We start from the raw sequence: 41,169 nt of genomic DNA on the forward strand, positions 1-41,169 counted from the left end.
CGAATTGCTGAATTCAGGGGTGCGCCCCCCTTTTTTCCCGCAGGCCTGCCTGTTACATTGGATTACTGATGGCGTTTCCTCTTGCACATCCGGCCGCTGTATTGCCGCTTCGCCGGGTCCGGTGGCTCAAGTTCCCGGCTCTGATCATCGGCAGTATTGTGCCGGATATCGCGTACGTTTACGGTCCAGCCAGCGATTTCTCCCATCAACTGCTTGGCAGTCTTGTGTTTGGCTTGCCGGCAGGCGGATTGATTCTGGCTCTGTTCTACGGCTTCAGGACGAAAGTGATTCAGAGAATGCCCGCAGCTTTGAAGCGATCGCTTCTTCCGCTCTGCCAACGCCCGCCTGGTCCTGTCTGGATCGTCATCCTATCGTTAGTCATTGGGATCTGGAGTCACGTTCTCTGGGATGGCTTCACCCATAAGGATGGCTGGTTCGTCGAGCAGATCCCGATTCTTTCCAAAGTTCTCTTCCAGTATGACGGCCGAACCGCAAGACTTTGCACTGTTCTCTGGTATGCATCATCGTTGCTTGGAGCAATCTGGCTCTTTCTCTCCTTCGAGAAATGGAAAGGGATTGCAGCGCAAGAGACTATGTCCGCTAGGGAAATAGGACGAACCAGGTGGCGGGACGCGATTTTGCTTGCCAGTGCAGTCGTGCCGATTTCACTGCTCCATCATCTGGTACGCAGCCCAATCGGGTTTGTAATGACCGGCGCTTTTTCTCTATCTCTCGGCGTAGTGCTCGTTCTTAGAATGGCTTCAACGGGCGAAGATACTCTAGGCTGAAGGAAAGCAAGGCTTTTCCGCCCCTCCTGAATTACATTGACTCCACCTGTTCCCAGGGTTTACAAAAGTTACTGGTACAGCGCCGTACCTCGCGACAATGACGTCCCGGAACTCTAGGAGTCCCGCGGGCGTTTTTTTTTGGCCGCCATTGAGGAGGATTCATGAGCACCACTGCCGATGATCGCGATGCCGGCGATGTACTGACTCTCGAAGAGCTTGGAAATCTCACCAGGGAAGCCGGCAAGCCCGCCGAAACGCTGATGAACGTCGTGGCATTGATTGCGAGCCATTTCCATTCCGACGTCTGTTCGGCTTATCTGCTGGAGCCCGACCGCGCGACGCTGGTTCTGGCGGCCACGCTCGGTTTGAATCCGGAATGCATCGGCACCCTGCGTATGGCCCTGCACGAAGGGCTTGCCGGGCTGGTGGCCGAAGAGGTCCGACCGGTGGCCGTCGAGCAGGTCAGCAAGCATCCCCGTTTCAAATATTTCAGCGAAGCCGGCGAGGATGATTATCAATCGTTCCTCGGGGTGCCGCTGGTCGAGCGTGGAGTGCTTCAGGGGGTTCTGGTTGTTCAGACCATCGAGCCGCGTCAGTTCCGCGATGTCGAAGTGCAGATGCTGGTTCAGGCTGCAGCTCAGGTCGCTCCGGTCGTCAGCGAAGCGCGCACGCTCGATCGTTTCGTCGCGCCGACACTGGACCGGTTGTGGTCTCTGGCCCGGAATCTCTGGTGGGCGTGGGATCACGATTCGACCAGCCTTTTCCGCGACCTCGACCCGGCGCGTTTCCGGCAGCTCAATCACAACCCCGTTTCTCTGCTGGCCGAGATTCCCCTCGATGGAGTCGAGCGGCGCGCGCAGCAACTGGTCCTTCACAGCCGGATCAATTACGCGTATCGCCGGCAGCGCGAGTACCTCGAAGCCGATCGGACATGGGGCGCAAAGCATGCCGGCATTCTGCGTCCCCGGCCGGTGGCATATTTCTCGGCAGAGTTTGGTCTGCACGAATCGATACCGATCTACTCCGGCGGCCTCGGCGTTCTCGCCGGCGACCATATCAAGAGCGCTTCGGATCTGAATATCCCGCTTGTCGGCATCGGGCTGTTCTATGGCCAGGGTTATTTCCGCCAGCGGCTCGATCGTAACGGCTGGCAGCAGGAAGAGTACCTGGAGACGGATGTGAATTCGCTGCCGATGGAAATTGCCATCGCGGCCAACGGCCAGCCGGTTATGGTGCAGATCGAAACCTGGAGCGGCGCCATCCGGGCGAGGGTCTGGCGCGTGAAAGTGGGCCGCTGCGATCTGCTTCTCCTGGATTCGAATGTCAGCGGAAATGCGCCTGAGGACCGCGACCTGACTTCGCGCCTCTACGGCGGTGATGGCCGCGTGCGCATCCGGCAGGAGTTGCTTCTTGGCGTCGGTGGATTTCGCGCGTTGAAGGCCTTAGGCATCACGCCGGGCGTGCTTCACCTCAACGAAGGGCACAGCGCTTTCGCGGTGCTGGAGGCCATTCGGAGCCGCAGAGAGGAAGAAGGGATCGGTTTCGAAGAGGCCGCTCGCCGCGTTTCCCGTGAGGTCGTTTTTACAACGCACACGCCGGTCCCCGCCGGCCACGACCGTTTCCACCGCGAGCTCGTCGAAGAACATCTCGGACCGTTGCGTCAGGCCCTCGGCCTTTCACACGACAGGCTGATGGAATTCGGCCGCGAAAATCCCTTCAATCCCGACGAGGGATTCTGCATGACCGTTCTTGGCCTGAAACTCTCGCGCCGCGCAAACGCCGTTTCGGCACTGCATGGAGAGGTATCGCGTGCGATGTGGACGGTATTGTATCCGGGCAAGTCTGAAGATGCCGTGCCGATCGGACACATCACCAACGGCGTGCATGTTCCGACCTGGCTCGCGCCACAAATGTTCCGCCTCTACGACCGCCACTTCGGTCCGGGCTGGCACGAACACAGCAGCGATCCGGGAATCTGGGAGGGAATCGATCGGGTCGACGACGGCGAGTTGTGGGAAACGCATCTCAGCCTGAAATCCCAGCTGCTGGAATTCGTCCGCTTGCGCGCGATCGAACAGAACAAACTCCGCGGCGAACCTTCAATAGCCGTCAGGCGGGTCCTCAGTCCGGATGCTCTGACCATCGGTTTCGCACGCCGGTTTGCGACGTATAAGAGAGCGAATCTGATTCTGGCCGATATCGAGAAGCTTGCCTCGATGGTGAACGACGCCAAACGGCCAGTTCAATTTATTTTTGCCGGTAAAGCGCATCCGCACGATGAGCCCGGCAAGCGGGTGCTTCAGCAGATTGCTGAATTGATGAAGCATCGGGAGTTTGGCGACAAGTTTGTCTTTGTCGAGGATTATGACATCAATGTGGGGCGCTACCTCGTTCAGGGCGTCGATGTCTGGTTGAACAATCCTCGGCGCCCACTCGAGGCATCCGGGACCAGCGGCCAAAAGGTCGTCTTGAACGGCGGCCTCAATCTGTCGATTCTCGATGGCTGGTGGGCTGAAGCCTACGACGGACTGAACGGCTTCGCGATCGGAACCGGCAGAACGCATACGCGAATGGACATCCACGACACCCGTGACGGCGAAGACCTCTATCGCGTTTTGCACGACGAGGTCATCCCGCTGTACTACCACCGCGATCACGATGGGCTCCCCCGCGGCTGGATCAAACGGATGAAACGCACGATCCGCACGCTCGGCTGGCGCTTCAACGCCGACCGCATGGTTATGGATTACACGACCAATTGTTATATTCCGGCTGCGGGCGGCAGGTCGAGCTCATCGGCTGGTGGGCTGAGTTAAGGGCGTGGTGTAGTTCAATTTGAAGTCCGCTGCAGGCGAGCAACTCCCCTCCTGGAACAGGACGGGAGGCTGCCGCCACTGCACTCTTACCCGAAGTCTAACGGCCCTCCGGGCCTATCGCAGCCGCCGGCTGAACGTAAACCTCTACCTCGACCGTCTGGCTGCCGCCGCCCAGGCTGATGCCTTTCACCGGAGTGACATCCGCATAGTCGCGCCCCCATGCGAGCGTGATGTGGCTGTCGGAAACCATCAGATCGTTTGTAGGATCGAAACCGAGCCAGCCGGCTCCCGGAAAGAAAACGGAAACCCACGCGTGCGAGGCCTGCGCGCCCTGGACTTTGGGGCCGGGCCGCACGTAACCGCTGACATAGCGCGCCGCCAGCCGCTGTGAGCGCACGGCTCCGATCATGACGTGGGCAAAGTCCTGACACACACCGCGGCGGTTTTTCATCACTTCAGCGAGAGGTGTGCTGATGGACGTCGATTGCGGGCGATATTTGAAGTCGGCGTGAATCCGATGCGTCAGGTCTTGAATGGTCTCGAGAATCGTCCGGCCGGTAACGAAGCTGGCACGGGCATATTCATCGAGCTGCGGCGTTACCGAAACGTGCGGCGAACTATAGATGAATTCCGACGCTTCGATGGTTGCCTCATCGGATTGCCCGGCGATCGCCGCTCGAGCGTCATTCCATGACATCAGCGGAGGGGGTCCTCCCTTGCCCGGGTTCACTTCCACCACGCTCTCGGAACGAATCTCCAGACGCTCGTGTTTTTCGAAAAGCTCGAATGATGTGACGTCGTTCTCGTAATAATCCTTGCGGCCATGCATGAACGCCGGCTCGGGTTGAACATGGATCCCGGTCTTCCGGACGTTCTGATCCGCAAACGTGCGCGGGGTCAGCCGAACCTCGTTGAGCGAGTGCGAGACCGGAGTCTCATAGATATACCGGGTCGTGTGCGTCACCTGAAACAGCATCGGCTTATCGAATCGCTCTCCTCACCATGACGCCGTGAAACGGCAGGCTGTCAGGTTGCTGAAGTACCGCTCGGTCAATGCATCCGAAAGATCCCAGAGATCCGTCTTCAGGCTGCCGACAAGCTGGTCCAGGGCGCCAAAGCTGCCGCCGGCTTCCCGCCGCGCGATATCCGTCATTGCCGTCGAATGGATCGCATCCAGGGCTTTCGTTACGAGTTCCTGTTCCGGCGAGTTTCCCGCTCCCTCCTCGCGCGCCTGCAGGCGCACGAACTGGTGGTGCAGGGTGGCCAGTTGAAAGGCCACGGATCGTGGATTCGATTCATCCGCAACCAGCAGTTCCAGGACTAGATCGGTCTGGACCACGGTCGGATACCGCCGGCGATACGTGATCGAACTGTCCGCAATCTGCAGCAGAACGTGCAGAGACGGCTCTACATCGGCGGTGGCGGAATCCAGACTCGAATGCAGCAGTTCGGAAGTCTGGAGCGCGCGCTCCATGCGGCGGCCGATTTCCAGAAACCGCCAGCCGGCGCCGCGTGTCGTGTTTTCCATGAGGAGGCCTGAAAAGGCCGAAAGGGTGAGAACGGCGTTGTCGAGCAGGTCCAGGCCCCCGGCATACCGCTGCTCCGCACTTGCGGGCGCAAAACTCGAGAAGTGCGACTCGAGCTGTTGAAGCGTTCTCCAGGTGTCCGATGAAAGCTGTTCTTTCAGGTGCCACGCCACCCGCCGCAGCTCTTTCAGATTCCAACGAAGACTCGAAGTCTGCGATGGGTCGTAGACCATCTCCGTCAGCGACCGTTGAACGGACCAGCGCTGTTCCCCGATAGATGCGGTCGACGCTTCCTCCGGCAGATATGCCATGCCCGCCAGCAGCCGGACTGCGGTTTCAAGCGAGACGGCGCGGCCGAAATCTTCTTCGCTGGAGACCGCCGGCCACAGCGTTCGCAGGAACCGCACGCGGGCTTCGACTCGTTCGGCATAGCGGCCGAGCCAGAAAAGGTTGTCGGCGACGCGGCTCGGCAGATCATCCCGGGTCGAGCGCACTGAAATCTGAAGCGATGACTGGTGGCGCGCCGGCACTGCTTCGTCGGGCCGTCCCAGAACCCAGGTATCTTTGCTGCGTCCTCCCAGGTGCATCGAAACCACAAGCGAGGAGTCCTGAGTCGAGACTCGCGTCAAGCCGCCCGGCAGCGCGGCGTACGAGTTGCCTTTGCGCGCCGCGTAAACGCGCAGCACGGCGTGCCGTGGAACAATACCGTTGTCCGCGTAGACGGGAATGGTGGAGAGCGCCACCCTTTCCTGCGCCACGAAGTCTTGCGGCCGCGATTCGATTCTTTTTACCAGCGCCTCGTATGCCGGGCGACGCATCGTTCCCGGGAAATCCGGATGCTGGCCGACCCGGGAGAAGGCGGGCTTGATCACCAGTTCTTTGAAGTGCTCTTCAACGTACCGGCGCGGAACGTCCTGTCCGCACCACCACGTTGCGACCGAAGGCATTTTCAACTCCTCGGCGAGCAGGTGCCGGCAGAGGCCGGGCAGGAATGCCATCAATGCGGGCGTTTCAACCAGGCCGCTGCCGAGTGCGTTGTCGATCACGACAGAACCGTTTCGCACAGCCTCGACCAGGCCGGGCACACCCAGAAGCGAATCGCCACGCAGTTCCAGCGGATCGGCGAAACTGTCGTCGACCCGCCGGAGAATGACATCGACGGGCTTCAAACCGGCCAGCGTCCTGAGATAAACCCGGCGGTCCAATACGGTCAGGTCCGCGCCCTCCGCCAGTGTGAAGCCCCATTGTCCCGCGAGAAACGAATGCTCAAAATAGGTTTCGCTGTTCGGCCCGGGTGTCAGCAGCACGATCGTCGGGTGCGATCCCCCGTTTGGCGCAAGCGAGAGCAGCGCGTCGCGCTTCATGTCATAGAAGCGCGCGAGCTGGCGCACCTGGGCGCGGTCGAACACATCCGGAAGCGTTCTGGCGCTGACCAGCCTGTTCTGCAGCGTATAGCCCATGCCGGACGGCGCTTGAGTCCGGTCGGCAATCACCCACCAACTCCCCGATGGCGAGCGGGCGATGTCCATCGCATAGCTGTGAAGATGGCCTCCGCCCTTCGGCGTAATTCCAAAACATGCGCGCAGGAAATGAGGATTCGCCAGCACCAGCGCTGCCGGAAGGAGGCGCTGGTGAATCAGGCGCTGCTCGCCGTAGAGATCGGAAAGGATCGCATTCAAAAGCGCGGCGCGCTGGATCACGGCCTGTTCGATCGCTGCCCATTCGGAGGCGCTGATGACCAGCGGAATGGGATCCATCGGCCATGAATACTCGCTGCCGTCGGCAAGATTCCCGACATTGTAGGTGATGCCCTGAGATTGGATGAGTTGCTGGCTGGTGCGCCAGCGCCGGCTCAGCTGGTCAAAACCCATCCGGCCAAGTTCTACGAACAGTTTTCGCCAGTGACGCCGTGGGAATACGGAAGGGAGAAGAGCTTCGTCCCAGTAGTCCGGCAGCGGCCTGTATTGGAGGCGGTTCGTTTCTGTATTGGTCCGTACGGGCACAGCTACCTTGAAGTTCCTCGTCTACGGAGATCTAAGGTTGACGGAAACTCGGGATTCACATCCAGCCGCGGAACATCGACGCGGCCGGGTGTATGTCCCAGCGCAAAGAATCGCGTGAGGCGGCGCGCTTCCGCTTCGTTCGAGTTCACCGGAAACGTGTCATAGCTAAGGCCGCCGGGGTGTGCAACATGATATGTGCAGCCGCCGATCGATTGCTTTGCCGCAAGATCCACGACATCGAACACCAGCGGCGGGTGTACGGGAATTGTGGGGTGAAGGCAGCGCGGGGGCTGCCAGGCGCGGTAACGTACGGCGCAGACGAAATCCCCGTTTGTCCCGGTTGGCTGCAACGGCAGCCTTTGCCCGTTGCAGGTGACGGCGAACTTTTCTGCGGCCAGGCCCTTCACGCGCACCTGCATGCGCTCGACGGACGAATCCACGTAACGGGCCGTTCCACCCGCGCCCGGCTCTTCCCCAAGAACGTACCAGGGTTCGATTGCCTGCCGCAGTTCCACTTCAACACCGTCGTAACACACCCGGCCGTAAACCGGAAAACGAAATTCGAAGTGCGGAGCAAACCAGCCTTCATCGATGTCGTAGCCCGCTTCCTGCAGATCACGGACAATGGACCGAAAGTCCTTTTCGACAAAATACGGCAGCAGAAACAGGTCGTGAAGCCGGGTTCCCCAGCGGATCGGCTTTTCCTGATAAGGCGCGCGCCAGAACCAGGCGACGAGCGCGCGCACCAACAGTTGCTGGGCGAGGCTCATTCGCGCGTGCGGCGGCATCTCGAAAGCGCGCATCTCGACGAGGCCGAGCCGTCCTGTCGGGCTGTCGGGGGAATACAGCTTATCGATGCAGAATTCGGCCCGATGGGTGTTGCCCGTCACATCAACCAGCAGATTTCGAAATATGCGATCCACCAGCCAGGGCGGACAGTCTCCGTTCCGCGACTGACCGAGGACGTCGAAAGCGAGTTCCAGTTCATATACCGCATCGCTGCGGCCCTCATCGGCGCGTGGAGCCTGGCTCGTTGGGCCGATGAAGACTCCGGAAAACAGATAGGAGAGCGCGGGGTGGTTCAACCAATATCCGACGAAGCTTCTTAAGAGGTCGGGACGCCTCAGGAATGGACTGTCCGCCGGTGAAATTCCGCCAAGCGTGACATGATTGCCGCCGCCTGTTCCGGTGTGCCGTCCGTCCAGCATGAATTTTTCCGTTGCCAGACGGGTCAGCCGCGCCTGCTCATACAAGGCAACCGTGTTGTCCACGAGTTCGCGCCAGCTTGTTGCCGGGTGAACATTCACTTCGATGACTCCCGGATCGGGCGTGACCTTGATCACCCGCAGTCTTGGATCGTTCGGAGGGGGATAGCCTTCGATGAGCACCGGCATGCGCAGCCGCGCGGCCGTCCGCTCAACCGCGGCGATCAGCTCCAGATAGTCTTCTATTGAGCCGGTGGGTGGAAGGAATACCCAGAGGCGGCCGTCTCGAGCCTCGACCGTAACCGCCGTGCGAACGACGGCCCCGGCGTGAGCTTCGACAGGAGCGGCCGTCGCTTCGAGTCTCGGCTGCCGAAGGGGCGGCAGCGGCAACGGCTTCGCCGGCGCCATCGGATCGACGACCCATAGTTGCCGGATTTTGTCCTCGGGTTCCCAGGGCAGGCTGTGCAAGGGAAGACGAAATCCCACGGGGGAGTCACCGGGCACCAGAAATAAATGGTGCGCCCGCAGCATCCATAACCCCGTCTGCCATTCCGGTCCGCACTTCCCGATTCCGCGCTGAAGCGGCAGCACAAAACCTACGGGACTCCCGATACCGCGCTCGAAAACACGCCTCATCCGCTCGCGCTCTTCGGGATTGTCGAGCTTGTTGTCTTCGGGAGCGACATTAACGGGGAGTTCCCGCTCTTTGAGCAGATACTCGAGCGGGTCTTCATACGCCGTGATGACGTAATCCGGATGTACCGACAAGGTATGCGCAAACTCTTCGGCAAAGCGCTGCGCTTCGCCCGCACCGAAACAGTAATTGCGATCCGGATCTGCCACCCATTGCGGATCGTTCCACAGCGCCAGACCGTCCGTTCGCCAATAGCAGCTGAACGCCCACCGGGGAAGGGATTCGCCGGGATACCATTTGCCTTGTCCGAAGTGCAGGAAGCCGGCCGGCGCAAAATGTTGCCGCAGACGCTTCAGAAGGACGCCGCCCAGCCGTAATTTCTCAGGACCGAGTGCGGCTGTATTCCATTCCTCGCCGTCCATGTCATCGATTGAAATAAACGTCGGTTCGCCGCCCATGGTGAGGCGCACGTCCCCCGCCTTCAGTTCGGCATCGATCTGATCGCCGGCTGCACACATCCGCGACCATTGCTCTTCGGTGTAGGGTTTGGTAACGCGGGGATCTTCATGAATGCGCGTCACGCGCATTTCATGGAAGAACTCCACCTCGCACGGGCTCACAAGACCGGTCACCGGCGCTGCGGACGGAGGCTCCGGAGTTGCGGCCAGTGGAATGTGGCCTTCGCCGGTCAGCAGTCCCGACGTCGGATCGAGCCCGACCCAGCCCGCTCCGGGGAGATAGACTTCGGCCCACGCATGCAGGTCTGTGAAATCTTCGCCAGGTCCCACCGGACCTTCGAGAGGCTTCACGTCCGGCTTCAACTGGATCAGATAGCCGGAAACAAATCGCGCGGCGAGTCCGAGCCGGCGCAGCGTCTGGACCAGGAGCCATGCGGAGTCACGGCACGAACCGCTGGCGCGTTCGAGCGTCTCCTCGGGGCTCTGGATGCCCGGCTCCATTCGAATGACGTACCGGACCTCGCCTTGCACCCGCCGATTGAGCTCAACGAAGAAATCGATAGTGCGAACTTCACTGCGGTCGATCGACGACAGAAACTTCTCGAGCTGCGGGCCGAGCGGCGCCGCCGGTTCGAGGAAAGACCGGAGTTCCCGCTCTTCCTGCAGTTCATATTCGAACGGGTATTTCTCCGCGTAAGGCTCGAGAAAAAAATCGAACGGGTTGATCACCGTGATGTCCGCCACGAGACTGACTTCCAGGGAGAATACCGGGGTCTCTTTCAGAAAAACCAGCCGCGCCAGGAAATTACCGAACGGGTCCTGCTGCCAGTTGATGAAGTGATCCTTGGGTTCGATGTTCAGAGCGTAACTCATTACCTGCGTGCGGCTGTGCGGAGCCGGACGCAAACGGACGATCTGCGGCGAAAGCGTGACCAGCCGGTCATACTTGTAAACAGTCTTGTGATGCAGTGCGACTCGAATGCCCATAAGTGAATATCCAGATTTACGTCAAGGTTTTGATCTTACGCTCGAAATCCTGTCGCGGGATCAAATCGATGACTTGGATCCGGTCGGGCAACAGTCGAAACAGTAAACGGAAGTCGATGCCGATGCGCTGCCGCACCACGTTGGGCCGGCTCTTGAGGCGTTTCGCACCGCTGAAGGCCGCGGCATCGCCCCCGGCGAGGCGCCCCAGCATGACCATGGCGCCGCGCGCAACATGATGGGGAAACTCATTCAGCCTGTCGTGGAAGCCTTTCGGAAAGTCGATGAGGCGGACAGGATGGCTTCCTTCGGCATCCTGAGGCAGCAGGAGCTCGTCTTCATGGTCCGGCTCTGCCTCGTTGGAACCTGCGGCGGCAAGCTGCGAGCGTTCGCGCAGCGTTTCAACTTTTTCCTGAGCTTCTTCGAGCTGGCGCTGCAGCGCATTTCGTTCGCCGTGTCTCTCTTTGAGGCTGGCTTCCAGGTTTTTGACCTTCTGGCGCATCTCGCGTAGCCGCTCGTCGTCTTCGTTGTTTGCACTCATGGCGGCGGCAGCTTCGGCGGCAGCCGCTCTCTCGCGGCGGGTGACGTCTTTTTCCAGCTGATCCAGGGATTCCTTCAAGGCGCGCACTTCACGGCGCTTGGCTTCGAGGGTTTCTTCAGCCTGGCGCAGAGCCGCCTCGGTTTCCTCGCGGTCTTTATCCCGCCGGGCTTCGAGCAGTTCGTGTACCGGATCTTCTGCCGCAAGACCCATCCGCTCGCGGATAGTCGTGATCTGTTCGTATCCTTGATCGATGTCTTTAGGCGGCGTGAGCAGCAGAGTACTCCGGAAAATCATGATGGCAATGCCGCCGAATTTCGAAAACCCCACCGCATAGGCGAGGTCGTTGTAATCGCCCGGACTCTCACTTTTCAGCGCTTTTGCCGCCGCTTCTTCGATCAGCGTAAGGGATTTGCCGGGATCGTCCTGAGCGAGCAGAAGCCGCTGGCTCAGGCGCAGCTCTTCTTCCTTCTGGTCCGGCCGGAGCCGCATCATCCACTCACCGATATCTTTCCGCTGCCCGCGGGCCGCATGGAACATGACGAAAAACCATGAATCCTCCATGTCGTCCTCGAAGCCGGACTTTTCGATCAGCCTTTCCAGGAGCTCCGCCGCCCGATCGAGATTGAACAGGGTGACGCGCACAAAGTATTCCGTCAGCAGATGCCGCGGAACCTCGGAGGGATCCATCCGGCCCAATTCCGCAGGCGAGTAATGCTGAATCCGTTCCAGCGTCAGATGCCGCGCCCCGCTTTGGCGCATTTCCCTCAGGGTCTGGCCGGCGACGCCCGACGACTGCTGGAGCCGTGCACGGTCCTGATCCTGATGGCAGTTCTTGTATTTTTTGCCGCTCCCGCAATGGCAGGGATCATTTCGCCCGATGCGTTCCACGGACCGGCGCACGGTCTGCGTCGGGTCCAGCGGAAAGTTCGGTTCAACCGGCAGCAGCTTAAGAATCGGAGTCCGATAGGCCCGCACCGCATCACTGGCGCCGGGAATGGCCCGGGCCACCAGTTTCTTCCACTCCTGCTCGACAATGATCGAGTAATTCTTGCGCATGATGTCGTACAGGACCGAATCTTTCAGATATTCGGCGATCGCGATCAGGAAGATGTCCACCGCCGGCATGAGTTTCACCCGCCGGGCGACAACGCGGGCCTCTCTGAGCAAACCGTCGGGATAGGCGCTGCCGCGATTCTCGTCGCACCAGATCGCCAGCGCAAACAACGCGGTGGCCGCGGTTTCGTTATGGATAGCGGTGTTCTTCATTCCTTCGAGCAGGCATTCGGCAACCTCGCCCTGCATCCCGAACATCATCGCCACGAGATAGGCCGCCGCTCCGGCGAGTCGGGCGCCTCCGATCAGGTGCTTGGCATCGACCGGGCGGTCTTTGGCGAATGCAGCGAAGACGATGACCATGAATGCCAGGGAGTTGCTTTCATGGATGGCCTCGTCGATCCAGTTGGCGAGTTCGTCGTCGTCCGGCGGCAACACTTCTGCGGTGCGTTCGACGGATTCCCGGCATAACCCTGCCTGATTGATATATTCCAATACTTCTGAATTCATATCCCGCGACTAGATATAGTGCAGAATATGCATGAATGGAAGATTTTCCAGAGGGAGGGCCCACTTTGGAGCCGGAACGCGCCTACGACCGGACAAAAGAAGACGCCGGAAACATCGTTCATTGCGAGCATGTCAACCTGCGCCAGCCGGACCAGCGTCTGGCGACAATCTTTTACGTTTCAGGCCTGGGGCTCACCAGAGATCCGTATATGTTCACCGGGATCGAAAACATGTGGATCAATGCCGGGCGCCATCAACTGCATCTTCCGGCGGGCGATCCTCAGCGGCTTCGCGGAACCGTTGCGCTCATCCTTCCCGACCTGGATGCCCTCCGCAGCCGGTTGAGTATTGTCGCGCCGCTCTTGCAGCATACACGGTTCGGATTTACCGATCGTGACAATACGGTTGAAGTGACCTGTCCGTGGGGAAATCGCTTTCGCTGTCATGCGCCATCGCCGGAATTCGGTTCGGTGGAGCTGGGAATCGCATACGTCGAGTTTGATGTCGGTCCCGGCACGGCCGGGGGCATCGCCGGCTTTTATGACGAAATCATGGGTGCGCAGGCGTCGGCGGGAATGCGGAATGGAGCGATGACGGCATCGGTCCGGACCGGAAGAGATCAGTTTCTTTTCTTTCGCGAGACGAATGAGCCGCCGCCGCTCTACGATGGGCATCACATTCAGATCTATATTGCGGACTTTTCAGGGCCGTACCGGAAGTTGATTGAACGGAATCGCATCTCGCGCGAAACCGATAGTCATGAATGGAGGTTCCGGGACATCGTCGATGGGCGCACGAACGAGGTTCTTTTCACGATCGAACATGAAGTCCGCAGTCTTAAACATCCACTTTTTGCGCGTCCTTTGATTAATCGCAATCCGGCGCAGAACAATCGCAACTACATCCGCGGCAAGGACGCCTTTCCGGGGACGTTTTAGAACAAAAAAGCCTCCTCTTTTGTGCCTTTTGTGGCTAATCTCCTTCTATGAAACCCAGCGTCTTCACTGTCACTGTTATTTCGCTTTGTCTCTCCGCAGTCACTTATGGACAGACCACGGCGCCGCAGGATCAATGCAGGCCTGCTGCACCTCCGGAATTTCAGGCCGCGGCGCGCGGCGGCGGAGCGGCCAGGGGCCAGGGTTCCCAGGCGCGCGGCGGCGGCGGTCAGGCGCAGCAGCCCGTCCCTCGCGACGCGAATGTGACCGGGATCCCGGGAGTTGTCGCGGCTGGAGCAAAGTGGACGAAGATCTGGCAGCAGGCCGGCAACAGCGCGGACGGAATTCTTCCGGATAAGGACGGCAATGTCCTCGTCGCCCAGGAAGACTACGATGCCGTCCTGAAGATCGATCAGAACGGCAAGTCGTCCGTATTTGTCGCGAATGCGAAGGGCGTGGGATCGATTGCGATGGATCGCCAGGGCCGTCTTTACGGCGCACACCGGACGGAGCGGCCGGGTTCGACGAAGCCGGACCGCGATTCGATTATTAATGCGATCACTGTCCTTGCCCCGGAACGCTCAACCGTAGCGGACAACTGGGCGGACGGCACGCCGTTGACCGTGCGTCCGAATGATCTCCTCCCCGACAGTCACGGCGGCGCGTACTTCACATCGGGTTGCCTCTACTATGCGAGCCCGAAAGGCGGCGTCACGGTGGTTGCCGATAACCTCCGGACCAACGGGATCGTCTTCAGTCCCGACGACAAGGTTCTCTATGTCACCAACGGTGGCACCATCGTCGCTTTCGATGTCCAGGCACCGGGTATGCTCACGAATCGCCGCGATTTCGCAAAGCTCGAAGCCGGCGGCTCCGGCGACGGCAGCGCGGTGGATTCGCAGGGACGTTTGTATGTGACCTCGAATCCCGGCGTTCAGGTCTTCGACAAAACCGGGAAATACCTTGGCATCATTCCCACTCCCCGCAGCCTGATCAGCGTGGCCTTCGCAGGTCCCGGCAAGAAAACGCTTTTCATCGTCGGTTCCGGCGCGGACGATGCCAACGGCCAACCCATTCGCGAAGGCCCGCAGCAGACCGCCGCGACGGTTTACAAACTGCCGATGATCGCGCAGGGCGTCAAGGGCCGCGCGAAATAGCCAATAAGGAGCGCTTCGCGAGCATCCATGCTGACGCATCTTTGAATGGTGAAGCGCAAGTCTCCTCCTGAAACAGGGCATTAAAATATTGACGCATCCTCCGAGCCGCGGAGCGGCGCCAGAGCTTAGCCACGGCCGTTAGGCCGTGGTTTTAGATACCACAGGTCTCAGTCCCGTTAGGGGCGAAAGAATCACTTCCACATGTATACGAACAGGACAATGACGCAAATCGGCTTACAAAAATGGCGGCATGAACGTCATTATTCGACAAATCTGTAGCTCCCTGGCTCCTCTGCCGTACGCGAGGCTATCTGTTTTCAGCGACATGCGCATCGGCAATCATCTTGCTCAGATCTTCCCTTGGAACAATTTTCAATGAACTCAAAAATCGAAAGTCTGCTACGTCACACTCTGCAACTTACTACCGACATAAAACCAACCAATAATAACTATCCCACCATTGCGGCCGGTACGCCTCCCGATCGACCGGCCGGTGCTGATACCGCGGACGCCGGAATAATGGCCGGTGTCCCGGTTTCAGCGGGCTCGGAAAATTTACGCTTGACTTCATTGCCGGGCGTGCGTTAAACCGCTTAACATTGCTTTTCTAGGAAGTACAGAAAAGCCACGGTTCCCCGGCTCCCTGTTAGAGTCCCCAACTCACGTCCGGGCAAAGACTCTCAATTACCCCGTCCTGTAATCAATCGACACATTTTGGCGAATTCAGCAGTACGCCCGTGCGCGCGTGGTGCAGTTTGCATTGAGGTACGAAATTCTAATGCGCAATTTCTTATACCGTTCACTATGCACGGTGGCCATCTTCCCTTTGGCAGCCACCCTGGCTGCGGCCCAATCGGAGACACGTTCAAAACCGGAATCCGCGCCGGCGAAGATGGCGGCCGCAAAACCGGCAGACAAGACGGAGAAGGATGCCACGGTTCCAGCGGCGCCTCCGAAGCCCGCGCCGGTGAAATATACCGAACTCAAGAAAACAGTATGGCCTCCCAAAACGGGAGTCAAAACGCCGGGCGTGCAGATTCCGATGATCTACTTGAAGCCGGAAGCGGAGATTGCTCTGCCCGGTCCCGCGGGTGCGTTCCTGTTCACGACCGACCAGGTGCTGATTTCTATTCCCGGCTCAGACCAGGTTGCGCGCGTGGAAGGGCGCTCAAACAAAGTCCTGGAGCCGTTTTCCGGAATAACGAAACCCTGTGGCGGCTTCGCCAATGCATTCCGCAATCTGTGGGTTATGAGCTGCGGCTCCAAAAACCTGGCTCGCCTCGAAACGGGGACCGGGAAATCAGTCGCGGCGATCGGCACGGGCTCGGGCTCCGCGCCTTATGCGATCGCATCGAGTGCGGATAGCGTCTGGGCGTTGACGGACGATAAGACGACGCTCACGCGCATCGATCCGGATACCAACGCGATTGTTTCCGAGACGCGGCTTCCTGCCGGCTGCCGGTCGCTTTCTTTTGCAGCGAATGCGCTATGGATCGCGTGTCCAGCTGAAAAACGCATCATCCGCCTCGATCCCCAGACCAACCTCGTGACGTCGCGCATCGAAGTAACGCCGGAGCCGGTTTCGATCGCGTTTGGCGGCGCCACCGCCGCTGAAAATTCGATCTGGGTGCTCTCGCGCAAAGAAGGCAAGGTTGCTCGAATCGATCCCAAGACCAATAAGGTCATAGCGACGATCGATCTCGGTTTCACGAACGCCGACGGGAATATTGCATTCGGTGACGGGTTCCTCTGGGTTACCGCGCCGGGCTTCCCGATAACCAAAATCAGTACTCCATTGGAAAAAGAAAAAGTGGTGCAGCAGTTCGCCGGCGACGGCGGAGGCATGATTCAGTTCGGTCTGAACTCCGTCTGGCTGACGAACACCTCCTACAACAACGTGTGGCGTATCGACCCCAAACGCATAGCCGCCACTCTGGCAGAGTAACGGAGCAATCGGACATATGAGCATGAAGACAAAATTGCAGTTGGCTGTTTTTCTCTCCCTGGCCGCAGTTTCCAGCCTTGCCGCGCAAACCACTCCGGCGAGCTCTCCGGACTTCTTCGAGGCGAAGATCCGGCCCGTTCTGATCAAGAACTGTTACACCTGCCATACCGGATCGCAGATGGGCGGATTGCGTCTGGATAGCCAGGAAGCGGTGATGAAGGGAGGCAATCGCGGTCCCGTCGTCGTGCCGGGCAAGGCGGCCGGAAGCCTGCTCGTTACGGCGATCCAGCAGACGGATCCTTCCCTGAAAATGCCCCTGGGCGGCAAACTCACCGATGCGGAAATAAGCGATTTCACGGCATGGATCGACGCTGGAGCCGTCTGGCCGAAAAATGCGGCAACAGCCGCTGCCAACGATGGCAAATATATCGTTTATCCGGAACAGAAGGAATTCTGGTCGCTGGTTTCGCTGAAGACGACCAAAGTCCCTGCTGTGAAAGATGTCAAGTGGCCGAAGACCGATCTCGATCACTTTGTTCTTGCGCGGCTCGAGAAAGATGGACTGAAGCCGGTCGCGCCGGCTTCGAAGCGTGATTTGATCCGGCGCGCATCGCTCGATCTCACAGGGCTCCCGCCGACCTACGAAGAGATTCAGGCCTTCGAGAAGGACACCTCGGCGAACGCGTTCGCCAAAGTCGTCGACCGGCTTCTGGCCTCACCGCAGTACGGCGAGCGATGGGGTCGTGTATGGCTGGACGTCGCGCGTTACGGCGAAGATGACTATCGCAGTCTGAATCCGAATCCGAAGGGCTATCGCCCGTACCCCAATGCGTACGCCTATCGCGACTGGGTCATTCAGGCCTTCAATGACGACATGCCTTTCGACAAGTTCGTGAAGGCGCAGATCGCAGGTGATCTGGTCGATCCGCAAGACCGGCCCAAAATGCTCGCCGGCACCGGATTCCTTGGACTGGGTCCCTGGTACTACGACAACGGCGCGTTTGAAATCACCCGGGCCGATGAGCGTCATGACCGGGTTGACGCTGTCACACGCGGTTTTCTCGGCCTGACCGTGGGGTGCGCCCGCTGCCACAACCACAAGTACGATCCCATTCCTCAGACCGACTACTACTCCCTGGCCGGTGTTTTCTACAACACGATTTATGAAGAATATCCCGGCGCTCCCAAGAAAATCGTCGATGAATACGCGAAGCTCGAAGACGAACTCGACAAAGAGCAGAAAATTCTGCAGGAAGCCACAACGGCTTCTACCGACACACTTTCCCGCTCGCTGGTTTACCAGACATCCAACTATCTGATGGGCGTCTGGGATGTTACCCAGACCGGTACGGCGAAGAAAGAGATCGCCCAGGTCGTCGAGCAGCGAAAGCTCGATTACGAACTCCTCGACCGCTGGATCAAGTACATGGCCAAGCCGACCACGAAGTACAAAAACAAGGATGCCTGGCAGGCCATGATCAAGAAAGGCGGCACGCAGCAGGATGCGAAACGGCTGGCCGACAAATTCCAGGAAGAAGTCGTCGCCGCCATGCTCGAAAAGAACGACATCGACGGCGAGAACAAAGTCATCCAGGCGAAAGACCTCGACGGCACCAAGCCGAAGAAGCGCACCGACAAGCCGAGCAATTTCATGTCATTCAAGGATTTCAATCCCGGATCATGGCTCCGCTTGAAGAGCCTGCCGGATGAGCAGAACAACTTCTGGACCGAAATCTTCCAGCGCGAGCTGAAGGATGAAGAAGATCCCAACGCGATGCCGATGAACGGACGGCAGGGAAATCCCGGCGTCCTTTTGTTCCGCGGCTGGGGACTGGAAAGCCGGATCGGCGAGGAAGCCCAGGCACGAATCAAGAACATCCAGAGCGACGTTGATGCCGTCAAGAAAAAGATGGAAGTTCATTACCCCTTCATTCACGGCGTCAGGGATTCCGAAAAGCCGGAAGACATCCCGGTGGCGTTCCGCGGAGATCCGAACAATCCGACCGGAAAGCCGGTCCCGCGGCACTTCCTGAGTCTGCTTTCCGAAGGCGACCCGAAGCCCTTTACGCAGGGAAGCGGACGCCTGGAGCTGGCGGAAGCGATCTCGAAGCAGCCGCTCGCCCTGCGGGTTTTCGTCAATCGAATCTGGAAAGGACATTTCGGAACAGGCATCGTCGACACGCCGAGCAATTTCGGAACTGCCGGCGAGCGTCCGACCAATCCGGAGCTGCTCGAGTACATGGCAAATTACTTCGTTTCACACGGAACATCCGTGAAAGCCCTTCAGCGGGAAATCATGCTGAGTTCCGTGTATCAGCTCAGCACGGCCGACAACGCGGAAGACTTCGCCAAGGATTCCGGCAACCGGCTCTATTGGCGCGCCGAGAAGAAGCGTCTCGATGCGGAAGAGCTTCGCGATGGCGTTCTTTTCACGGCCGGCAATCTCGACAATGCGATGGGCGGCCCTTCCGCCGATCTGACTCCGGCCAACCTGCGCCGCACGGTGTACGGCAAGGTCAGCCGCTACAAACTCGACGAATATCTGCAACTCTTCGATTTTCCGAGCCCGAGTATCAGCGCCGAAAAACGCTTCGTGACCACGGTCCCATTACAGCGCCTCTTCCTGATGAACAGCGATTTTATGCAGATCGAGGCCGAAGAGCTGGCAAAGCGCGTGGCGAACGAAACCGACAATCGCGCCCGCATCAAGAGAGCCTACGAATACGTCTACGGCCGTGACGCGACAGAAGAAGAAATCGGGCTGGGCTTGAACTACCTCAGGAGTGAGCCGTTGACCGAATACGACGAAGGCAAGACTCGAGCGCCGGCGCCCGGAGCCGGCGGCCGTCGCGGAGGACGCGGCGGCGCTCAGGGACAAGCGAAAGGACCGGCAGGGTCGGCTGGAAAGGCTGCCGCGCAGGCAAAGAGCGCTGACGGTGACGATAAGCCGGCCGAAACGGCTGCACTGGCTGCAGCAGACAAACCGGAAGGGGCAAAGCCCGCAACAGAGGCGGCCAAACCCGCACCGGCGGCCGAAGCAGCCGCCGAGCCAACCGCCGAGCCAACCGCCGAACCGGCCGACGGCGCGGTGGCCGATACAGCCACAGCGGATGCCGGCGGCGACGGCGCCGCTCCAGCTCAACCGATGGGCATGGGAATGATGGGCGGCATGGGCCGGCGAGGCGGCGTTGCCGCAACTCCCGAAGTTAAATATGACGTCAGCGTCTGGGGCCGCTACACCAAGGTCCTGTTCAGCTCCAGCGAGTTCCTGTTTATTAACTAATTCTTAGAGGACTTTTATATGTCACAACACAAAGCAAGTAATCCGATGACTCGCCGCGAGGCCTTGTGCCGGATGGGTGGTGGTTTCGGCATGATGGCCTTCGCCAGCCTCGTGGGTCAGTCCGTCAATTACGCCCAGGGAATTGTTGCGCCGGACGGAACAGGCGGCGTCGCGACCCTCGACTATCCGCAACGCGTGAAGCGCGTGATTTTTCTCTTCATGAATGGTGGATGCTCCACCATCGATTGCTTCGATCCAAAACCCGCTCTCGAAAAATATGACGGCCAACCGATGCCCGGCGGCAGCGTCAAGACCGAGCGGCGTACCGGCGAGCTGATGAAGTCGCCGTTTAAATTCAAGAAGTACGGCGAGTGCGGCATGGACGTCAGCGAACTCTGGCCGCATCTCGGCGAATTCGCCGACGAGATCGCCTGGGTGCGTTCGGTCTATACCGATATTCCGAATCATGAACCGGCCTGTCTGATGGTGAACACCGGAGCCAATCAGGCGGGCCGCCCCTCGATGGGCGCATGGATGACCTATGGCCTGGGCACGGACAACAAGAGTCTACCCGGATTCGTGGTTTTGAGTCCCAATCTGCCGACCACAGTAGGTTCGCCGCTATGGAGCAATGGCTTCCTGCCTGCCGTCAATCAGGGGACCTTCATCTCTTCACGAATCCAGACCCGGCCGAACTCCGATGGTGACGACGACATGGCAGATATGCCGGATCCCGCCGCGGCCGCCGGCGATAAGGGCAAAGACGGCAAAGAGAAACAGAAAAAAATTGTCGTCGAACAGGCCTTTGATCCGAAAAAACTCATCAGCTTCGTGAACAATCCGAAATTTCAGATGACCGAGCAACGCCGCGAAATGGACCTTTTGGAAAAAATGGAAGCCATCGACCGTCAGCGCGTCGGATCGAGCGCCAATGTTGAAGCCGTACTGAAATCCATGGAAGTTGCTTACCGGATGCAGACGGAAGCCCCTGAAGTCTTCGACGTGCGGAAGGAATCACAGGCAACGCTCAATCTTTATGGCGAAGGCACAACCGCGCGCGGCTGCCTGCAGGCGGCCCGGCTCGTCGAAAAAGGCGTTCGTATCGTGCAGGTGTTCTATGCCAGCGGCGACCCATGGGATGCTCACGCCGATATCATGGCGCACAAGGTCAACGCCAAGAACTCCGACCAGGCCTATGCTGCACTGCTCAAAGATCTCAAACAGCGCGGACTGTGGAAAGACACGCTGGTCGTCTGCGGCTCCGAGTTCGGCCGGACTCCAGTCCGCGAAGTCGGCGGCAACGGTACCGGAGTGAAACGCGGCCGCGACCACAATCCATTCGGGTTCACGATGTGGCTGGCCGGCGGCGCCGTCAAAGGCGGCACCATCTACGGCTCAACCGACGAGTTCGGTTTCAAGGCCGTCGAGAAGCCCGCGCACGTTCATGACATCCACGCCACCATCCTTTATTTGATGGGCATCGATCACAAGAAACTGACCTACCGCTATAGCGGCCGCGATTTCCGCCTGACCGATGTGGCGGGCAACGTCATTCATGAGTTGATCGCATGAGCTACACAAGGGAACGGAACACAAGAGGCACAAGAAGGAGGAGGACATTCATTTTCGTCTTGTGCCTCTTGTGCTTCTTGTGTTCCGCTCTGCTCTCGCAACGCGCTCCGCGTCCTCCCAAGCCGGGCGTGAAGGAGCCTGGCGTTCAACGCCAGATGACCACGGTCACTCCTATTGCCGTCTTCACGACGGAAGGGACACCCGACTGGCAGGTCCTGACGGACGACGCGGTCTGGGTCACCAATGGACCGAAGAGCACAGTCCATCGCCTGGACATGAAAACCAACACAGTCGCTGCCACGGTTCAGGTCGGCAAACGGCCCTGTTCCGGGCTCGCCTGGGGCTTCGGCAGCGTATGGGTTCCGAACTGCGGCGACAACACGCTTTCGCGCATCGATACCAAAACCAATCAGGTGATCGCGACTCTGCCTTACGGCCCGGCCAATAGCGAAGGCGGTATTACCGCAAGTACGAATGCCGTCTGGATGCTGACGGACAAAGCGCGAAGCGCAAGCGCGATAGCGCGCAGCACCAATCAAAGCCTGCTCTCACGAATCGATCCGGCGACCAACATGGCCGTGGCTCAGATCGAAGTGCCGTCCGGGTCTTTTTCGTGCGTGGTTGGTGAGGACGGCGCCATCTGGATCAGCAGCACGGAAAACAATCTGGTATCTCGTGTCGATCCGAAGACGAACATGGTCACCGACAAGATCGACGTCGGCCTTCAGCCTCGCTTTCTGACGGCCGGCGGCGGCTCGATCTGGACCTTGAATCAAGGCGACGGCACGGTTTCCCGCGTCGACATCAAGACGAAGAAACTCGTCACGAACATCCAGGTCGGGATCCCCGGGACCGGCGGCGAGATTGCATTCGGCGAAGGTTATGTCTGGGCGACGATCCCGGAGATTCCTATTTCCCAGATCGACCCGGCTACAAATAAGGTTGTTCACCAGTGGCTTGGCACAGGTGGAGATTCCATTCGAGCCGGGTTCGGTTCGGTGTTTCTCTCCAACCTGCGAGCCGGGAATGTCTGGAGGATTCATCCGAACCAGCTCGAGGCGGGCGTTGCGGTCGGCAGTCTGCCGAAAGTCTGGCAAACCGGCGGCCCGGATTGCGCGGCCTTGCCGAAATGGCAAGTACATGAATACAACCCGGACTTTTACATCCTGAGGGAATCCGGCTGCACGAACTACGAAAAGCCTTTCCTGTACCTGATCTTTGGTTCCGAGCGAGCCATGCTCGAAGATACGGGTGCGGGCAAGGAGGTGGAGACCAGCTCCGTTGTAATGGACGTTGTCGCACAATGGGCGAAGCGGAATAAGAAGGACTCGGTTCCGCTCATCGTCATGCACTCTCACGGACATGGCGACCACACGGCGGGCGACGCGCAGTTCAAGGACAAACCGAACGTCCAGTTCGTCGCGGCGGCGGTACCTGATGTTCAGAAAGCGTTTGGAATCGAACACTGGCCGAATGATATCGGTCATGTGGATCTCGGAGGCCGCATTCTGGATGTGATTCCCATTCCCGGACATCATGTGGCGTCCATCGCATTGTATGACTCGCGTACCGGCCTTCTGCTGACAGGCGACAGCCTCTATCCCGGCCGGCTCTACGTTGCGGATTTACCGGCTTTCGTCGCCAGCAACCAGCGGCTTGTCGACTTCGTGCGCGACCGGCCGGTTTCGCACATTCTCGGTACGCATATCGAGCAGGCGCGAACGCCGTATGTGGATTATCCGCGCGGAACCACCTGGCAGCCGGATGAACACGTGCTCGAATTGTCGCGCGGCGACCTGTTGGAGCTGAACGAGGCTCTGACAAAATTGAATGGAAAACCAGACAAGATTGTCTTGCGCGATGTAACAGTGGTTCCGCGGCGGTAACAATGCATATAATCTCGCTCCAGGGTCACCATGTCGTTGACACTGAGAGCGACGCTGCTCATATTTATCATTTCGGTTTCTGTCCATGCTGAGAATCGCACGCTAGCTTTGTATTCAGGGCCGGCACGCGGACTCGATGCGGAATCCTCGCTCGCGATGCGCGCGGAACTGCAGCGGCTGCTTGAACCGGCAGGACTCGATGTCGTGTGGCAAGCGGCGCCCGAACGGCGCTATGGCCAGGATTTCGATCTCGTCGCAGTGGCTTCGTTTGACGGATCGTGTTCTCCGGCCGAGGTCCTGCCTCCCATATCCACCGCAAGTCTCGCGGATACCGTAATCACCGACGGCCGCGTCCTTCCGTTCTTTCATATCGACTGTCCACGGCTGATTCAAATGCTTGGTTCCCAGGTCGCGCCTTCGGTTCTGGGCCGTGCGCTCGGGCGCGTGATCGCTCACGAGTTGTACCACATCGTCGCACACACCCCGGAGCACCAGGACAGCGGCGTCGCAAAGGCGGTTTTCTCGATTTCAGACCTTAAGAATTCCCGGTTCGCGTTTGATTCCTGGAGTATTGATCGGATGCGGCCGCCTGCGATCGCAAATTCATCGACCGTTTCGACCGAAGCCGGCGGCCGTTAGTTCGGAATACCGGATTTGTTGTGCTGCCAACAAAGCGGGGAATAGCCACAAAAGGCACATAGCAGAACACAAAAAGCACAAAACGTGAGGTCTTGGTGATGTCTTGTGTTCTGCTATGTGCCTTTTGCGGCTATTCCCGTTCTACAGATCCAGCCGTCCGGTGCTGGCTCCAAACTTGTCGATCTGCGCGCCGTAGAGGTGGGCGATCGCGAGCAGGAGGTTCGCGGTCGGTTCCTTTTTGGCCACGATGTGGCGATCGCCTTTCAGTTTGCCGTACGCGCCGCCCAGCAGCAGGGCGGGCGGGTTGCTGCGGTCGTGGAGATTGCCGTTGCTCATGCCGCTCCCGAAGTAGATCAAGGAGTGGTCGAGCAGGCTGCCGTCGCCGTCCGGCGTCGCTTTCATCTTCTCGATGAACTCGGACAGCTTGGCCACATGATAGGTACCGATTTTGGCGTACTTCGCCATCTTTTCGGGATCGTTTCCGTGGTGCGACATACTGTGGTGCGTTTCGGGAATTCCGAGCTGCGCGTAACTGCGATCGGTCGGCTCGTGCCCGATCATGAAGGTGAACACGCGACTGATGTCGCCTTGCAGCGCGAGATGCATCAGATCGTAGGTGATCGACATGTGGTCGTCAAACGCCTCGGGGAGTCCGACCGGCGCATCGGGAATGCCCGTGATCGTGCCAAGCCGCTTTTCCATGCGTTCGAGCTGCAGCTCAACGTCCCGGATGTTGTTGAGGTACTCGTCGAAAATCACGCGGTCGGGCGCGCCGAGCGTGCCCTTCAGGCGGCGGGTTTCGCCGCTGACCGAGTCGAGCAGGCTCTGTCTTTCCTTGAGCCGGGCGGAACGCTCCTCGGGCGACCCGGCCTCGCCGAACATCCGCTCGAAGGTGACGCGCGGGTTGATGGCCACCGGCAGCGGACTGCTGTCCGTACGCCACGCCAGAGTGTTGAAGAACGTACACGGAAAGCCGTCGCACGCACCGACGGAGGTTCCCATGTCCTCGGTGCCCACCTCAATCGACCGCAGCGGCGTGTCCTCCGCCACCATGTCGGCGATGTACTGGTCAAGCGTCTTCTTGGACTGGATCTTGCCGAACATATCACCGGTGCCGTCGCGGTCACCTGCCGGACCCACGCCGTTCAGGAACGCCGTGCTGGCGCCGACGTGCACCGACTCGCCCCATGGAGCGGTCAGGTTGCTGATTGTGACCAGGTGCGAGCGGTGCTTTTCGACCGGCTGCATCACCTGCTTGAACGCGAAGCCGGAGCCCGCGGCCTCGGGATGCCAGGTGTCCGGATAGATTCCGCAGGGCAAGTACACCGTGCCGAACCGGAACGGAGCGGCAGCCGTTTTCGATTGCGCTGTCAGAGCCGGCGCCATCGCATCGAGCATCGGCAGCGCGACTGTTGTGCCCAGAGCGCCGCGCAGGAAGGTGCGGCGGGACAGATGCCTCTTCGTGATGATCATGGTCTACTCTCCTGTTGGTCCATCATTTTTGGTGCTGCGCGCTGTCGCGCTTGAATCCAGGCGCGTTCGCATTTGGAACGGCGCGCTTTCGATAATGCCTTCAACGATGGTGCTCAGACGGTAGCCATTCGGCGCCGACTTCCGGACAATGCTTCGAACGACCGGCATGTCGGACGGCTCCAGGCCACGACCTAAAGCATAGACCATCATACGCTCAGTGATCAGGCCGGCGAAAGCTTCCGGCCGGCTGAGAATGGCCTGTCGAAGTTCGACAGGTCCGCCAATTCTGGTGCCATCGGCAAGGACGCCGTTGGCGTCGATCTGCGCTCCATTGGACATCGCGTCGCGCCACTGCCCGACCGAGTTGAAGTGTTCGAGAGCGAAGCCGGGAGGGTCGATCACCCGGTGGCAGCCCGAACAAGCCGGGTTGCTGCGGTGCAGCTCGAGTTGATCGCGCACCGACTTCGGCGCTGCCGACTCCTTCCCTTTGTTGCTCTCCTCCAGCGTCGGCACGTTCGGAGGAGGCGGCTGCGGCGGTGTGTTCAGGAACGTCGTCAATATATATGCGCCACGAAAGACCGGCGATGTCCGAGTGGCCACAGACGTGAGCGACAGGACACTGCCGTGCCCGAGCAGGCCGAAGCGGTTGGGGTCCGTCAGCTGGACCTGACGGAAGCGCTCACCGTAAACGCCCGGAATGCCGTAATGCTTCGCCAGGCGTTCGTTGATGAACGTGTAGTCGGCGCTCATCAGCTCGAGCAGGCTCCGATCGTTGCGCAGGATGTGGCCGAAAAGCATTTCCGTTTCGCGGCGGAAGCCCTTGCGGATGTTGTCGTCGAAATCGGGAAACAACAAAAGGTCCGGCCCGACCTTCGACTCAAGGTTGCGCAGTTGCAGCCACTGGCCGGTGAAGTTGCTCACGAGCGCATTCGACCGCTCGTCCGCGATCATCCGCTTCACCTGCGCCGCAAGCACGCCCGGCTGGCGGAGACGGCCCGCCGCGGCCAGGTTCAGCAAGCTGTCGTCCGGGATGCTGCTCCACAGGAAGAACGACAGACGCGACGCCAACTCCACATCAGTTACCGGATGCGCGGCTCCTGGCCGGACATTGGGAGCATCGTTTTCCATCCGGTAGATGAACGAAGTGCTCGACAGCACACGAGCCAGGCCGGCCCGGATGCCCGCGTCGAACGTTTCGTCGTTCTGGCGAGCCTGACGATAAAAGTCGAGCGGCGCCTGCACGTCGTCGGCTGTAACCGGCCGGCGATAGGCCCGCCGCGCCAGGTTGGTCAGGATGCGCTCGGCACAGGCTGCCTGGTCTTTAGCATCGGCCGAAACGGGTTTGCAGATGAAGATGCGATCGCGGCTGGGCGACGCGCTGACTCCCGTGACATTGTATGGACCTTCGATCAGGGCCGTGCGGATCTTCGGTATTCCGGCCACCATGTGGATTTCCTGGCTATCGCGCAGGGCCGGCTGCCAGACGTCCTGCTTCTCCGCCGGACGCTCGCGCCACGTGAAGCCGACATCGTGCGGGCCGGCAGTCACCTTGACGCGCGTCGTCATTCTGGCATCCACGACCGGTTTCATTTCGGTGAGCGACTTGCTCTGGGCTTCGTGATCCTTAGGGCCGCCGATCGTCGTCGAAAACACTTCTTCACCGTCGATGGTGATCACAAATGTGTGCGGCGTGTCGTTGCCTTCAACGCCGACGTATCCTTCTTCCACGCCACGGAACAGGCGCGCGGCCAGTTTGTACTCGCCATCCGCCGGAAAGATGTGATGCACGATGGTCCCGCCACGCGTGCCGAGCGGCAGGCCCTCGATATAGGCGTTCTGACTGAACTCGCGGCTGATCGGGTATTCGGCTGTGCCGGGAGCCGCTTTCGGGTTGCCCACGGCCAGCGTGCTGATGCGTTGAGCCGCGGTGACGTAGCGTTCAAGCAGTATCGGGGATGTCTTCAGCGCCGCCGCAATATTGTCGAAGCCGAAGTCGGCGTTGTCGCTCGGCAGCAGGGAAGTGACGTCCACATCGAGCGCCAGCAGGTCGCGCACGGCGTTACCGTACTCCGTGCGGTTCAAGCGGTGAACCACATAGAGGCCAGGCACAGTACCGCGCGCTGCCCAGCCGCGATCCAGTGAGTTCGCAAGCCATGCGGTGAAGGCGGCGTAATCGCTTTCCTGCGGCCGCGGCATGTTTTGCGGCGGCATGGCGCGGACGCTCAGCTTGCGCAGCACGCGTTCCCAGGTCGCCGCGTCGGCCAGAGGGTCGTCGAGGCTGGCCTTCTCCAGATCGACAGGATGAGATGCCGGCTGCGCGCTCTTCGCGCTATGACAGCTGACGCAGTACTGGTTTACGAATGCGCGATACTTTTGCGCGTCTGTAGGCGCGGTCTGTTGTTCAGGCTGCGCGCTAGCGGGCTTGCGCTCCGCGGACCGCGCGGTTTTCGTTGATTCACCGAAAGACGCGCGGGAATAACTTGAGGCTGCGCCCTGCCGGGCTTGCGCTCCGCCGACCGCGCCTACAGCGACACAGGCAATGGCGATACCAACGACCAGCTTTGTCATTTCGTCTCCGCGGCCTTCTTCGGTTGTTCCGGCAGTGGCGGCGGCACGGGCGCCGGATCATTCGGTCCGAGGTGCATCACTTCGCGCAACGTGGCGATGACGTCTTCGCGCGAATCGCGCCGGGGACGCCAGGCGCGCGCATCGGTATTGTTCCCCGGCGGTGGCGGCGGTTCGGGTTTTTCGGCCAGCAGCAGCGGGGTCAGGTTGTCCTTGTTCACGGCGTCGAGACTGGCGCCTGCGGTCACTAGGGCGCGAATCATGTCGGTCCGGCGCGCCGTAACGGCCTGATGAAGAAGCGACGCGCCATCGGTTGTCTTTGCATTCGGATTGGCCCCGGCGTCGAGCAGTACTTTTAGCGCTTCACCCGGGTCGCGGCTCGCCGCTTCGCGATATGGAGGCGCGATTAACCGTTCAAATCCGGGCCCGGCAGCGAATGCGGCGCCGCGGCCGCCGGCCAGCGCCATCATCGCCGGCGTTTTGCCGACATTGGCGTTCGCGCCGCGTCCACCACCGCCGCCGGCGGCGGCCTCACCATCCTTTTTCTTATTGACCTCCGCCGGGCTCCACTCGAGTTTCGCCCCATGCCGGATCATCAGCTTGAGCGCTTCGACATCGGCGGCGATCGCCGCCCGGAAGAACGGCGACGCGTTTTGCTCCGCATCGCAGCACAGCGAGGTATTGTGGATTGCGCCGACAAACGGTTTGTTGGGATCGGCGCCGCGCTCGAGCAGCAGACCGACAAGGTCGAGCGCCGTGAGCTGATTGGGATGATCGGCGCGAAGGCGCGAGCCGTCGTGGGCGCGCATGTCGGTCGTCGCGTCGTGCATGTCGACGGCGAAGAAAAGCGCGCCGTCGTTTGGATCGGCTCCGAGGTCGAGCAGGATCTTCGCCAGGTCGAAGCGGTCGTTGACGATCGCGATCGATGTCGCGGTGACGCCATCGCCGTTCGTGGCTTTCAAATCGGCGCCGCCCTTGACGAGCGCCCGCACCACGTTCTCATGCCCGTTGCGTACCGCGAACATCAGCGCCGTGAAGCCGCCTGTAGGATGGTCTGCGTTCTTCCGCGTTGTGAGTGATGAAACGTGCGCCTTGGCGTTCGGATTGGCTTTCGCGGCGAGAAGCGCATTAACGACGTCGACGTGCCCTTCTTCTGCAGCCCACATCAGCGCCGTTTCCTGTTGGTAGTTCTCGGAGGCGTTCGGATCGGAACCCGCCTCGAGCAACAGTTCGACAGCGTCGAGCTTGCCGGTCCGCGCCGCAGCCATCAGAGGTGTCTCGCCCTCGGGGTGTACGGCTCGGGCGACATTCGCGCCCGCCTTCAGCAGTTCCGCAATCATCGGCGTATCACCCGTCCGGCTGGCCTGCAGCAGGGGAGTGACGCCGTAGTGGTTGGACGTCGTGAAGTTTGCGCCGGCCGCGATCAACGCGCGCACCATCGGCAGATCCGAGTGGTATACGGCCCAAAGCAGCGCCGTGGAGCCGTCGCGCGCCGTCTCGTTGACATCGGCATGCCTGACGAGCAGCGTGTGCACCGCCTCGAAGTCACCATCTCTTGCAGCGGCGACGACCGCGGGATCACCGATCGCCTCCATCACCTGCGAAAGTACCGCGGCGAATATCATCAGGAACGTTAGCGAGATCAATAGCCAGCGAGTCAACTGTCCTCGTGTACTCATCTGCCCCTGCCTTTACATAAGTTGCGCTTGCGATGGATCTTAACTCCTCCGCTGGAAGGACAACAAGCCGAATCGCAGATGTCCGTTTACTCGCGTAGTTGCGGGCTATAGCCTGCGTTCACACATTTGAAAACAGCCGCTAACTAAAATCCGCGACTACATAAAAATCGTTGACACTGCAGAACGATTTAGTGCAGACTGCGCCCAGTTGGTTTCTCCACCCTTGTAGGTAGCTTCGACTACGTTGTTCCACGTCATTGTTTTTCCGGTTTGAATTCAGCGGCCATCCCGTCGGCCCGTCACAAGTCTGACTGATCTCCTGTTGCCATCGAAAAAACTCAAGGAGGCTTGTGTGCATCACCGGCATCTCATCACCCTATTCATAATTATTTCTGCAATTTTTGTTATCGCGGTCTCGCCGTTGGCGGCCCAGACCAGTTCTCTTCAGGGTCTCATCACCGATCCAACGAGCGCCATCGTGCCCGGCGCTGCTGTGACCATTACAAATACGGAAACGTCTGCGACACGCCAGGAGTTGACCGACGAACTGGGGGCCTACAAGTTTCTTCAAGTGCTGCCCGGGCCCTATAAGGTTGAAGTTCAGCTGCCTGGATTCACCACAAAAGTTTCGCAGGTTATCCTTCAAGTCGGACAGCCTGCAACGCTGAATCTGGAACTCGCGGTCGGCCAGGCCACCGACGTCGTCAATGTCATGGCCGAGACGACGACGGTCAATACGCAGGACGCGACGGTCGGAAATCCGTTCACCGAGAAGCAGGTCATTGAGCTTCCCCTTCAGACTCGCAACGTGGTGGCGCTGCTGAGCGCCGAACCCGGCGTTGCGTCGTCGGGGCAGGTGCTGGGATCGCGGCCGGACCAGAACAATGTGGTCCTCGATGGCGCCAACGTCAACGACAACCGGGGGTCGGACGGATTCAATTCGGTGCTTCAAATTCCGCTCGATTCCGTTCAGGAATTTCGCACCACGATCGCCGGACAAGGCGCAGACCTTGGCCACACCGCAGGCGGACAGGTTTCCATTGTCACCAAGAGCGGCACCAACGCATTTCACGGATCGGCCTATGAATACAACCGCAACACCGACTTCGAAGCCAACGACTGGTTCAGTAACCGGGCTCATGTCGCGCGTCCTGCGCTGATACGCAATCAATATGGCGCTTCGCTGGGCGGCCCGATCAAAAAGAACAAGCTGTTTTTCTTCTATAACTGGGAAGGCCGCAAGGACCGCAGCCAGTCCTCCGCGACTGCCACCGTTCCGAGCGATTCGCTGAAGCAGGGCATCGTCAAGGTGCTTCTGAAGAGCGGACAGACGGTTAACCTGACGCCGGCCGATGTGAAGGCGTTGGATCCGCTCGGAATCGGAGAAAACCCGTACATCACCAATTTGATCCAACAGTACCCGTCCGGGAATAACCCTCTCGGCGCTTCCGACAAGGGCCTGAACTTCAATACTTTGCTATTCAACGCGGCGCAGCCTTTGAACAATCACGTACAGGTGGCCAAGCTCGATTACATCGTCGACAGCGCCAGCAAGCACACCGTCTCGCTACGCGGAACGCTGGTCGGCGATTCCACTGTTCCCTCTGCGGGTCTGGCGCTATTCCCGGGCGGGCAGTCGGTGCAGCAGACTCTGGACAATTCGAGGGGGCTTTCCCTTCATTACACCTATGTGGTGACTCCCAGCCTTGTGAATGCGTTCACCTACGGTTACACGCGTCTGGGCAACACAAGCACCGGCTCACTGAATGTCGTCCCCAGCTTCGGATTTACGACGCTGCTTCCGACCACGCGAGCGAGTATACGCATTGCGCCGACTCCCAACCTTACCGACGACATCACGTGGACCAGAACCAAGCACACGATTCAGGCGGGCTTCAGTTACATTGAGTCCAAGAACCTGACCACAAGCGCCAATAACGAGCCCAGCTACAGCTTCAGTTCAGGTGTGCTCCTGGGCCTCGGCAACGACATCACCAACGATGTCACCGCCTACATCCAGAAGACGATTCCCGGAGCTGCGCTCTCCTCGAATGCGAACACGCTCGCTGCGTTCGGTGCGATCTTCGGCATGTTGAACGGCGGCAGCGCCACTTATAACTTCGGCATCAACGGCCAGCCGATTCCGTTTGGAGCGCCTGTAACCAGGGATTTCAACTCGCGTTCTCCGGAATGGTATTTTCAGGATACCTGGAAAGTGAAGTCCAACCTGACCCTGATTTCGGGTCTGCGCTACTCGTTGTATGGCGTTCCATACGAGGAGAACGGCGTTGAGGTTGTTCCGCAGACTCCGATCAGCGCATTTTTCTCACAGCGGGTTGCCGGGGCGTTGGCGGGTATTCCCAACTACGCGGTGCCCAACTCCATTATTACCTATCAGATCGGCGGCCCGGTCAATCACGGCCCCGGCTATTATCCGCAGGACAAGAAGGACTGGGCGCCGCGGCTCGCGCTCGCCTACTCACCAACCAGCGGCTCAATGCTCGAAAAGATCCTGGGCAGCGGAAGCGTCCTCCGGACCGGCGCCTCACTGATATATGACAACTACGGGAACGCCATGGGCGCTCAATTCTCGAGCAGCGGCTCGCCGGGCCTGTCGACAGCCGTTCAACAGGTCGCGAACACCGATTATTCCAGCAGCCCGCGTTACGATGGCACACCGGCGACGCTGACACACCTGGCCACTGCAACCGGAGGGGCGTTCCCGTTCACGCCCCCGCTCCTCATCGGCGGCTTTACCTCTTTCACCAACGTTCAAAGCAATCTGAAAGCGCCCTATCAGTACATTCTCAGCGCCAATTACGCCAGGCCGCTCCCCGGGCATATGAGCATCGAGGTCGGATATGCGGGGCGTCTGGCTCACCGCGCGATCGTGAAACCGGATTACGGCCAGCCCCTTGAGAATTTCGTGGATCCGAAATCGAAGGAGCCCTTCACTCAGGCGGCGAAGGTTCTCGCGGATATCTATTACTCCGGCGTGACGACCGCACAGGTCAAGGCCAACCCGAGCCTCATTCCCCTGCAACCGTTCGTGGAGAACATCATGCCGGCCCTCGCGAACAACTACATTACCGGCAGCGCCTCTGCCAACCTGTACTATGACGTTTACTCCAAGTATGCGGGAAGTTGGACGGACACGATCAACGACGTGGACCGGATCCGCCAGCCTAACGGCGGCTGTCTTGTCATCTATGGCTGCAACACGTTCTTTCCCGTGCAGTCCTCCGGTGTCTATGCCTACTCGAACTTCGGTCAGTCGGCATTTCACGCCATGACCGTTACCCTGCGCCGCAGGGTCTCCAACGGTTGGGGTTATGACTTCAACTACACCTGGTCTCACGCCATCGATAACGGTTCTGCTTCAGAATCCAGCGGCGGCACCAACATACAGAACTCGTTTTGTCCCCGCTGCGGAATGGGGCCGGGCGACTATGACGCCCGCCACGCGGTGAATGCAAACGCGGTGCTTGCGCTTCCCGTCGGTAAGGGCAAGTCCCTGTTCAATAACACTCCGAAGATTGTGGATGGAATTATCGGCGGATGGCAGGTCAGCACGCTGTTCAGTTTCCACACCGGCAACCCCATTACTTGCTCGGCGACATCCCAGTTCAATACGAACTACCACTCCTCGTCGTATTGCATGCTTGCCCCCGGTATCACTTCGGTTCCGGCGAATCATTTGCAGTTCGATCAACTCGGAATTCCAAGCATCTTCGCCAACACCAATGTCAGCGCGGACTTCGTTCCGGGCTACGCGGGCCAGGTTGGTTATCGCGGCATCCTGCGCGGATTGCACTACTGGAATGACGATATGGCCATAAGCAAGTCGTTCAAGGTCAGTGAAGGAAAGCAGCTGAGCTTCCGCGTAGAGGCTTACAACCTGATGAATACCGAAACTTTCTCCAATCCGTCGCTGAGCGTCGGACAGCTGGCAGGCAGTACGACGGCCGGCGGAACGGCTGCATTCGGATCGGTGACATTCGGCGAAATCAAGAGCACGGCGTCCACCACGGCTCCGCGCGTCCTGCAGGCCGCTTTGCGGCTGACGTTCTAGATGTAGGCGCGGTCGGCGAAGCGCAAGCGCGGCAGCGCGCAAGCCCTGAGTCATGACCGTGCCTACAGGAGGCATCCAGATGAAGCGCATTTTTCGCACGTTGACTGTGTTGGGTTCCGTGCTGTTCCTCCAGCCTGCTCTTTTACTTCAGGCGCAGGCGGCAAATCCGCTCGAGTTGTTTGAGAAGAACGTCCGGCCATTGCTGGCGGAGAACTGTTTCGGCTGCCATGGCGAATCGGCGCGCGGCGGCTTGCGATTGGACACGCCCGACGGCATTCTCAAAGGCGGGAAGTCGGGCCCGGCCATTGTTCCGGGCGATCCGGACAAGAGTTTGCTGGTCACCGCCGTTAAGCAGACCGGCATGCTCAAGATGCCGCTTGGCGGATCGCGCCTGACGGATGCGCAAATCGCCGACATCAGCGCCTGGATCAAGGACGGAGCCCCGCAGCCTTCTCAAACTGCGATGGTTGCGGGAGGAGCGAAACCGGATTCAGTGCGTGAGGAGTTCTTCGAAAATCACATCCGTCCCCTGCTTGCCCAGCAGTGCTTTGCCTGCCACACCAATTCGAAGAGCGGCGGGCTGCGGCTGGACTCACGGGACGACGTCCTGAAGGGCGGCGGCTCCGGTCCGGCTGTTGTTCCCGGCGACCCCGATAAGAGTCTTCTGCTTGCCGCAATCAAGCACAGCGGCACACTGAAGATGCCCAAAAGCGGCACCCGGTTGACCGATGCCCAGATCGACGATGTTGCGATGTGGATTAAAGACGGCGCCTATTGGCCGTCCGACAAGACTGCGAAGAAGGAATACACGGCGGAGCAGAAGCACCTCTGGTCGATTCAGCCGCTCCAGCATCCGGCACCGCCGAAGGTCAAGGATACGGCCTGGCCGGTCAACGATATCGACCGCTTCGTTCTGGCAAAACTTGAAAAAGAAGGCCTGAAACCGGCGTCAACCGCGGATCGCCGAACTCTTCTGCGGCGGGTCACTTATGACCTGACGGGGTTGATGCCGGCATATGACGAGGTCAAAGCATTCGAAAACGATAAGTCGCCCAATGCGTGGGAGAAGGTCGTCGACCGCCTGCTGGCCTCTCCTCAGTACGGCGAGAAATGGGCGCGGCATTGGATGGACGTCGTCCGCTATGGTGAAGATGACTACCGCGTGGGAAAACAGCCCGATCGCGCCGAAAAGTATACCTTCGCCTATCTCTACCGCGACTGGCTGATCCGCTCACTGAACGACGACATTCCTTACGACATGTTCGTCAAGGCTCAGGTCGCCGCGGATCTGCTCGATGAGAAAATCCGGGACAAATACATTCCAGCGCTTGGCATGAACGGAAACGGGATCTGGATTTTTCATGCCAGCCCTGCCCCGATCGAACGTGCTGATGAATGGCACGATAAAGTCGACGTCACCACGAAAGCCTTTCTCGGCTTGACCGTCGGATGCGCCCGATGCCACGACCACAAGTACGACGCGATCTATTCCCGCGACTACTATCAGGTTGCCAGCATCTTTGCCAGCTCTCAGTTCAAAGCATATCCGCGCGTTCCCCAATCCGTGGTCGATGAATACGAGAAACAAAACAAGGTTCTCGAGCGGAAGAACGCCGATCTCAAGAAGTTCCAGGACGACGCCTCCGCCCTTTACGCTCAAGTTCTCTTTGCCGAGACCGAAGATTACATGATGGCCGCGTGGAAGCTGAGCACGCAGAAGCGATCTACCGTCGAGAGCATTGCCGAGGAATCGAAAGTGGATCCCGAGATTCTTGATCGCTGGGTGAGATTCCTCAAGAAAAAGCCGGATAACTATTCGGCCCTCAAGGCGTGGCAGGAAATGGTTGCGCGCAACGGCAAAGAGGACGAGGCCAGGAGGCTCGCTCACGAGTTCTATCTGAAGGTATCGGACCTGAACCAGAAGTACCTCAAGCTCGATAAGGAAAATGAGATGACGCTGGCTCAGTCGAAGGACAAGGACGACCCGTACGATCCGTTGCCCAATGGTTTGAAGCGGCAATTGAACCGGTATCAGATCGATCTGAAAAGCATGGATCGCGAAGACACGCTTCTATGGAAGGATGTTTTCGATCAGGACGTGCCGGACGCCACAGCCGAGGTCGTTCAGGATGACGGCGGGCCCAGAAGAAAGCCCGGTTTGTTGAAGCTCACGGATGGAGCCTTGGAGCGCCGATTGAGCGCCGAACTGAAGGCTCACATCGATCACGCGCGCGCCGATATCGATGCGTTCAAGAAATCCATGCCCGCGCAGTATCCCTTTGTGTACGGCATCGCGGACGCCCCGCAACCTTCGGACCTTAAAGTATTTTCGCGAGGGAATCCGTATACCTTTGGAGAAGATGCGCCCCGCGCATTCCCTTCGATCTTCAATAACGGGCAACCCATGCTTTTCGATAAGGGCAGCGGACGCCTGCAGTTCGCCGAAGAAGTCGTGCGGCAGCCGATCACCGCGCGCACCATAGTGAATCGGATCTGGGGCTGGAATATGGGCCGCGGAATCATCGATACGCCAAGCAACCTTGGTATGGCGGGGGATCGCCCAAGCAACCCGGAACTTCTCGAGTATCTGGCCTCGAAGTTCCAGGCGGATGGGATGTCGTGGAAGAAGCTTACCAAAGAGATTTTGATGTCCCGTACTTATCAGCTCAGCGCTCAAAGTGTCGAGTCGAATCTCGCCAAGGACGCGGACAATCGCTTCTTCTGGCGCGCGAATCGCCAGCGGTTGGACTCTGAGGGCGTGTGGGACGGCCTGCTTGAGGCTTCAGGAGCTCTGGACCTGAAAGGAATCGGAGGACCCTCCGAAGACTTGTCGGAAAAGATGACGCGCCGCGGCGTGTACGCCAAGGTCAGCCGGTTGTATCCCAGCGACTTCCAGGCCACTTTTGATCTTCCCACTGCGACAATTTCAGCCGAGAAACGATTCATCACGAATGTTCCTCAGCAGCGTTTGTTTTTCCTGAATAACTCTTTCGTCCAAAAGCAGGCCGAGATGCTTGTTGACCGCGTCAAGCCCGCCGGCGACCTGGACGCACAGGTAAAGCTGGCGTTCGAGATCGTTTATCAGCGAATGCCGACTCCGGATGAACTGACGGCGTCGATGGAATTTGTAAAGCTGCCGGTACAGGAGACGGCGCCCGCGAGCGACGTGGCGGCCCCGGATCCGGCTGCAGCGGATACCAAGGGAAAAGGCAGGAGGGGAGCAAAGGATGACGCGCAAGACGCACCGAAGAAACTGAAGGATTCGCCCTTCCGGTCGTTCTGTTGGGCGCTGCTGAGCTCCAACGAGTTTTTGTACATGGATTAGGCGGCATGACCGCCCTACAACAGGAGAAAAATTCTATGGCTTGTGATCACAGAACTCCGATGCCGGTGACCCGGCGCCAGGCGCTATCGATGCTCGGTGGTGGTTTTGGCCTGCTGGCGTTGTCGAACATGCTCAACACGTCCCTTGCCAGCGCCGCGTCCGGTACCGGAGGCGTGCTCAAGGAATTGCATTTCAAACCGCGCGCCAAGCGCGTGATCTTTCTGTTCATGAACGGCGGTGTGTCTCACGTCGACACGTTTGATCCCAAGCCGATGTTGGACAAGTACGACGGCAAGCCGATGCCGGGCGGAGCGATTCTCACGCAGCGCAAGACCGGCAACCTGATGAAATCCCCCTTCGCGTTCAAGAAGTATGGCCAGAGCGGATTGGAGTTGAGCGAACTCTGGCCGAACGTCGGCGCCGTGGCCGACAATATCTGCGTCGTCCGCTCCATGTGGGCGGACATTCCGAACCACGAACCTTCTATTACGCTGATGAACACCGGCGCAAATCTTCTTGGCCGTCCTTCGATGGGTGCGTGGATCACCTACGGACTCGGGACCGAAAACGAAAATCTGCCGGGCTACATCGTGCTGACTCCGACCGAACCGCTGACGATCGGCAGCCCGCTCTGGAGTTCCGCGTTCCTGCCCGCGGTCTATCAAGGCACCGTCGTCCACAACTTGTACCAGGAAGACACGAAATTCAAAGCCGAAAGAGTTATTCCAAATGTCATCAATGCCGAAGATCGCGAGACGCAAATCCGCGATATCGGGTTCCTGCGCCATTTGAACGAAATGCATTTGCAGCGGATCCGCGAGAAGGATCAGAACCTCGAAGCATCGATAAAGACGATGGAAACCGCGTTCCGCATGCAGATCGAGGCGCCCGATGTGTTCGACGTCACCAAGGAAAGCAAAGAGACGCTGGCGATGTATGGTCCGGGCAGCACGGCCCTCGGATGCCTGATGGCTGCGCGTCTCGCCGAGAAGGGTGTGCGCATGGTGCAAACCTACTACGGTAAAGGCGACCCGTGGGATGCGCACGCCGACATCCTGACCTACAAGAAGCTTGCCCGCGATTCCGATCAGGCATATGGCGCGCTGATCAAGGATTTGAAGCAACGCGGGATGCTGGAAGACACGCTGGTCGTGTGCGGCACCGAGTTCGGCCGGACGCCGGCGATTCAAATCTCAAATGAAAATGCAGGCGACGGCGTCGTCAATGGCCGCGACCACAACCATCTCGGCTTCTCGGTGTGGCTCGCCGGCGGCGGCATCAAAGGCGGCATGGCCTACGGCGCTACGGACGAGTTTGGCTTCAAGGCCGTCGAAAACAAAGTTCACGTGCATGATCTGCACGCCACGATGCTGTACCTGCTCGGCATCGATCACACCAAGCTGACCTATCACTACAGCGGCCGCGATTTCCGGCTGACGGATACCGCGGGCGAAGTGATTCACAACATCATCGCTTGAGCTTGCAGGCGCGGTCTGCGAAACGCAAGCGCGATAGCTCGCAGCCTTGAGTTTGACCACGCCTGCAGTGAAGGACGGACTATGAAACTTATTGCTTACGCTCTGTCGTTGCTTACTTTACTCGCGCCGGCTTACTCCCAGCAAGCGCCCCGGCCGCCGAAACCGGGCATTCCCGGCGTCCAGCACCCGATGTCCATGATCGTGCCCGACGCCGAGTACGCGATAACCGGTGGTCCGGACTGGCTCGCCATGGGCGAGGATCAGGTGTGGACAAACAGTCGCGGCCAGAATCTGGTGAGCCGGCTCGATCCGAACACCAATGAGACTGTCGCAACCGTCCCGGTGAAAACGCCGTGTTCGGGCCTGGTCGTCGCTGCCGGGACCCTCTGGGCGCCGAGTTGCACAGAGAATTCCATCTACCGAATCGATACGAAAACCAACATGGTTGTGGCGAAAATCCCTGTCGGTCCCGCCAACAGCGAAGGCGGAATTGCCTACGGGGCTGGCTCGATCTGGATGCCGACCGACCCGAAAGGACTGGTCGCCCGTATTGATCCGGCGACCAACGGCGCATCCGCTTTCATCAAAGTTGCGCCGGGCTCATTCACCGCGGTGTTCGGTTATGGATTGGTCTGGGTCTCCAGCACCGAGAAGAGTCTGGTGTCGGTGATCCACCCCGCCACCAATAAGGTCATCGCTGAAATTCCGGTCGATACGGCGCCGCGCTTCATGGCGGCCGGTGAAGGATTTGTCTGGACGCTGAACCAGGGCAAGGGGACGGTCAGCAAGATCGATCCGTTGACCAAAAAAGTAGTCGCTACGATTCAGGTTGGCGTCCCCGGAGGCGGTGGCGACATTGCCGCGGGTGAGGGCGCCGTCTGGGTATCGGCGCGAGATATCCCGGTATCCCGAATCGATCCGGTTGCTGAGAAAGTCACGCATCAGTTTGTTGGCCCGGGAGGCGACGCCCTTCGCGTGCTGCACGGTTCCGTCTTTCTATCGAATGGTGGACGGGCAGCTAACGTCTGGCGGTTCCAGGCCAGCAAGATCACATCCTCCGTTCCGGCTTCGTGGACAACGAATGCACAGAAAGTCGACATCGACTCGGATGGAAAGCCGGACATGCTGGTCGAGGATCTTGCGGTGTGGTTTCCAGGTCAGCCCACGAAATTCCGAATGAAGCCGGTGACCGCGATTGCCGGGAATAAGTTCGTCCTCAAGACGACACTGAATGGAAAGAAGGCGGAAGCTCCGTTCGTGAAGACAGGCGATGAGTACGAAGCCACTTTCACCGGAGACGCTCCGCGCTGGATTCATTACTCCGTGTGTACCGTAGCCGGGAAATGCTCCGAAGATCTTGTCGTGGCGTCGCCAACGACGTCTCTCGATATTGCGATGGGAAAGACTCCGTTTGTTCCGGCAACGTTCGCGGTTCCCGGCCCGCCTAAAGTCGGTACTTACGTCTGGAATATTCTCCAACCCGAAATCCTGGCGCCGGACTATCAATTCCTGGTCGATCAGGCGGGCCGGACTTCGCCGATTTCCAGCACGATTGCCGAAGACCATGGAGAGGTCAAGCGCCACGAATGGGAATTCCAACACCACACGGCATTCGCATACGGTGTTTTATCGCCCGACAAACAATCCGAGCTGGCTTGTGTGTATATCAATCCCAGCCCGAAGCAAGGATACGAAGCGACCGTCCGCATTTCATTCAGCAAACAGGGAATTGAGGCAGGCCTGGAGCCGGTACTCGAGAAAGCGGTACGGGACTGGGTCAAAGCGAAATGGCCGTTCAAGGCCGTCGCGTTCCCGGGCCGCGATATGCCGATGACGGAATGGAACGCGCTGCCTGCGGCGGGTGTGACCGGAGGATCGCGATGATGAAATCCCTTGTTTCGAAGATTTTTCCCCTCGTCCTGTTCGTCGCTGCGGGTTTCGCACAAGCGCCGGCCCCGGCGATACCCGCGCTTCCGGCAAGCGCTTTTGTCGAGCCGGGCGTTCTGCCAAAGAGCTGGATGACAGGCGGCCCGAAGTGTATGGAGATGCCGGCCTGGCAGGTGCACGAGTACAACCCGAATTTTTTCATCATCCGGGAGTCGGGCTGCATTCACTTCGAAAAGCCTTTCCTGTATCTGATTTTCGGCAAGGATAAAGCCTTGCTCGAAGACACGGGTGCAGGAAAAGTGGACACCGCTCCGATGATCATGGACCTGATCGCGAAATGGAGTAAACGGAACAGCCGGACCCAGCCCGTTCCGCTCATCGTCGTTCATTCCCACTCTCACGGAGATCACACCGCGGGCGATCCCGGCTTCAAGAACCTGCCCGATGTCCAGTTCGTTGCCGCGAGTGTTCCGGAATTACAAAAGGCCTTCGGGCTGAAAAACTGGCCCGACGATTTTGCGCAGATCGACCTGGGTGGACGGATCGTGGATCTGATGCCGATTCCCGGTCACGATGTGGCGGGCATCACTCTCTATGATCGGCAGACGGGCATCCTGTTGACCGGCGACAGTCTGTATCCAGGGCGCCTGGGCGTCAGCGCGGCGAACTTTCCCGCGTTTGTGGCCAGCAACCAGCGCATGGTCGACTTCACGAAAGACAAACCGGTTGCGCACATCCTGGGGACGCATATTGAA

20 protein-coding genes and 1 pseudogene are annotated in these 41,169 nt (G+C 59.4%); 14 read left to right on the forward strand and 7 right to left on the reverse strand.

Annotated elements, in window-relative coordinates; all coding sequences use genetic code 11:
* The first annotated feature begins 68 nt into the window (after positions 1-68).
* Both VGK48_21530 and glgP read left to right on the forward strand, forming a co-directional pair.
* Positions 69-788: a DUF4184 family protein gene (locus VGK48_21530; protein ID HEY2383765.1), complete on the forward strand. Its 720-nt coding sequence runs from the start codon at positions 69-71 to the stop codon at positions 786-788.
* Positions 789-949: 161 nt separating this feature from the next.
* The gene (gene glgP / locus VGK48_21535; GenBank protein ID HEY2383766.1) at positions 950-3,604 is read left to right on the forward strand and encodes an alpha-glucan family phosphorylase; all 2,655 of its coding nucleotides are present in this window, start codon (positions 950-952) and stop codon (positions 3,602-3,604) included.
* Between the two features lie 97 nt (positions 3,605-3,701).
* Here the strand turns inward: glgP and VGK48_21540 are convergent, their stop codons facing one another.
* The 4 genes and pseudogenes from VGK48_21540 to VGK48_21555 form a co-directional block, all read right to left on the reverse strand.
* Positions 3,702-4,580 carry a transglutaminase family protein gene (locus tag VGK48_21540; GenBank protein ID HEY2383767.1) on the reverse strand — a complete coding sequence of 293 codons (879 nt, stop codon included), beginning with the start codon at positions 4,578-4,580 and terminating at the stop codon, positions 3,702-3,704.
* Between the two features lie 21 nt (positions 4,581-4,601).
* Positions 4,602-7,133 (reverse strand): circularly permuted type 2 ATP-grasp protein, encoded by a 2,532-nt coding sequence (locus tag VGK48_21545; GenBank protein ID HEY2383768.1) that lies wholly within the window; start codon positions 7,131-7,133, stop codon positions 4,602-4,604.
* A 2-nt stretch (positions 7,134-7,135) separates the two neighbouring features.
* Positions 7,136-10,417 carry a transglutaminase family protein gene (locus tag VGK48_21550; GenBank protein ID HEY2383769.1) on the reverse strand — a complete coding sequence of 1,094 codons (3,282 nt, stop codon included), beginning with the start codon at positions 10,415-10,417 and terminating at the stop codon, positions 7,136-7,138.
* A gap of 16 nt (positions 10,418-10,433) precedes the next feature.
* A pseudogene (locus VGK48_21555) lies at positions 10,434-11,864 on the reverse strand (SEC-C metal-binding domain-containing protein).
* 689 nt (positions 11,865-12,553) lie between these two features.
* Between VGK48_21555 and VGK48_21560 the strand changes: the two are divergent.
* The 7 genes from VGK48_21560 (at position 12,554) to VGK48_21590 (ending at position 23,935) form a co-directional block, all read left to right on the forward strand.
* Positions 12,554-13,456: a hypothetical protein gene (locus VGK48_21560; protein HEY2383770.1), complete on the forward strand. Its 903-nt coding sequence runs from the start codon at positions 12,554-12,556 to the stop codon at positions 13,454-13,456.
* Positions 13,457-13,503: 47 nt separating this feature from the next.
* Positions 13,504-14,610 (forward strand): SMP-30/gluconolactonase/LRE family protein, encoded by a 1,107-nt coding sequence (locus VGK48_21565; protein ID HEY2383771.1) that lies wholly within the window; start codon positions 13,504-13,506, stop codon positions 14,608-14,610.
* Positions 14,611-15,388: 778 nt separating this feature from the next.
* Positions 15,389-16,555, forward strand: coding sequence for a hypothetical protein (locus VGK48_21570; GenBank protein HEY2383772.1), 1,167 nt, complete (start codon positions 15,389-15,391; stop codon positions 16,553-16,555).
* Positions 16,556-16,577: 22 nt separating this feature from the next.
* Positions 16,578-19,838 (forward strand): PSD1 and planctomycete cytochrome C domain-containing protein, encoded by a 3,261-nt coding sequence (locus tag VGK48_21575; protein HEY2383773.1) that lies wholly within the window; start codon positions 16,578-16,580, stop codon positions 19,836-19,838.
* 18 nt (positions 19,839-19,856) lie between these two features.
* Positions 19,857-21,410, forward strand: a complete 1,554-nt coding sequence (locus tag VGK48_21580) for a DUF1501 domain-containing protein (protein ID HEY2383774.1) — start codon at positions 19,857-19,859, stop codon at positions 21,408-21,410.
* Positions 21,411-21,487: 77 nt separating this feature from the next.
* Positions 21,488-23,296: an MBL fold metallo-hydrolase gene (locus VGK48_21585; GenBank protein ID HEY2383775.1), complete on the forward strand. Its 1,809-nt coding sequence runs from the start codon at positions 21,488-21,490 to the stop codon at positions 23,294-23,296.
* 30 nt (positions 23,297-23,326) lie between these two features.
* Entirely contained in the window at positions 23,327-23,935 is a 609-nt protein-coding gene (locus VGK48_21590; protein ID HEY2383776.1) for a hypothetical protein, read from the forward strand.
* Between the two features lie 141 nt (positions 23,936-24,076).
* On the opposite strand, the gene VGK48_21595 is transcribed toward VGK48_21590, so the two are convergent.
* Genes VGK48_21595 through VGK48_21605 form a run of 3 tightly spaced genes read right to left on the reverse strand, consistent with a single transcriptional unit; the run spans position 24,077 to position 29,652 of the window.
* On the reverse strand, positions 24,077-25,408 hold the full coding sequence (locus tag VGK48_21595) for a DUF1552 domain-containing protein (protein ID HEY2383777.1): 1,332 nt from the start codon (positions 25,406-25,408) through the stop codon (positions 24,077-24,079).
* Positions 25,409-25,411: 3 nt separating this feature from the next.
* Positions 25,412-27,976, reverse strand: a complete 2,565-nt coding sequence (locus tag VGK48_21600; GenBank protein ID HEY2383778.1) for a DUF1592 domain-containing protein — start codon at positions 27,974-27,976, stop codon at positions 25,412-25,414.
* Positions 27,973-29,652: an ankyrin repeat domain-containing protein gene (locus tag VGK48_21605; GenBank protein ID HEY2383779.1), complete on the reverse strand. Its 1,680-nt coding sequence runs from the start codon at positions 29,650-29,652 to the stop codon at positions 27,973-27,975. Before VGK48_21605 ends, VGK48_21600 begins: the two co-directional genes overlap by 4 nt.
* A 352-nt stretch (positions 29,653-30,004) precedes the next feature.
* Between VGK48_21605 and VGK48_21610 the strand changes: the two genes are divergently transcribed.
* The 5 genes from VGK48_21610 to VGK48_21630 all read left to right on the forward strand — a co-directional run.
* Complete coding sequence (locus VGK48_21610) at positions 30,005-33,724, forward strand: TonB-dependent receptor (protein HEY2383780.1); 3,720 nt, start codon at positions 30,005-30,007, stop codon at positions 33,722-33,724.
* 79 nt (positions 33,725-33,803) lie between these two features.
* The gene (locus VGK48_21615; GenBank protein HEY2383781.1) at positions 33,804-37,049 is read left to right on the forward strand and encodes a DUF1549 domain-containing protein; all 3,246 of its coding nucleotides are present in this window, start codon (positions 33,804-33,806) and stop codon (positions 37,047-37,049) included.
* A 35-nt stretch (positions 37,050-37,084) separates the two neighbouring features.
* Positions 37,085-38,527, forward strand: coding sequence for a DUF1501 domain-containing protein (locus tag VGK48_21620; protein ID HEY2383782.1), 1,443 nt, complete (start codon positions 37,085-37,087; stop codon positions 38,525-38,527).
* 81 nt (positions 38,528-38,608) lie between these two features.
* On the forward strand, positions 38,609-40,411 hold the full coding sequence (locus VGK48_21625) for a YncE family protein (protein HEY2383783.1): 1,803 nt from the start codon (positions 38,609-38,611) through the stop codon (positions 40,409-40,411).
* Positions 40,408-41,169, forward strand: a 762-nt coding sequence (locus tag VGK48_21630; protein HEY2383784.1) for an MBL fold metallo-hydrolase, incomplete at its 3' end; no start/stop codon positions are given. The genes VGK48_21625 and VGK48_21630, both read left to right, overlap by 4 nt.

The sequence above is a fragment of the Terriglobia bacterium genome, from assembly GCA_036496425.1.
GTDB lineage: Bacteria > Acidobacteriota > Terriglobia > 20CM-2-55-15 > 20CM-2-55-15 > 20CM-2-55-15.

Excerpts from the sequence above, each read along its gene's own strand:
- VGK48_21530 (HEY2383765.1), top strand. The coding sequence starts at position 69 with ATGGCGTTTCCTCTTGCACATCCGGCCGCTGTATTGCCGCTTCGCCGG.
- glgP (HEY2383766.1), top strand. The coding sequence starts at position 950 with ATGAGCACCACTGCCGATGATCGCGATGCCGGCGATGTACTGACTCTC.
- VGK48_21540 (HEY2383767.1), bottom strand. The coding sequence starts at position 4,580 with ATGCTGTTTCAGGTGACGCACACGACCCGGTATATCTATGAGACTCCG.
- VGK48_21550 (HEY2383769.1), bottom strand. The coding sequence starts at position 10,417 with ATGGGCATTCGAGTCGCACTGCATCACAAGACTGTTTACAAGTATGAC.
- VGK48_21560 (HEY2383770.1), top strand. The coding sequence starts at position 12,554 with ATGGAAGATTTTCCAGAGGGAGGGCCCACTTTGGAGCCGGAACGCGCC.
- VGK48_21565 (HEY2383771.1), top strand. The coding sequence starts at position 13,504 with ATGAAACCCAGCGTCTTCACTGTCACTGTTATTTCGCTTTGTCTCTCC.
- VGK48_21570 (HEY2383772.1), top strand. The coding sequence starts at position 15,389 with ATGCGCAATTTCTTATACCGTTCACTATGCACGGTGGCCATCTTCCCT.
- VGK48_21575 (HEY2383773.1), top strand. The coding sequence starts at position 16,578 with ATGAAGACAAAATTGCAGTTGGCTGTTTTTCTCTCCCTGGCCGCAGTT.
- VGK48_21580 (HEY2383774.1), top strand. The coding sequence starts at position 19,857 with ATGTCACAACACAAAGCAAGTAATCCGATGACTCGCCGCGAGGCCTTG.
- VGK48_21590 (HEY2383776.1), top strand. The coding sequence starts at position 23,327 with ATGTCGTTGACACTGAGAGCGACGCTGCTCATATTTATCATTTCGGTT.
- VGK48_21595 (HEY2383777.1), bottom strand. The coding sequence starts at position 25,408 with ATGATCATCACGAAGAGGCATCTGTCCCGCCGCACCTTCCTGCGCGGC.
- VGK48_21600 (HEY2383778.1), bottom strand. The coding sequence starts at position 27,976 with ATGACAAAGCTGGTCGTTGGTATCGCCATTGCCTGTGTCGCTGTAGGC.
- VGK48_21605 (HEY2383779.1), bottom strand. The coding sequence starts at position 29,652 with ATGAGTACACGAGGACAGTTGACTCGCTGGCTATTGATCTCGCTAACG.
- VGK48_21615 (HEY2383781.1), top strand. The coding sequence starts at position 33,804 with ATGAAGCGCATTTTTCGCACGTTGACTGTGTTGGGTTCCGTGCTGTTC.
- VGK48_21620 (HEY2383782.1), top strand. The coding sequence starts at position 37,085 with ATGGCTTGTGATCACAGAACTCCGATGCCGGTGACCCGGCGCCAGGCG.
- VGK48_21625 (HEY2383783.1), top strand. The coding sequence starts at position 38,609 with ATGAAACTTATTGCTTACGCTCTGTCGTTGCTTACTTTACTCGCGCCG.